Raw genomic sequence first — 57671 nt, forward strand, 5'->3', positions numbered from 1 at the left:
GCCCCGAAGGGGTCGGGTGGGGGTAAGTTTGCGCACCATGTAAATACTGCCCTCATCAGGGGGAGGCTGGGTGGGGTACCCGCTTAGTTTAAGCCTACCGCAACAACGACTGCCCGCCATCCACATATACCGGCACGCCCGTTACATGCCGCGCCGCATCACTGGCCAAAAATGCGATCACATCCGCCACAGCCTCGCTGCTGCCCGGCTCGCCACCAGTGATCGGAATATCCCCCTCCGGCCATTTCACCGGGATCTCCACATCCTTGGTATTCCGCTTGTCTGTGTTGTCGTCGATCTCGGTGTCGATCGCCCCCGGACACACCGCATTGACCCGGATCTTGTGCTTGCCCAGTTCCAGCGCCAATTGTTGTGCCAGCGCCACCTGTGCCGCCTTGGTGGCTGAATAGGCCGTGGCGCCTGCCGAGGTGAACGTCCGGTTGCCGTTGATCGAGCTGACGATGATCACCGAGCCACCCTGCTTCTTCAAATGCGGCACGGCCAGGTGCAGCGTCATGTAGGTGCCACGCAGGTTGACTGTCATGGTCTGGTCCCACTCGTCCGGCGTCAGGTCGTCGATTGGCGCCCACATCCCGTTGATCCCGGCATTGGCCACCACGATATCGAGCCGCTTGTAGGCCTTGATGGTCGCCTCGATTACCTTGCGCATCTCCGCTTCGTCGGAGATATCGGCGTCCACCGCCAGCGCCTTGCCACCCGCCTTGATGATCTCGTCGCGGGTCTTTTCGACCTCTTCCAGCGTCCGGCTGATCACCACGACGCTCGCACCACCTGCCCCCAGCCGCAGTGCCGCTGCCTTGCCGATCCCCGATCCGGCGCCGGTCACCAACGCTACCTTGCCATCAAATTCCATGATCGTCTCCGATGCTTGCTTGAAGTCGCAACGCATCGGAGAGCGATTTGGTTGGCTACCTAGTCCGGACCGACCACTTCACGTCTGGAGTGAACGTAAACTCCTTGTCGAACGGATATTGCGCCACCGACTTGTGCTTGCGCTCTAGCCGCTCGACGAACTGATCCACCACGCCGGGTGACAACGCCATCAGGCTCGGATTGGCAATTGGCCCCAGATCCGGCGACAAATAGCCCGATTTGACCACCACGATTTTCGCCGTCCGCGGATCGAGCCCCAGCTTGGTGAAATCCACGATATTGTGAAACGGCCGCCGCCGCGCCGTCAGCACCAGCTCGATCCCGCCGATCCGCACCACCGCCTCGCGCAGCCGTGCCTCGTCGGTTTCGAGCAAAAACACCACCTCGGCATTGGTCATCACCTTGGCGCTCGATGGATCAAGGTTCGCCCCGATGCTGAGCGGCAGCGTCGCGCCGACGCCGGCTGCATAGGCCGCGTCCGTGGCAACCGCGTCGGCGATGCCGGCAAGCACCACGCCCTTCGCATTCTGCGTTATCAGTTCCGCCAGCACTTCCGCCCGATCGCCGACGCCGCCGCCAGTTGGATTGTCCCCCGATTCCGCCAGCACCACCGGTCCCGTGTCCGCCGTCACCGCCCACTCGACGCACTCCTCTATCGAACCGACCTTGGTGCCAAACACAAAGCCCTCGCGAATGTCCCAATAGTTCTGCGCCAGGTGCCGCGCCGCCTCGGCCATCGCCGCCTTGTCGGTGCCGGTCACCACGGCGCAGGCGGTAGAGCGTGGCTCGTCGGCCCAGACATAGCCAACCTGGAACGACGCATCCCAGATACCGCTCGGGTCCTCCACCGCCTGAAGCTGAGTATAGAAAGTGCGCGCCGGCTCATCCTGCGTCGAGGTCCGTTCGCCCGGCAGCAACACCGGCACCGGCGCCCAGGCCACCATCGGCCGCTCGCCAGTCGTCAGTGCCCGCACCAGCATCGTCACCGCCCGCCGCATGGTGTCCTGCACATCGATATGCGGCGCCGTCCGATAGGTTGAAAACATGTCCAGCGCATCGACGATCTTCTGGCTCACATTGCCATGCAGATCATAGCTGGCCGCGATCAGCACCTCCGGCCCGGCCACCTCGCGCACAGCCGCAATGAAGTCGCCCTCGGCGTCGAACAGTCCCTCGACGAACATCGCGCCATGCATCGCCAGATAAACGCCATCCAGCGGCAGTGCCGCCTTGATGCCATCGAGAATTTCAGCCTTCCAGCGCGCATAAATCCCTGCCTCGACCGGCCCGCCAGCAATGGCCCGGGCATGCAGCACGGTGATGAATTCCGCCGGGAAATGCGTCAAAAAATCGAAATACGCATCCTTCAGCATCGACGGCCCGCGCACCACCCGGAAATCCGCCTCGCGCGCCAGCACCGGATTATAAGTGCTGCATTCGGTATGCAGGCCCGCAACAGCAATACGCATTAAATAACTCCGGGAATGTCGGCTTCAGGACTATTGAGAGCAGGGGTCTTTTTCACGGCCAGTCGCCCGGCCAATAGCAGGCTCACCAGCAGCACCGGCACGAGGCACGCAATGCCCACCCGCATGTCGAAGTGTTCGGCCACAAAGCCAATCATCGGCGGCCCGACGAGGAAGCCAAGCAGGGCAACAAAGCTGAGAATAGCCACATTGGCCGAAGCCGCACGATCACCCAGGCTGGCCGCGGCGGTCACCGCCAGCGGAAACCCCACCGAAACGCCAAGGCCGATAATGCCGAAGCCTACCAGCGCCATGACTTCATTGGGCGACACATACAACAATGCCGCGCCGACGAGCGCCAGCGTGCCGCAAATCCGCGCCGTGTTGACCGCCCCAAACCGCTTCTTCAGCGTGTCGCCACCAAACCGTCCAGCCGCCACCATCGCGGCAAATACAGAATACCCCAGGCCCACCATGCCGCCCTCGGCCCCCAGCGCATCGCGCAGGAAAATCGCCGACCAATCGGCCATGGCGCCCTCGGTCATGGTGATGCCGAATACGAAAAAACAAATCCCCAGCAACGCCCAGCTCGGAAGCGCCCAAACGGAACGCTGACCCTCGGCCTTTGGTGCCTCCACCGCATAAACCGGCAATACATTGGCGACCACCAGCGCTAGCGGCAGCACCACCACCGCGACCAGCGGAATGGCCCAATGCGCGGCCAGCCCAAGCCCTGCCAGCGCCGAACCGATCAGGCTACCCACCATGATACCAACCGACCAGAAGCCATGCGACGTGGTCATGATCATCGACCCCGTGCCCTTCTCGACCGCATCCGCCTGCACGTTAAGGCCCAGCTCAACAAACGAAAGCGACGAGCCCACCAGCATCAGCGCCACAAACAGCATCATCGGGTCGGCAGCAAACGCCGGCAGGCTCACCGCCAGTGAATACAGCACAAACCCCGACAGGATCGCCATCCGCGATCCAATTCGCCCCACCAACGGCCCGGCAAACGGCAGCGTCAGCAGCGTCCCGCATGGCAGTCCAAGCAGTGCCACAGCCAAGCCCGCCGGCCCCAACCCCAGCGCCTGCTGCACCTCAGGAATACGCGGCAACCAAGCCCCAAACGCGATGGGCTGCAAAAAGAAGATCAACATTGTCAGGCGTTGGGGGGAGAGGAAGGACACAGTGTTCGATCTCAATGCTTTCAGTTGCCATCCATCTCCCTTTGCGGGCTGGATTATCCAGTCGACACCCTCCCCCCTGCGGGGAGGGTCAGGAAGGGGGAGGTTTGGCTCCAATATCGTGGCTCTCATCACCCCACCCTCAATCCCTCCTCATTCAGGGGAGGGAGGCGCTGGCTCTTCCGTCCGTGTTCATCGTCTCCCTCCCCATTCAGGGGAGGGATCAAGGGTGGGGGTGGTTTGGCCGCATTATCGCTGCTTTCGCACCTGGCTCACCACCACGGTTTTTCCTCGGGCTTGACCCGAGGATCATTCGTCGTTTGTGCCGTGCCGAGAATGGCCCTCGGGTCAGGCCCGAGGGAGAAGAGGTAAGTGGAAGCTATCCTACCGTTGTGCCTTACCCCATCACCCGCGGCAAATACCCAACGAACCCCGTCAGCTTCCACACCCCGTCCACCTTGCGGCAGAAGTATAACGTTTGCCAGTTCAGCACGTCCTTGCTGCCATCCTTCAGCGCGATCTCGCCGTCGAATTTCTTGCGCGCGATGGCGATGTCGCCGGTGATCTCGATGTCGGTCAGCTTCGTCGCCCGGTGGATGCCTTCCAGCACGTCCTCGGCATATTCCAGTTTCTGGCTTTCCCGCGCCTGGCGGATCCAGTCGTCGCGATAGGCTTCCAGTGTCGGAAAGCTGATGCGCCATTCATCGGGATTACCCGATTTTTTGCCGTTGATGCCGAGGAACCCCTCCTTGACGAAGTCGCCATCCACTTGTGCCCAATCCGCCGCGACGAAGGCGGCGATGTCGCGCTTCACCAGCATGGTCCAGATGGCGCTGCGGTCAGGATCGTTGGGGAATGGATTGGTGCTGGTCATGAGGCTCTCGCAATCGTGCAGGGTCAGGCACTGCGCCTGCAGCATTCGTGTTTCAAATTTTCAGGGATGTCATCTCTATGAAACATCCCGTGGGAGCCCAGATGAATACCAATCTGAACATGCTGCCTGTTTTGCTGAAGGTTGTCCACATCCACGCTGCCTTGGAATGCAACAAAAACGCCCAGAAATTCAGCAAAATGCTGCCTTGTTGAGCAAAGTCCCGGGGTGGCTTAAATTGGTATTGAATACGTGACGGATTCGTGTTGACATCAGTTTCGGAACGACCCTAGTCTTGAAAATAGTTTACAAAATACCTGACCAGTCCGAAGAGGTTGGCAGCCAGCACAGGTTAGGCAAAGCATGCGAATAGGCATTATCGGCCTCGGCTATCGTCTCGGTTATCTGGCGCGGGTTTTCTCCGCCGCCCGTTCCGATTTTTCGATTGCCGGCTATGTCGATCCTGCTCCCGCCGGTCTGCCTTACGCCACCGAACATGGCGTCGACATGGGCAAGTCCTTCGATAGCCTCGAAGCCATGCTCGACAGCGAAAAGCTCGATCTGCTGATGATCGGCTCCCCCAATCACCTGCACCTCGGCCATATTCGCATTGGCCTCGAGCGCGGCATGAAGATATTTACCGAGAAGCCGGTGGTCACCACGGTCGAAGAGACCATGGAGTTAGCCGCGCTGATCGCTGAATACGGTTCGGACAACCTGATGGTCGGCCTCGTGCTGCGCTACGCACCGCTCTATGTCGATCTGCGCAAAGCCCAGGCCGAGGGCCTGCTCGGGGACGTCACCTCGATCGAGGCTTCCGAGCACATTCCGCCCTATCACGGCGCTTTCTTCATGCGCGACTGGCGCCGATACGAGCGCTACTCGGGCAGCTTCATGCTCGAGAAATGCTGCCATGACCTTGATCTCTATAACGGCGTCATGGGCTGCCGGCCGCAATATGTCTCAAGCTTCGGCGGTCGCCGCACCTTCATTCCGGCCAATGCGCCCGCCACTGTCGGCATCAACGACATGGAAGTCTATCATCGCAAGCCCACCGGCTGGGAGGGCACCGACAAGGTGTTCGACAGCGATGGCGACATCATCGATTTCCAGACCGCCATGGTAAGTTATGAAAACGGCGCCGCGCTCAGCTTCCACACCAATCTTAACGTGCCCGACGATTTCCGCCGCTTTGCGGTGATGGGTGCCAAGGGCATGGCCGAGGGCGACTTTATCCGCAATTTCCTGCGCGTCACCGATAGCCGCACGTCCGATCGCCTCATCGATACCACCTATAAGAACAGCGAACTCAGCGCCCATTATGGTGCCGACGAGCAGATGGCCGAGGATATCCTCAAGCACATGGTCGAAGGCGTGCCGCTGCCGGTATCGGTTACCGATGCGCTCGAAGCCGGCTTGCTGGCACTCACCATGGATCAGGCGATGCGCACCCGCTCCGTCATCGACATGACCCCGATCTGGCAGCAATTCGACGCTGCCCTCGGCCGAGCGAACTGAGGGATACGTCATGACCAGCAGCCGTAGCGCCGTAATATTCGCCCTGGCCCTGCTGGCCCCGGCTTTGCTCTACATTCTCGCCATCGTCGCCTATCCGCTGGTCGACACCATCATTCTGTCCTTCACCAATGCGGCGCTGCGTCCGACCTATGATTTCGTTGGCTGGGCCAATTACCAGAAGATTTTCGGCGCTGGTAATTTCATCGATGTGATCATCCGCACCTTCGTATGGACCTTCTTCTCGGTGGCCGCCAAGATGGTCATCGGGACGATGGGCGCGACGCTGCTCAATTCCGCAATTCCCGGCCAGACCGTGTTCCGCATTCTCACCATGCCGCCATGGATTGTTCCCATGGCCATCGGCATCTTCATGTGGGGCTGGATGTATAACGGCCAGTTTGGCATGATTTCCGGCCTGCTGCAGAATTTCGGCCTGATCGACGGGCCATGGCCATTCCTCGCGCAGGGCAATTCAGCTTTCTGGGCCACCATCGTCACCGACGTGTGGATCGGCGTGCCGATGGTCACCATCTACCTGCTGGCCGCCATGCAATCCATTCCCAAGGATCTCTACGAGGCCGCTTGGACCGACGGGGCAGGGCGCCTGTACCGCTTCCGCCGCATCACCCTGCCGCTGATGGTCCCGGCAATGCTGACCATGAGCCTGCTGTCGCTCATCGCCACCTTCAATTCCTTCGATATCATCTGGATCCTGACCCAGGGCGGTCCGTCCAACCAGACCACCACGATGATTATCGATACCTACAAGACCGCCATGGGCAGCCGCAAATATGGCGAGGGCGCCGCTCGCGCCGTGGTGATCTGCATCTTCGTGTCGTTGTTCTGCATCGTCTACTTCCGCGCCGTCCGCAAACTCTCGCAGGGAGAAATCAAATGAGCGATGTCGCCCGCACCACCGAAGTTGCTGCTGCCGATAGCCCAGCTATCGTCAAGCCACGCAAGCGAGCTCGTTCCACCAAGGCAATGATCGATCGCTACAGCTGGTATGAGCTGGTCGGCATCTATGCCGGCATGGCGCTGTTCCTGTTCTTCGTGCTGGCGCCCTTCATCGAAGGCTTTCTCGTTTCGCTGAAGCCGCTCGGCCTGCTGTTCTCGACGCCCTACAGCTTCCTGCCGGTGAATGGCTCGTTTGATGCCTATTTCACCATGTGGCAATCGGTGCCGGCGCTGGGCATGCACATCTTCAATTCCTTCTTCATCTCCAGCGTCGTGACCCTGATTGTCGTCATCATCGTGGTGCCGGCGTCCTACGCCTTTGCCCGCTTTCAGTTCCCCGGCAATGGCCTGATGCTGGCCGGTTTCCTCGCCGTCAACATGTTCTCGGGCGCCGTGCTGCTGATTCCGCTGTTCCGCCTGATGCGCACGCTCGGCCTGCTCAACACCTATTGGGCCATGATCGTGCCCGGCGCCGCCTTCCTGATCCCGTCGTCGATCTTCCTGCTGCGCACCTACATGATGCGCATCCCCAAGGAGCTCGACGAGGCGGCCTGGGTCGATGGCGCCAGCCGGCTCTACACCCTGCGCCGGGTCATCCTGCCGCTGGCCATGCCGGGCATCGTCGTGGTCGCCATCATGACCTTCATCGGCGCCTATGCGCAGCAGTTCATCTTCGCGCTGACCTTCAATTCAAAGACCGAATTCATGCCGCTGCCGGTTGGCCTGTTCGCCTTCTTCGGCAAGCAGGAAGTGGTGTGGAACGAGCTGATGGCCGCCAGCTTCGTTGGCATCCTGCCGGTGATGATCGTGATCATCTTCCTGCAGCGCTACCTGGTCGCGGGCCTCACGGCCGGCGCGGTGAAACAATAAGGTTCTGCGGAGCCAACGAGTTCTAGTCCGGGGCCCTGGAGGGAACCTGACGAGGGAAAGCGCCTTCGGGCGTGCAACAAGGGAGACTACAATGAACAAGACTATCGGACTCCTCGCGGTCTCGCTGGCGGCCTTGGCCGCTGCGACTCCCGCGACGTTCGCCCAGGACGTGAAGGAAATTTCCTTCATCAACTGCGGTGACGAGCTGACCGCCGGCTATGCCGGTTACTTCGCCGAGTGGGAAGCCGCCAATCCGGGCTACAAGATCGCTCCCGAGCTCGTCGGCTGGGGCCAGTGCCAGGACAAGGTGACGACGCTCGCCGCTGCCGGCACCCCGGTTGCCCTGGCTTACGTCGGTTCGCGCACCCTCAAGCAATTCGCCCTCAACGACCTCATCGTACCGATTCCGATGACCGACGAGGAGAAGGCCGGCTACTACAACTACGTTCCAGAAACCGTCACCATCGACGGCACCCAGTGGGGCGTTCCGGTCGCATTCTCGACCAAGGCGCTGTACTGGAACAAGGACGTGTTCACGGCTGCTGGCCTTGATCCCGAAGTTCCCCCGACCACCTGGGCCGAAGAAATCGCCTTCGCCAAGCAGATCGAAGACAACACCGATGTCGACGGCTTCGGCGTCGTCGCCAAGACCTTCGACAACACCGTGCACCAGTTCCTGCATTGGGTTTACACCAATGACGGCCTCGTCATCGATGCCGACAACAACATCGTTCTCGATAGCCCCCAGAACCTGGCTGCTCTGACCGCGCTCAAGGACATCACGGCCTATGCCGAAGAAGGTCCGACCGCCTATGAGCAGAACGAAGTGCGCGCAATCTTCCTCGATGGTGGCCTCGGCATGATCCAGGCAGCCGTCGGCGCCGTCAGCTTGCTCGACGAAGCCGGCATCAACTGGGGCGTTGCCCCGCTGCCGCTTGGTCCCGATGCAAAGGGTCCCGGCACGCTGCTGATCACCGACTCGCTGGCCGTGTTCAAGGGCTCGGGCGTCGAAGACAAGGCTGTCGAATTCGCCAAGTTCCTGACCGCTCCCGAGCGTCAGTTCGAAGCCGAAATGGCGCAGGGCCTGACCCCGCTCCGTCCTGTCGCACAGGTCGCCACGCTCGTCGCTGAAAAGCCCTACTGGGCGCCCTTCCTCGATGGCATCGAATACGGTGGTCCTGAGCCGCTGTTCACCGATTACATCGGCTTCCAGAATGTCATGATCGAAATGGTCCAGTCGGTCGTCACCGGCTCGGCTGAACCCGCCGCTGCCCTCACCAAGGCTGCTGGCGAACTCGAGCAGTACAAGTAAGCCACCAAGCCCGCCGTCGCCCTTAGGGGCGGCGGCACCCTCTCCCCATTGCCGACCGGAACCGCGACCATGTCCCAGCTCAGCCTCAAGCGCCTCGAAAAGTCCTTCAACGAGGCCAAGATCATCAAGGGTATCGACCTGGACGTGACCGAAGGCCAGTTCGTGGTTTTCGTCGGCCCCTCCGGCTGCGGCAAGTCCACGCTCCTGCGCATGATCGCCGGCCTCGAAGACGTCACCGAGGGTGAAATTTCCATCAGCGGCAAGGTGGTCAACGACCTGCCGCCCGTCGAGCGCGGCATTGCCATGGTATTCCAGTCCTATGCGCTCTATCCGCATATGACGGTCTATGAAAACATCGCCTTCCCGCTGCGCGTCGAAAAGCTGCCCAAGGCCGAGCTCGACAAGCGCGTCCAGGCCGCTGCCAAGGTTTTGCAGCTCGAGCCGCGCCTGCAGCATCGCCCCGGCCAGCTCTCCGGCGGCCAGCGCCAGCGCGTCGCCATCGGTCGCGCCATCGTCCGCCAGCCCAAGATTTTCCTGTTCGACGAGCCGCTGTCCAACCTCGACGCCGCACTCCGCTCCGAGATGCGCATCGAGTTGATGGAGCTGCACAAGCGCCTCGGCTCCACCATGATCTACGTCACCCATGATCAGGTCGAAGCCATGACCATGGCCGATAAGATCGTGGTGCTCGATGCCGGCCTGATCTCCCAGGTCGGCTCACCGCTCGAGCTGTATCACCGCCCGGACAACCTGTTCGTCGCCGGTTTCATCGGCTCGCCCCGAATGAACTTCATGAACGGCACGGTGACGTCGTCCAATGGCACCTCGCTGGTCATCGACCTTGGCACTTTGGGCACGCTCGACCTGCCGCGTAGCTCGAAAATCGGCGCCGGCCAGTCCGTTACCGTCGGCATCCGCCCCGAACACCTCAAGCTGGGCGCGGGTGATTTCACCCTCGCCATCACCCCGCGCATCATCGAGCATCTCGGCATCCACACCGTGCTCTATGCCAACCTGCCCGCTGGCGAAAACTTTATTGGCCTGTTCGAGGGCGATCCAAAGGTCGAGGAAGCCGTCGCCGTCGAAATCGGCTTCGCGCTGGATCAGGTTCACCTCTTCGACCAGGCAGGTCTGGCAGTTTATTGAGCGCCGATACATAGGATGTTCCAGTCGACACCCTCCCCCTTGCGGGGAGGGCCAGGGAGGGGGACGTTTGGCCCAAACACTCGGGTTAAACCACACCCCCACCCAGCCTCCCCCGTCAAAGGGGGAGGTGCCGCGCGGTGGATGGGGTTAGCTCAGATCCATCCAAACAACGAGGAGCGCGCCATGCTGGACATCGTCGGCCTGTTGCAGACCGAAAAGAACGAGTTCACCCGCTCCGAGCGGGCGTTGACCGAAATCGTCCTCGCCGATGTCGATAGCGTGCTCAAGATGAGCATCGTCGATCTTGCCGCCCATGCCGAAGTCTCGCCCCCCACCGTCACCCGCTTCTGCCGTCGTCTCGGTTGCGACAGCTACGCCGATTTCAAGGTCCGTCTGGCGCAGTCGCGCTTTGTCGGCCAGCGCTATTTCGCGCCGCAGGCCGGGCCGTCCAGCGTCCACGAAATCGCCCAGGGCGTCGTCAACGGCATCCAGTCGATCATCTACGACACCTTCGACCATCTCGATTTTGCAGCCGTCGAGCGCGCCGCCGAAAGCATCGTCAAATCCAGCTTTGTGCTGGCCTTCGGCTCGGGCGGCGCCTCCTCGATGATGGCCGGCGAGGTCGAGGCGCGCCTGTTCCGCCTTGGCCTCAAGGTCGCGTCCACCGATGATCACCAGCTCCAGATGATGCGCGCCGCTGCTGCCCCTGCCGGTACCGTCATCGTCGCCTTCTCCATGTCGGGCAACAATTCGCAACTGGCACGCACGCTGACCGTGGCTGGCGAATATGGCCACACCCGCATCGTCATCACCCGTTCTGCCTCGATGGTCTCAGCCCAGTCCGACATCCTGCTGCCGGTCAACTGGCACGAAAATACCGATATCCTGCGCCCGACGCCCGGCCGCTACGCCTTCCTCGCCACCGTCGACGTCCTGGCCCAAACCGTTGCCACCCGCCTCGGCCCCTCCGCCGTCGCCTCCATGCGCCGCATCAAACACCAACTCGTCGTCAACCGCGACGGCGACGACACCCAACCGCTGGGGGATTGATGGTGCTCAAATCTCTCCCGATACACGGAACAGCACCTCCCCCTGAAGGGCTCTGACCCGTCCCAAAGGGCAAATCGCTCCGGTGGAACGATTTGAGGCGAAGAGGCTGGGTGGGGGTGTGAGAGCCCCGATCTCACTGGCCAAACCGCCCCCTCCCCAACCCTCCCCGCAAGGGGGAGGTGCCGCATCGATCTCGCGGCAATCTCCACTCTCTTTGCCCACAGGACTTGCCATGACCATCGCCTTCTCCCTCGCTACCACCTGGACCCCCGCCGCCGACGGCGAACCGCTCGGCTACGGCATCGAACTGACCAATGACGGCGACCAAGCGGTCAGCAATTTCCAGCTCGGCTTTTCCGGCCCCGCCCGTATCGATCCCACCGCCACGCTCGAAAACGGGGTGCTCCTCAAACGCCTGTCCAATCACACGCTGATCGCCCCGCCGGACGGTTTCGTGCTGCAGCCCGGCGAAACCTGGACCTCGATCGCCCGCGGCCTGTCCTACGGCCTGCGCCACTGGAGCGACGGCGCCAACACCGGCTATGTCGTGCTCAGCGACCAGACCATCGTGCCACTTGCCACCGCACCAACCAAAGGCAAGGGCCACAATTCCCCACTGCTCAAGGGCGCGGTGAAATTCCCCATCCCCGCCAAGGCACCAGTGCCGGTCTCAATCATTCCTTGGCCCAAGTCGGTCGCCACCACTGGCACCCGCACCGCACCTCCCGGCCTTGATCTGCAGCCCGAAGGCACCGATGCCAGCCGCGCTGCAGCAGCTTTCGCCGCTCTGGTGAACGACCTGTTTCCCGTCGAAGGTATGGTCCGCCCGGCGTCGGAAGCCGGCATGCCGGTCACCATCCGCTACAAGGATGGTCTGAGCGCAGAAGCCTACGAGCTCCATTTTGGCGAAAACCATGCGACCGTCGAAGCTACCACGCGCCAGGGCATGTTCTACGGCCTCGTCACCCTCGGCCACATCCTGCGCGGCTCAAAGCAATACCCCCAAACCTTCGTCTTTCCCACCGGTGGCAGCATCACCGATGAGCCGGGCCTCGTCTATCGCGGCTGTCACCTCGACGTAGCGCGCCAGTTCTATTCCGGCGCCGAAGTCTCCCGCCTGATCAAGCTGCTGGCCTGGAACAAGCTCAACAAGTTCCACTGGCACCTCAGCGAAGATGAGGCATGGCGCGTCGAAATCGACGCCTATCCGGCGCTCACCGAAATCGGTGCCTGGCGCGGTCACGGCAAGGCCTTGCCGCCACTGCTCGGCTCAGGCCCACAGCCGACAGGCGGCTATTATTCCAAAAACGTCATCCGCCAGATCGTGGCGCTGGCCGATAGCCTCGCCATCGCCGTGATTCCCGAAATCGACATGCCCGGTCATTTCTACGCCGCGCTGCAGGCCTTGCCCGAGCTGCGCGATCCCAACGAAACTGGCGAATACCAGTCGGTGCAGGGCTTCCCCAATAACAGCCTCAACCCGGCCTATGAGCCGGTCTACAAATTCGTCGAAACCATCGTCGACGAAGTGCTCGAGTTGTTTCCGGCCGGAATTTTCCATCTGGGCGCCGACGAAGTGCCGCTGGCGGCCTGGTCAGGCTCGCCGCTGGCGCTCGACATGATCGAAAAGCTGAGCGGCCCCGAAATGCGCCGCAAGCAGGAAGCCCAGTACAACGTGCTCGGCAACCACCACGGCGCCGACGAAATCGAAGGCTCACCCACCGCGCTCATCCAGGCCGCCTTCATCCGCCGCGTCCACGACTACATTTCGTCGAAGGGCGCCATCACCGGCGGCTGGGAAGAAGCGGCCCACGGTGACGCGGTCGACAAGGACAAAAGCTTCGTCATTGGCTGGCGCAATGTCGAGGTCAACGCGGCCCTCGCCGAACGTGGCTACGACATCGTCGTTTCGCCCGGCCAGCGCTACTATCTCGACATGGCCAATGGCGTCGCCTGGGCCGAGCCCGGTGCCGGCTGGGCCGGCTGGTCAGGCCCGCAGGAAACCTACGAGTTCGAGAGCCGCGAAGGCATGTCGGAAAATGGCCTGAAACACCTTCTCGGCATCCAGGCCTGCATCTGGAGCGAGTCCATGACCGACCGCGCCATCTTCGACCGCCTGGTATTCCCCCGCCTCTCCGCCATCGCCGAATCCGGCTGGACGCTCCCGGAACGCAAGAGCTACGACCGCTTCAAGGCGCTCGTGGGCACCATGCCCATCATGTACGGAAATTGGTCTGACGAGTAAGAGCAGGCGATGAGGGCTGTGCCCGCATCGCCCAAACGCCCAACGCACTCGATCGTCACCCTCGGGCTTGACCCGAGGGCACTTCACTGCGATGGGCCTGAAAAGTATAGAGCCCCCGAGTCAGGCCCGAGGGTGACGTGCGGTGGTTGGACACGAATATCTCCGCAACTACCGCGCGGTACCTCCCCCTCGACGGGGGAGGCTAGGTGGGGGTGTCGTTTAGCCCGAATATTGGGGCCAACCGCCCCCCACCCTTGATCCCTCCCCGCAAGGGGAAGGGTGTCGACTGTAGCGTCAACCTCACCCCCACGGATCCTCAACCATCGGCCAAATACCCTTTGGCGCCTTGCGGTAGTCCGTCTCGGCCGGCTTGTTCGGATACGGCTTCCCCGCCGCGCAATACACGATCTGCGACGCGATCTTGCTGAAGCTGTCGTAGAAATGGTTGGTCGACTTGATCAGCAGGATCTTCCGCGATGCCGGGTCGATCCCCAGCGCCGAAAACAGCGACGGATCAAAGCTCTGCGCCCGCGTCGAATTGAGGATCACGTCTATCCCGGCAAACGAAATCCACGCCGCATCGCCAAACGGCGCAAAACTCTCGCCAAACCGCATCTGCGCGTCCCGAACCAGCCCCCGCACCGTCACGGTCTGGTCGATCGGATTGCCGGTATGCGGCGCCGACTTGGCCCCAAACCGCAGCGGTATGACCGCACCTTCACCCGCCGCCATGCAAATCTGCACCGCAATCGGATCCCAGATCGTCCCCACAGCCACGTCGGTCACGCCGCGCGCGATCAGCTCGGCCAGCACCACCGTCGCATCGCCCGCCGTGCCGCCGCCCGGATTGTCCCACACATCGGCAATCACCACCGGACCACGCGGCGCTGCAATCGCGGCATCGACCGCAACCTTCTCATCCACCTGCGCCACCATGAACGTGCCGCGCATCGAAAACAGCTCGCGCCCCAGCGTCTCGGCCAACGCCGCACCCATCGCCGCATCGCCATCGGTGACCGCAATCACCTTGGTCCCCATTTCCGGCACATCACCGGCCATGAAACCATGCACCACCGACAGTGACAACAGGCCCGGCTCAGACCTCTCCAGCGCATACAGCCTGTCCACAAACCCGCGCATCGGCTGTTTGCTGGTTGGGAACACATCGATCATCCGGCAGTCGAACACCGACATCACCGGCGTGATTTCGCCCTTCAGCGTCCGCACCGCTATGGCCCACATGTCGCGCGCCCGGTCGACGAAATCGGTGTGGGGAAATTCCTTGAAATAGACGAAGAAGTTCGCCGCCGCCGCCCGCTTGGCGGTGAGGTGACTATGCGGATCGAGCTCGGCGCAGATCAGCACATCCGGCCCGACGATTCCACGCATCCGGCCTAACATATCCCCCTCAGGATCGTCATAACCCTGCGCCACCATCGCGCCATGCAGCCCGAGCACCACGCCATCGACCGGCAAGGCGGCGCGCAACTGTTCCAGAATCTCGTCGCGCAACTCTTCATAGGTCGCCCGCGCCACAAGCCCGGCAGGGTCGGCCCAACTGGCGCTACCCTCGATCAATTCCCATCCCTCGCGGGCACACACCTCCCGGCCCACGGTGATTGGCGCGGTGCACAACGTCGGCGTCGCCGGGTGCTTGCCCGGCTTGGCATAAAGCGATGCCTCGAAGGCGCGCTTGTCGACCGCTATGGGCGAAAAGGTATTGGTTTCGGTCGCTAGGGCGGCTGTGAAAATGCGCACGGAATGCTCACGTAAAGGTAGCGTAAGGCGGTGAAAGCTATTGAAGCGCTAGCATAGTGTGAAACGCCAGATCGCGTAACGAATTTACATTCGTGACCGCATTTTGCAGGCGAATTCCGTGTTTTCAGGCGCTAGAGTGCCGCATAACGAAACTGAATTTCAAAAAGGCGAGAAAATGCCGATCAAGCGCTATGGAGCAGAGAACGCCGGGGCCGGCGGCCAGAACCTTCCCTTCGCCCGCGCCGTCGAAGCCGGCGGCTTCCTGTTCGTCTCCGGCCAGGTCGCCATGAAAGATGGGGAAATTCAAGGGCTTGGCATCGTCGAGCAGACCCATCTTACCATCAAGAACGTCGTCGCCATCCTCGAAGAAGCCGGCTACGGCCTCGAACACGTCGTCCGCTGCGGCGTCTGGCTCGATGACCCTCGCGACTTCTGGAGCTTCAACGCTGTTTATAAAGAGTATTTTGGCGAAAACCCGCCCGCCCGCGCCGCCGTGCAGAGCCATATGATGGTCGACTGCAAGGTCGAAATTGAATGCGTCGCCTACAAGGGCCCGTGAGAAACAGGACGAACCCCCATCTAACCTCCCCCTGAAAAGGGGGAGGAATTTGGCTGGTGGTCATCGAAGATAGTGCCAAAAACTCGATCTGTTCCTCCCCCTGTCAGGGAGAGGCTAGGTGGGGGTATCCCCTTGAAGGAAAATAAGATGACGACGCCATCCCCCTTCCGCCTCGATGGCAAGACGGTGCTGATCTCGGGCGCCGGTGGCGGTATTGGCCAGTCGCTGGTCAAGGCTTTCCGCGATGCAGGGGCGAGCGTGATCGGTGCCGACCGGGAAGCCCACATGCTGGACGGCCTTGATCTAACAGGCCAAGTGCTGTTCGATCAATCCGACCCCAAGGCGACCCGCGCGGCGATTGTCCGGTATCTTCAACAGCATGGCGTTCCCGACGCGGTCGTCTCCAATGCCGGCTTTACCCGCGCCGAACATCTCGGCCAAGTCGATGACGATGTCTGGGCCTCCGAACTCGCCATCAATCTCAATGGCGCCTATGCCATGACCGACCCGATCGTCACGGCCATGGCCAGGCGCGGAACGGGCAGCCTGGTCTTCATTTCCTCGGTCAATGCGCTGGCCCACTACGGCAATCCGGCCTATTCGGCGGCCAAGGCCGGGCTGATCGCCTATGCCAAGGCTATCGCGGTCGAGCGCGGCGGCGAAGGCGTGCGGGCCAATGTGATCTGCCCGGGCTCGGTGCGCACCCCCGCCTGGGATCATCGCCTCGCCGCCGATCCGACCCTGCTAGACACTGTGCTGCCGCATTACCCGCTGGGCCGCATGGTGCTGCCAGTTGAGGTGGCCAATGCGGCGGTGTTTTATAGCTCCAACGCCGCCTCGGGGATTACTGGTACCGCGCTGCCGGTCGATGCCGGGCTGACCGCCGGCAACCTGCGTTTCGTCGATGAAGTCCTGAGGGGCAAATGACCGATATTTTCGACCTCGATACCCCGGCCGTGCTGATCGATCTCGACCGCGTCGAGGCAAACCTCAAGCGCGTGCAGGACTACGCCGACAGACATGGGCTTAAGCTCCGCCCCCATATCAAGACCCACAAGCTGCCACGCTTTGCCAGGCGCGCCATGGAACTGGGCGCAGTCGGCATTACCGTGCAGAAGCTTGGCGAGGCCGAAGTCTTCGCCGACGCCGGAATCAGCGAAATCTTCCTGCCCTACAATATCGTCGGTGCAGCCAAGCTGGCCCGCCTTCTGGCGCTGCATGGCCGGGTCCACATCACCGTCACTGCCGATAGCCCCGAGACGGTCGAGGGACTGTCACGCACCTTCGCCGAGAGTGCCACTTCACTGACGGTGCTGGTCGAATGCGATACCGGCATGGGCCGCTGCGGCGTGCAGACATCAGCCGCTGCCGTCGCGCTGGCCGAAAAGATCGTCAATTCGCCGGGCCTGCGCTTTGGCGGCTTGATGACCTATCCGGCCGCCGGGCAGGTCGAAGCCAATGCCGCCTGGCTGACTGCCGCCAAGCTCGCACTGAGCGACGCAGGCTTGCAGGCTGACGTCGTGTCCAATGGCGGCACGCCCGACCTGTGGCGCGCCCACGAGGTGACCGCTGCCACCGAGCACCGCCCCGGCACCTATGTTTATATGGACCGTTTCCAGGTCGCCAAGGGCGTCGGCAGCTTCGACGATTGCGCGCTGACCGTATTGGCCACCGTGGTCAGCCGCCCCACCGAAGACCGCGCCATCATCGACGCCGGCTCCAAGGCGCTGACCAGCGATACGCTGGGCATGACCGGGTTCGGGTTGATCGAGGCCTATCCGGACGCAGTGATCGTCGGGCTGAGCGAGGAGCACGGCACCATCGATCTCTCCGCCTGCGCCGCCAAGCCCAGCATCGGCGACAAGCTCCGCATCATCCCCAACCATGCCTGCGTTGTCAGCAACCTGTTTGACCGGGTGAACCTGATTTCAGGTGACAGGCTGGTCGAGACGGTCAACGTCGATGCGCGGGGCAGGGTGGACTGATGATCCGGGGCACCCAAACCACGCCCACCCTCTCGCTTTCTCCCTCGGGCTCGACCCGAGAGCCGCCCGCCGCTCGTACCGTATGAAGAGTGACCCTCGGGTCAAGCCCGAGGGGAAAGACGGTGGGTGTGGAGCGCCAGTGCATCTCCCAGCAAACCTCATCCTGAGCTTGTCGAAGGACGAGGTTGTGGCACAATCCAGTCGCGCCCCCCTTGGTTCGACATCTTGAGCCTGTCGAAGGATCACCATGAGGTCTGCTGTGAATTCTTTGCCATCCACCTTCTTCGATCGTCCCGCCGCCGATGTCGCCCGTGAACTCATCGGCATCACCCTGCTGGTCGACGGCGTCGGTGGTCCCTTGGTCGAACTCGAAGCCTATGATCGGGCCGATCCCGCCTCGCACAGCTTCAACGGCCCCACACCACGCAACAGCGCCATGTTCGGGCCGGCCGGCCATGCCTATGTCTATCGCATCTATGGCATTCACTGGTGCCTCAACGTCGTCTGCCAGCCCGGCAGCGCAGTGCTGGTCCGCGCGTTGGAGCCACTGCATGGCCTCGACAAAATGCACGAGCGGCGCGGTGCCATGGTGGAACGGCAACTCTGCTCCGGGCCCGGCAAGCTCTGCCAGGCCCTGAACGTCACCATTGCCCATAACGGGTTGCCACTCGATGCCCTTCCTTTTGCGCTACTTGCAACCAGTGAAACCCACGCCATCGCCTCTGGCCCGCGTATCGGCATCACCAAGGGTGTCGAGACGCCATGGCGCTTCGTCCGGCGCGGCTCGCCGTTTCTGAGCAAGCCAATGCGGTAACGGGCTCTCAAGCGAGAAGTCTGCGCCTGCCTTCCTTGAGCGGAGAAATTGAGAGACGGGTTCGCTAACTCCACCGGTGGACCCCACCCATCGAGTGAGGCGCTCGACCTTCGTGATCGGCAAGTCCGGAACCATCCTCCCTGCCAAGGATTGGCTGGCAGAGACCTGCGCGCGTCAACCGGACATGGCGGCAGAGGGAACGGGGATGGTTTTTCCGGTATCCCGCCCCGGCCAACGAAATGGCAGCCGAGCCCTTATCCCGCCCGCGCCGGTCTCACCCTAATCTTGCAAGCGTGATTCACCCGATCGCCGGTGGATAGCCTCGCCCTGTGATCGAGCTTGCCTTGCGGCTGCCCCCGCCCTGTGATTCAAGGACTGCGTGAGCACGCTTGAATCGGCATGGAATCTTTTCACGAGCGGCGCGGTGGCTATGCCGCGTGACCCGCATGTGGTCCTGCGCGATGTTTTTGGCCACAAGGACTTTCGTGGCCAGCAGGCGGACGTGGTCCAGCACGTCGTCGGTGGCGGGGACGCGGTCGTGCTGTTCCCTACCGGCGCCGGCAAGTCCATGTGCTTCCAGATCCCGGCGATTTGCCGCCCGGGTGTTGGCATCATCATCTCGCCGCTGATCGCCCTGATGCGCGATCAGGTCGAGGCGTTGAAGCAGGCTGGTGTCGAAGCGGCGGCGCTCAACTCGTCACTGTCCGCTGAAGAGTCAGCCGAAGTTCGCCGCAAGCTGCGCAACGGTCAGCTTGACCTGCTGTATGTGGCCCCCGAACGCGTCGCGACCCCCGGCTTTGCCAACATGCTGTCGGGCATCGACATTGCGCTGTTCGCCATCGACGAAGCCCATTGCGTGAGCCAGTGGGGCCATGATTTCAGGCCGGAATATCGAGAGCTGATCAACCTCGTCGAACTGTTCCCCGGCGTGCCGCGCATTGCGCTGACAGCTACGGCCGACCCGACCACGCGCGAAGACATCATCGAGCGGCTGGGGCTGGAACAGGCCAGGGTGTTCACCACCAGCTTCGATCGCCCCAACATTTCCTATTCCATCGTCGAGCGCGACAAGGCCCGCGACCAGTTGCTGGCATTCCTCGCCGCGCACAAGGGCAGCTCGGGCATCGTCTATTGCCTGTCTCGAGCCAAGGTCGAAGACACGGCCAAATGGTTGTCTTCCAAGGGCATTCCAGCGCTGCCCTATCACGCGGGTCTGCCGTCCGGGACGCGCAACGCCAATCAGGATGCTTTCCTCAAGGAGGAAAACATCTGCATGGTGGCGACGGTCGCCTTCGGCATGGGCATCGACAAGCCCGACGTGCGCTATGTCGCTCATATGGACCTGCCCGCCTCGATCGAGGCCTATTACCAGGAAACCGGCCGCGCCGGTCGCGATGGCCAGCCCGCCGATGCGTGGATGAGCTATGGCATGGCCGATGTGGTGCAGCGCCGCCGCATGATCGACGAAGGCAATGCGCCCGACGACATCAAGCGCGTCGAACACGGTAAGCTCAATGCCCTGCTGGGTGTCTGCGAGACTGCCGAATGCCGCCGCAAGGCGATCCTGCGCCACTTTGGCGAAGACTATCCCGGCAGTTGCGGCAATTGCGATACCTGCCGTTCACCGGTCGAGAGCTGGGATGGTACTGAGGCCGCCATCAAGGCTTTGGCCGCCATCTATCGCACCGGCATGCGCTTTGGCGCCGCCCATGTCATCGACGTGTTGATGGGCAAGGCCACCGAAAAGGTCGAACGCTTCGGCCACCAGAACCAGGCAGTGTTCGGGCAGGGTGCCGATCTCGACGCCAAGGTGTGGCAATCGGTGATCCGCCAATTGACCGCCTCGGGCCTGATCGTCGTCGATCACGCCAATCATGGCGCGTTGACGCTGGGCGAAGGCTCGCGCGCCGTATTCAAGCACGAGCGGACGGTAATCCTGCGCAAGGACCGCCCGAAAAAGTCGATCGAGGTCCGCCGCGCGCTGGATCGTGCAGCCACGGTCCCGCCCCATGCCCTGCCACTGTTTGAAGCCCTGCGCGAAGAACGCACCCGCCTCGCCAAAGCCCAGGGCGTACCGCCCTATGTCATCTTCCATGACGCCACTTTGCGCGCCATGGCCCTCGCCGTTCCAAAACACCCACACGACATGCTCAACCTCCCCGGCGTCGGCCAAGCCAAGCTCGACCGCTACGGCGAGGCATTTTTGGCGGTGGTCAGGCAGGTTGCGAATTGACCGAAACAACCGCACCGCGCCAGCGGTTCGCTATCGTCGACATTGCCCGCGGCGTCGCCATCATCGCCATGATGGCTTACCACCTGTGTTGGGATCTCAGCTATTTCCGCTTCATCGCGGCCGACGTTGGCTATGACCCGCAATGGGTGATGATCGCCCGCACGATCCTCGCCGTCTTCATGTTCCTGGTCGGCATTGGCCTCGTGCTGGGCCATGGCAATGGCATCCGCTGGCGCAGCTTCTGGCGTCGCTGGGTTTTCGTCGTTCTCGGCGCGCTGGCCATCACTGTCGCCACCTACATCGCCTTCCCGCAAACCTTCGTCTATTTTGGCGTGCTGCATGCCATCGCGCTGTTCAGCCTGCTCGGCCTCGCCTTTGTGCGCACACCGCTCTGGCTCCCTATCGTGGTGGCCGTCGCCGTCATCGCGCTGCCGTTCTTCTACTCCGACCCGCTATTCAACGAAAAAGCCCTGTCCTGGATTGGTCTTTGGCAAGAGCCGCCGCCGACCAATGACCTGGTCATGGTGTTCCCATGGTTCGGCGTCGTGCTGCTCGGCATCATCGCGACGCGGCGGGTACGGGCCTCCGGGTGGTCGGCGCGTCTGGCAACAATCGCGCCGAAAGGCCGGCTGCCGCGCCTCTTGGCCTTTCTCGGCCGCTGGAGCCTGCTGATCTATTTGGTTCATCAGCCGCTGCTTCTCGGCCTGATTTATCCCGCCGCATCGGTCATGCAACCGCAGGTCGCCCTGCGTGATAATGATTTCCTCCGCACCTGCCAAAGTACCTGCGAGGCAGGCGGCACCTCGCCCGCCATGTGCGTAACCTATTGCCAGTGCGGTCTTCAGGGCGTCGATACCAACAATCTCTGGAATGCCATAACCACCGGCATGGTGACGGCGGAGGAACAGGCCCTGCTCGATGCGCAAAACCGGCAATGCTCGGCCGTGATTTATCCCGAACTGAACGCGCCGCAATAAGACCAAAGCACGACGTTGGGCCCTCGTTGTTTGCGATTTTTGCGCAGATTTCGTCTTGAATGGAAGACCAAACGGGCGTTGATTAGTCACGCGAGTTCGATCTTCCGAGTCACGGCGACCATCGGCGTTTTGCCGGCTCGGGCCCACACATTTGTATTGAAGTCTGGATACTTCCTTGACCACCGACAAGGCTGGCCGCGTCCATTCACGCGGCGATGCGCAGGCCCATGTTGCCGCCGCCCATGCGGGCAAAACCCATAGCCCGCTAAAGCGCATCACCCTCTATTCCCTGCGTCATCCCTGGCAGGCGGGCCTCGCCATCGGCGCCACCGTGGTGGCCTCGGTGCTGCAACTGCTGATCCCGCGGCTGCTCGGCCACGCTGTCGATCAGGCGCAGGGCATCTTGTCGACAGGTTCGGAGGGGGCGCAGCAAGCGCTGTTCTGGAGCGCCATGACACTGCTCGGCGTTTCCGTGGCGCGCGGGTTTTTCACGCTGGTGCAGAACTATTACTCCGAATCGGTCGGCCACCACGTCGGCTACGAACTGCGCCTGGCCTTCTATGACAAGGTGCAGCGCCTCTCCTATTCCTATCACGACAAGGTCCACACCGGCGACCTGATCACCATCGGCCTGCTCGACCTCGATGGCTTGCGCATGTTCTTTTCGACCGGCTTCGTGCGCACCATCCTGCTGTCCGTGCTGATCGGCGTCGGCGCCTTCATGCTGCTGACGACCGATGTGCTGCTGGGCTGCCTGGCGCTGAGCTTTGTGCCTTTCGTCGCCTGGCGCTCCTCGGTCGCTCAACTCAAGTTGCGCGGTACCTGGCTGGTGCTGCAGAAAAAGCTCTCGGCGCTGACCCGGGTGATGGAAGAAAACCTCGGCGGCATCCGCGTGGTGCGCGCCTTCTCGGGTCAGGATTTCGAACTCGCCAAGTTCGATGCAGCTTCGAAGGAAGCGCTCGATCTGTCGCATGACCGGGTGCATATCCGCGTCCGCAACACCTCCATGATGACATTCTCTTTCTTTACCGCCATGGGGCTCGTGCTGTGGTTCGGCGGCAATAAGGTAATTGCCGGCGAGATGAGCGTCGGCACGTTGGCGAGCTTCCTCACCTTCATGACCATCCTGCAGATGCCGGTGCGCCAGCTTGGCCTGATGGTCAATTCCTTTGCCCGCGCCGCCACCTGCGGCGAGCGCTTCTATGCGTTCCTCGATCAGCCGCTCGCCATCGCTGACGCTCCCGGCGTAGCCGAGCTCAAGGTCACCGACGGGACGTTGCGTTTGGAGGATGTGCATTTCACCTATCCCGGCGCCAATCATCCAACGCTCGACGGCGTCACCTTCGAGGCCCGCGCCGGCCAGACCATCGGCATCGTCGGCGCGCCCGGCAGCGGCAAGTCGACCCTCGCCCACCTCATCCCGCGTTTCTACGATGTCAGCTCCGGCCGCATTACCATCGATGGACAAGACGTCAGCGCCGTCTCGCTGCAATCGCTGCGCCGCTCGGTCGCCGTGGTGCAGCAGGACAGCTTCCTGTTCACCACCACCATCGAGAACAACATCGCCTATGGCGATCCTTGGTCCAAGGAGACCAAGATCGAAAAGGCCGCCGAAAGTGCGCAATTGCACAATTACATCATGGGCCTGCCCGCCGGCTACGACACCGTGGTGGGCGAGCGCGGAGTGTCTCTGTCAGGGGGCCAGCGCCAGCGCCTGTCGATCGCGCGCAGCCTGGTGCTCAAGCCCGCCGTCATGGTGTTCGATGATTCCACTGCGGCCATCGATGCCGGCACCGAGCACCGCATCCGCAGCGCCATGCGCCGTTATGCCAGCGATCGGGTAACGCTGATCATCTCGCATCGTCTCAGCTCGCTCATGCATGCCGACGTCATCCTGTTTCTCGATGGCGGCAAAATCGTCGAGCGCGGCACCCATGAACAACTGCTGGCCAACGGCGGCCGCTACCGGGCGTTGTACGACCTGCAGACCCGCCCCAGTGACGACATCGAAATCGGGAGCGCCGCCCAATGAGCGCCGTCGAAGAAGAAGACCGCGAGACTGCCAGCTTTCCGGGCCAGCGCCCGCCGCGTGCCAGCGTTGGTTCGCACCGCATCGAAGAGGAGATTTTCGGCAAGGCCTACGACCCGCGCACCGTGCGTCGCATCTGGGCTTTCGTGCAGCCGTACCGACTCAAGATTTATCTGTCGGTCGCGGCGGTGCTGGTCTTTACCATAACGCAGCTTGCCATTCCGCTGATCATTGGCCGTGCCATCGATATCGGCATGACGGAGGGCGGCACTGCCACCAACCTGCTCTGGGCCGTCGTCAGCTTTGCGGTCGTGGTGGTGGTCAACTTCGCCGCGTCCTGGGTGCAGGAAAGCGAAGTGGGTCAGGTGGCCGAAAATGTGCTGTTCGACATGCGCCGCGCCATGTTCGCGCAACTGCAGCGCGTCTCGCTCAGCTTCATGGACAAGACCGAAGTCGGCCGCCTGATGAGCCGCCTGCAGGGCGACGTCAATTCCATGCAGGAGTTTCTCGAAACCTCGGTGATTTCGGTCGGCGACATGGTGCTGCTGTTCGGCATCGTCGTCGTGCTGCTGACGCTCGATTTCCGACTCGGCCTGTTGACCCTCAGCACCATGCCGATCCTCTTTATCGTCCGCATCTTCTGGCTGCCCCCGGCCAAGCGCGCCTTTTGGGCGGCGCATGAGACCAATTCGATCACCGCCGGCGCCATGGCCGAGGGCATCAATGGCGTCCGCACGGTACAAAATCTTGACCGCCAGAAGGTCAATTTCGAGCTCTACGACGACAAGGCCTTCAACAACCTGCAGACCCAGCTGACCGGCTCGCGCTTTGCCCAGGTCATGGTCCCCATCGTCGACAGCCTCACCGGCATCGCCATGGCCATCGTGGTCGTGGTCGGCGGCTCGCTGGTGCTCAATGGCAGCCTTGAGATCGGCGTCATCGTTGCCTTCATCTTCTATATCCAGCGCTTCTTTGACCCGATCCGCTCCCTGACCATGCAATATTCGATTATGCAGCGCGCCATGACCTCGGGCCGCCGCATCACCGAAGTGCTCGACGTGCCATCCTCGATCAACGACAAGCCGGACGCCGTCACGCTCACCCGCGACATGGATGGTTCAGTCGAATTCCGCGACGTGGTGTTCGGCTATAGCCCCGGCCGCCCGGTGCTGAAAAACGTCAGCTTCACCGTCAAGCCCGGCGAAACCGTCGCGCTGGTCGGCCCCACGGGCTCAGGCAAAACCTCGGCCATGTCGCTGGTGCATCGCTTCTACGAAGTGGACTCCGGCGCCGTACTGGTCGGCGGCCACGATGTGCGCGACGTCACGCAGCAATCGCTTGGCGAACAGGTCGCCATGGTGCTGCAAGAACCCTTCCTGTTCACCGGCAGCATCTTCGACAACATTCGGTACAACAAGGCCTCCGCCACCCGCGAGCAGGTCATTAACGCCGCCGTAGCGGTGGGCGCACACGACTTCATCATGCGCATTCCCGGCGGCTATGACAGCATTCTCGAACAGCGCGGCTCCAACCTGTCGCTGGGCCAGCGCCAATTACTGAGCTTCGCCCGCGCGCTGGTCGCCGATGCCAAGATCCTCGTGCTCGACGAAGCCACCGCCAATATCGACAGCTACACCGAACGCCAGATCCAGAAGGCTTTGCTGACCCTTTTGGAAGGCCGCACAGGCATGGTGATCGCCCATCGCCTCGCCACCATCCGCGGCGCCGACCGCATCATCGTGCTGCAGAACGGCGAGATGATCGAGACTGGCAACCACGACGAGCTCATGGAAAAAAACGGCCTCTACGCCAAACTCTACAACATGAACTACTCCAGCTTCGACGACATCCCTGATGACCTGGTCGCCCAAGCCAATCCGCGGACCGCGAGCACTTGAACTGCCAAGAAGAGTTCTTGTTTGGGTACCCCCACCTAACCTCCCCCTGATGAGGGGGAGGAACTTCATCGAGCTTGGGGCACCATGTCATCCAACACACCGGCAGTATTCCTCCCCCTTTTCAGGGGGAGGCTAGGTGGGGGCATTCTTCTTATGAAAGGCCAGCACGCCACTCTTGGCACTTGCCAAACATGCTCTTCCTTGCTGGTCTACCGAAACGCCCCGGAGTCCCCTCATGCGCCTCATCGCCATAGCCGCCGTTCTGCTCGCCACCACGCCAGCCTTCGCCGATGACGCCGTCACCTATCGCGGCACCCTTGGCACCCATGACATCGTCGTCGAACTGACCGACCCAGACGTCGGCACCATGGTCGGGCGCTACAGCTACATGGCCAAGGGCGGCGACATTCCCCTCGACACACTGGAAGACGCCGATGGCACCATCCGCCTTTCCGAGGAAGCGCCCTGCACCGAAACCACCTGTGTCAGCGACGACAGTGGCAATATATCCGACAAGCCGGCCGGCGCGCTGTGGACGCTGTCGCCGCCGGTCGATGGCAAGCTGACCGGCACCTGGAAAGCCAAAGGCAAAGCCGGCAAGGCACTTGATATCACGCTCACCGAAATCGGCCGCCGCGTGCTCCCCGAGGGCACCGAGGTCTCGCCTTATGGCCTCTATACCAGCGCCGCCGAGCTAGTGTTTGCCACCCCCGATGGCTTTACCAGCGGCACCGCCCCCTACGAAATCGCCAAGATGGACGCGGCGATGGATGAAGGCCCGGTCGAGACGATCGACGGGTCCGAATACCGCTACGTCACCGACCCGCGCAGCAAGTTTGCCTTCCCGCGCGTGGTTTCGCTGGTCGATGGCAGCAGCCCCGACGCAGCCAATGCCGCGCTCGCCGCCCGCCATGCCGCAATCAACTACGCGGCATTCGATTGTTTGGCGCAGGTCTATGGCGGCTTTGGCGGTCGTGGCGACATGCTCGGCATGGGCGCCGGCACGCTGGCCGATTTCGATAGCGAAAGCATCATGCTGACCTACCTGTCGCCCGCCGTGACCGGCTGGACCGAGGGTGGCAGCACCTTCTGCCAGGGCGCCTATCCCAACAATCATTTCGATAGCTACACGCTCGACACCCAGACCGGCTCGCCGCTGCCGCTAGGCAAAGTGTTCAAGGACTGGATCGCCACTGCCAACTATGTCGATGACGCACCGATCGACCAGGACGTGGCGCTGCAATCGCCGGACGACTATGGCTGGCAGGCCGGGCAGCCGTTGATCGACTACGTCATCGCCAATCGCATCGTCAGCGACGATGTCAGCTACGAGAGCGAATGCGGCATCAATGATCTTATCGCCAGCTATCTGGGCGTGCGCTTCGTCGAAGGCGACAAGGCGATCTTTTCGCTGGTTGGCCTGCCGCATGTGAGCTTCGCCTGCGGCGATGACCTCGTCACAGTCGACCTCGCCGACATCCCAGAACTGCTGGCCCCAACCGCCAAGGACTATTTCCCCAGCCTGGCGCAGTGAGCGCCTCGCGGTTTTAGTAGGGGCCCATCCACATCGGGACCAAACCACTCCCACCCTTAATCCCTCCCCACAAGGGGGAGGGAGACGATGAACACTGACCTCAGAGCTTGCGCCTCCCTCCCCTGAATGGGGAGGGAATGAGGGTGGGGTGATGGCAGCCACCGAACTCGCGTATGGGCGGTTCGGCACCCCCTCTTGCCGCATCCGTCATGGCGCCCGTTTCACTGCGGGCGCATGAAACCCCAGTGATTTGGGGACTGTCCTATGAGCCTGCCGGTTATCATCGCTTTGCTGTTGTCCGTATTCCTGACCTCGACCCTGTCGGGCGTCTTCGGCATGGCGGGCGGTCTGGTGCTGCTCGGCATCCTGCTGATGATCCTGCCGGTGGGCACGGCTATTGCCGTGCAGGGCGCCATCCAGATCATCGCCAATGGCTCACGCGCCTTCCTGTCGCGCGCCTTCATCGACTGGAAAATCCTCGGCTTCATCTGCCTCGGCCTCATCGCAGCCGGCATAATCCTCTATATCATCCGCTACACGCCCGATCTGGCCACGGTGTGCATCACTATCGGCCTGATGCCGATCCTGGTGTGGATTCCAAAGGACTGGCTGGCGCTCGATGCCAGCAAGCCGCATCACGCTTTTCTCTGTGGCCTGCTGGGCGGTGGGCTGAACCTGGCGGTGGGCGTATCCGGCCCGACGGTCGATATTTTCTTTATCCGTACCATGATGGACCGCCGCGCCATCGTCGCCACAAAGGCGGCAACGCAGGTCGTCTCCCACGCCTCCAAGGTTATCTTCTACTGGAATGCCGCGGCCATATTGACGCCCTTTGAATGGGGCGCCATCGCCTTCGCCGCGCCCTTTGCCATCGCAGGCACCAGCGCCGGTCACTGGATTCTGCAGCGGCTGACCGACGCCAATTTCCGCAAATGGACCCGTTGGGTGGTGACGGTGATCGGGATTTTCTACCTCGCCCGCGGCATTTCCTTGCTGATCTGATGCCGATGGGTATGGTGCCGGTTGGAGACCACATGGCACCTTTCGACAGCGTCACGGCGCGCCTCATACTGCTATTGGCCGAGACCGGCTCCATTGGCCGCGCCGCCGAGCGCGAGGGCATCGCCTCGTCCGCCGTCAGCCGCCGCGTCTCCGATCTTGAAAGCCGGCTCGGCGTCGTGCTGTTTGATCGCTCGGCCCATGGCGTCAAATTGACCAGTGCCGGCGAGGCCTATGCGCAAGGCTGCCGGCTGGTGCTCCGGGCCATCGCCGATCTCGATGTGGTGATGGCCGATTTCGGTGACGGGTTGCGCGGCAGCCTGCGGCTGGCCTGCACCGGCTCGGCGCTCACCGGCCGCCTGCCCGAACTGCTGGCGCTCTATGCCGCCAAGCATGTCGGCATCGCGCTCAATATCCAGGAAATGATGGCGGCCAAGGCGCTGCTGGCACTGGACGAGGGCAGGGCGGATGTCGCCATCGTCTCGGACAATTACGATTTCACCCGCTTCGAGATCAAACCCTTCGAGGATGACCGCGTCTGGGTGTTGGCGCCGCCCGACCATCCGCTCGCCGCCAGCATCCAGCCGCGCAAGGACATCGCCTTTGCCCAGGTTATCGACCACCCTATCGTCGGCATCCACCAGGTCGGCTCGCTGAACCGCCTGTTGGGCGAGGCCGCCGAGAAAGCCGGCAAGCCGCTCGTCGAAAGCGTACGCGTCGAGAGTTTTCCGGCGCTGGTACGCATGGTCGAAGCCGGCTTCGGCATCGGCTTCCTGCGCTCGACAAGCCTGCACCTGCTGGCCGGCACCGACCTGGTCTGCGCCCCGCTGGCCGAGCCGTGGGCCCTCCGCCAATTGCTGGTCGCCCGCCGCAAGACCTCGCCTTTGTCCTCCGCCATGAAGAGCTTCATTGCCCTCTGCAGCGAAACCTACGTCCCAAGCGTCTAGGCGCGACACTTCGGCTCTTCCACCTGTCGAGCCAACCTCCTATGACTGTTCCCATGCACACCAAGCGCACCATCGGCAGGGAGATAGGAACGGCACTCGCCGTGCTGGCCATCTATCTGCTGACGCTGCTGGCGCCGATGCATCAGGCTCGCGCCAGCCAGTTGGTGTTCGAGGAGCTTGGCTACACCACGATCACCACCGGCTGGGTTCTGTGTACGCCTGATGGCGCCACCGGCCAGGATCGCGACATATCCGTCACCAAATGTCCCGCGGCGGGTATCGGCAAGTATGAGCTCGTACTGCCCAGTCTCAACGTGCTCCCGGCCGGCCTCGACGTGGTGGCCTTTGCCAACGCCTTGCCGGCGGTCGTCTCAGCCTTTTTGCCGACTCCAACGGCCCCGCCCAGCGGCCCACGCGCCCCTCCGGCCTTGGTCTGATCTACCTGCGCTCGCGCCATCCAGACCCATTCAAAACCGGAACTACCATCATGAATCGCGTCCTTCGCACCGCTCTCGCGGCCGCTATCCTTATCGTCACACCTGCCTTCGCCCATAACGGCGTCGTCCACCTCGGCCCGCTCAACATTTCGGTGCCGTTCACTCGCGCCACGCTGCCCAACGCGCCGGTCGGCGGCGGCTTCTTCACCGTTGAAAACACCGGCACAGAGGCTGATCGCCTGGTTTCGGCGAGTTCCAGCGTTGCCAAGGACATCCAGATTCACTCCATGGCCATGGAAGGCGATGTGATGAAGATGCGCGAACTCCCCGATGGCCTCGAAATCCCGGCCGGCGAGACTGTAGTGCTGTCGCCCGGCGGTTTCCACCTGATGTTCATGGGTCTCAACCAGGCCTTCGTCGAAGGCGAAACCGTCACCGTGACGCTGACCTTTGAAAAGGCGGGCACCGTGGATGTGGTCCTGCCCGTCATGACGTCGGCTGCCGATGCCCCTGCCGCCTCGGAACATGCCCACTGATGGCCGCCCTTGCACGCATACGGACTGGTCTGTGGGCATTGGTGGCTGTCGTGGCCGTGGCTGCAGCCGGCTTTTACGCCTATACGTCCATGACAAGCTCCGCCGAGGCGGCGGGGCTGGGCCATGGCGATTACCAGTTGCATACTGTCGGGGGCGAAGCCTTCACCCGTGACAGCTTCAATGGCCATCCGTCGGTCCTGTTCTTCGGCTTCACCCATTGCCCCGAAGTCTGCCCGACCTCGCTGGCTGAAATCGCCTCATGGTACGAGACGCTGGGCGATGAGGCGAAGAACCTCAACGCCTATTTCGTCACCGTCGACCCGGAACGCGATACGGCGGCGGTACTCAGCGACTATGTCGCCTGGACCGGCAAGGTGACCGGCGTCACTGGCGACCCAGCCGAGATCGAAAAGGCCACCAAGGCTTGGGCGGTCTATGCGGCCAAAGTCCCGCTCGATGGCGGCGACTACACCATGGACCACACCGCCTCGGTTTTCCTGCTCGACAACAAGGGCGAGTTCTCGGGCACCATCGCCTATCGCGAAGACAATGCCACCGCTCTCGGCAAGCTGCGCAATCTCTTGGCAAAGTCCTGACCAAAGCCCGATCCGATTAAGTTCGGATCGGGCATTTCAACGAAGACCCCGATCTACCCCGTGACCAAGCCCAACGCGATTGCTAAGGTGCGCCGACCATCAGGAACCTCCGCCATGAAGCCATCGATTTCCATCATCACCATCGGCGTCGATGATCTCGAGCGGGCTTTTGCCTTTTATCGCGCGCTGTTCGAGATCGAGGATGACAAGATCGGGGCAGGGGAGGACCATGTGGCCTTCTTTTTCCCCAATGACTTTTCCTTCGTGCTGTTTCCCCGCGAACAGATCGCCCAGACCGCCGGCAAGGACGTCGCCATCGCCGGCACGCCCGGCTTCGTCTTGAGCCATCAAGCCGGCAGCCCCGCCGAAGTCGACGAAATCCTGCGCAAAGTGCTGATCGCCGGCGGCGCCATCGTCACCAATGGCACCCAGTCAGAATGGGGCTACTCCGCCTATTTCGAAGACAGCGAAGGCAATGTCTGGGAACTGATGGCCCAGCCTGCCGCCAACTAGATGTCGCCATTCCGCTCGGCAAACGCTTTCCGGCTTGCCTCGATGCTGGCATGATGCGCCTCGGCCCACAGCCAGACGCCGCAGAACGCGGCGCCGAGGCTCCCGCCCATTTCTGTCAGGCTATAGTCGACGCGCGGCGGTATCACCGGATGCACCACGCGTTGCACCAGCCCATCCTCCTCCATCTGGCGCAACGTCTTGGTCAGCATCTTCTGGCTGATATTGCCGACCTTGCGGCCAACCTCGCTGAAGCGCAGCGTGCCATGATCGTTCAGCGCTTCGAGGATCAGCATGGTCCACTTGTCGGCCACCTTTCCGATAATGTCCCTAACCAAGCCATCCAGCGCCGGATCGATCGGCTGTGCGCCCTTCCGGTCATCCCAGTCATAAATTCTTGGTGCCGAATCGCCTTGTTTCACTGACACTCTCCGGTAGGTGTGTATCGCTCTTTCGGGAGCCTACTTTCCGTTGGAGAGTATGAGGTCTATGTCTCCCTCACGCAAGAGTAAGGAGACTTTCGATGCACACCACGGGCAATACCATTCTCATTACCGGCGGCGGATCGGGCATTGGCCGCGGCTTGGCCGAGGCATTCCACGCCCAGGGCAATCAGGTCATCATTGCCGGCCGGCGCCAGTCGGCGCTGGATGAAGTCGTCGCTGCGTATCCGGGCATGGCCGCCTTCACCGTCGACATGGCGGACGCAGACTCCATCATCGCCTTCGCCCATCAGGTGATCGAGGCCCATCCAGCGCTCAACGCCGTCATCAACAATGCCGGTATCATGGTCAATGAAGACCTCGTCGGCGGGAACTATCTCTCGATTGCCGAAGCCACCACTGCCACCAACCTGCTCGGTCCGATCCGCCTGACCGCAGCCCTGCTGCCGCATCTGCTGGCACAGCCGAAAGCGTCCATCCTGACCGTTTCGTCCGGCCTCGCCTTCGTGCCGATGGCCGCCACGCCGACCTACAGCGCCACCAAGGCCGCGATCCATTCCTACTCGCAGGCGCTCCGCCATCAACTGCGCGACACGTCGGTCGAAGTCATCGAAATCGCGCCGCCCTATGTGCAGACCTACCTCCAGGGCGAGCATCAGGCCAACGACCCCCACGCCATGTCGCTCTCTGACTTCATCACCGAAACCATGAGCCTTCTGGCCGGCACCCCGGAAAATGGCGAAGTCCTCGTCCAGCGCGTCCACCCCCTGCGCTTCGCCGAGCAGACCGGCAGAGCCGCAACGATGTTCGGCTTCATTAACCCAGCATAGCCCAAAAATGGCCGGCGGCTAAAACCCGCCGCCGGTCTTGAAGCCACCGCTCTTGCGCGTGCCGGTCGAGCCGGTGCGTGGGCGGGAAAAGCCACCGCCGCTGCCGGAGCCACCGGTCCAGCCGCCACCAAAGCCACCGGAACTGCCGCGCGGCCTCGACTTATTGCCCGAGCCGCCAAAACTGGAATCGGGCCAGTTCATGGTGCTGCCGCCACCCTCGGGCCAAGGTGAATTCGTCCGGCGTCCGTTATTGGGCAAGCCGACGCCGCCTCCCCAGTCGGAGGTGCCCGCACTCCAGTTCTGGCTGCCCCGCCACTTCTCCCAATAGCTGGCCGCTGAAATTCCACCGCGCAGGAAGTCGTTGAGCACGTCGCCCACCAGCTTGTCATCGCGGAAGGTCGAGCGCGGATCGTCGAAGCGCTGCTTCTTGAATTCCCACTGGATGTCTTCCAGTTCCCGCCGCCGCGCCGCCAGCGTCTTGAGCCGCTCGTTGAGTTCGCGCGTCTCGCCCTCTTCTTCCTTGGCGCGGACGCGGGTCTCGTCGATCTGCGCAACGATGGTGTCGTCCTGCCCGGTCCGCGTCAGCCGGGCCTCGGCCAACAGGGTCTGGATATCCTCACGGCCCAGTGCCGCCGCCAATTCGCCCAAGGCGCCTTCAAAAGCCGGATTACCGCCCTGCGATAGCTGTCCCACCAGCTTTGCTGCCTCGTCGCGCCGGTCTTCGGCGGTGACGATCTGGGCATCCACCGCGTCGATACGCGCCTGCGTTTCGGCCATGGCGTCGCGCATTGGCTTGCCCCCGGCATTGTCGATTGCCGCGGTTTCCAGCGCATCGACTTCCTGTTCGGCGAGGGCGGCATTTTCTATCCCCCGCTCGGCATGCTCACGCAACCGCAGCGGAATTTCGTTCAGCATGGCAAAGTTCGGCCGCGCCTTGGCGAAACCAACCAGATCCGCGACTTTGCTGTCGAAAAAGCGGATCAGGTTGTTGGCGCGATAGCTGGCCGTGCCATAGCCAGCTTCCCACAAATACATGAACAGCGCATCGTCGCGATACGGCTTGCCCTTCTGCTCCCGATCGGCCTCGGCCTGCTCGGTTTTGCGCATCGACTGTCCGGCGATATCGGCCATTTCCGTCGCGGCCTGGCGCCTGCCGGCAAATGCAGGGTCGCGTGCAATAGTCGGGCCAAGCTTTGTGGCCAGCGCCTTGAGTTCGCCCTGATGGGTCTCGAAGATCTTGAGCGCATCATTGCGTTCGGCTGTCAGCCGGGCCAGCGTTGCGTCCTCGTCGGCGACTGCCTTCTCGGCCGTGCTCAGGTCCTTGGCATGGGCCTTGAGCATGTCGCGGGCCTTGCCCTCGGCGCTCGAAATACGACCGTCGAGTTCGGCCTGTACCGCCGGATCGATCCGCAACCGCGCCAGTTGGCGGAACATTTCGGCCTCGTTTTCACGGATTTTGCCCAGCTTTTCGGCCGAGCGCGCGAGCCGCTTGGAAATGTCTTCTTCCTCGCGGCGGATGTCGCGCATTGCCTCATCAAGGCTGGCCAGGGCTTCGGGTCCGCGGATGCTCATCGCCCTACCACTGCGTTACCGCGCCACCGAGAACCGGCACGCTATATTCGACGTCCAGGAAGCCATTCGATTTGCGACCGATTTCATTGTTCTGGATAATGCCATCGTCACGCCTGTCGGCGGCGACGCTGTCATAGACGCTTTCCGGCACGCGTACGCCCCAAGTCGCGACCACTTCGGTCTGCCCGTTTTCCTCGTTCAAAATAGGCAGCTCAAGCTCGTTGCCATCGACGTCCAGCGCCTCGACGACGATATAGTAGTTGGTGGCAGCCGTATTGACCTCGGGAATGGTCCAGAAGCCAGACCGCACATCGGCGCGGTTGATTACGCGCAACGTATACTCCTGGCGCAACTGGTCGCGCAGCGCGATCAAGTCAGCCATTGCCCTTTCGGCAGCGACCGAATTGCCCTCGGCTGCAAAGGTCTTGCCGCGCGTGCGCAAGGCTTCGGCTTGCAGCACGGCCTTCTGCACCTTGGTTTCGTCGAACACCGTCCCGTACAGCGCATCGAGCCGCGCCGGCACGCCTTCGCTGAGTTCGATCCGTGCATTCTCGGCCTGGCCGCGCTGATAAGGCTGCCACAGACCGAGATAGCCCACCGACAGCACCAGCACAGCTACAAGTGCCGCGCCCACGGGCTTTCCCCAGCGCTCGCGGCCGACATAGAGCCGCGCCATGCTGGTGCCAAATCCGGGCTTGGGCGGATCATAAACGAAGCGGCTTTCATGTAGGGCCGCAACGCCTTCCTTGAGGATATGGTCGGGAACCTCGATGCCCTGCTGGTGATAGATGTCGCGCAGCTTGTCGATCAACTGCTGCTCCCGGCTCACCCCGGCGAGTTCACGCGTAGCCAAATCCTGCCGATGACGGAGCGTGTCGACCACGTCCATCGCCAGCATGACTTCATCGAGGGGCGCAGCGGGCTTCGCTGTTACGTCACTCATAGTTGGCGTTCACCCGTTCTACCGACTCTCTCAGTTTTTCGTTTCAAGCAGCAGCGCATTGCCATCTGCTGCCAGCGTGGCGAGACGACGCTTGCCGTCTTCCACGGCGTCGCGGATTTCAGCCGAATTCTTGGTCGAGGCGATCCGCATCTCGTTGATGATGGTGCGGCTCTTCTCCTGGAAGTTGACCACGGAGTCGACCAGCTTCTTGACCGCATCGGCGCGCACCGTCGGGCCATAGCCGGCACGCACGGCTTCTTCCTGCACCTTGTCGCCGATTTCGGAGAGGGTCTCGAGGCTCTTGCTCATCCCCTCCTTCATCGCATTCAGCGTCGCCGTGGACTCATGCAGCCCGAACATGCCGGTGAACGAAGCGGAAAGCGCTGTGAGAACCGTCTCGTTGGTCGAAAAGAACGAAATCGACTGCTGATAGACGCGCTCTTTGGCGTTGGTCGTCTGCATCAGCCGCGCCATTACCACTTCGGAGGTATTGTAGGAAATCGTCAGGTTATCCGAGAGGTCCTTGGCGATCTGGTAGCGCTTTTCCTCGTTCTGCATGTCGCGCAGCTTTTCGTCGCGATCCATTTCGAGCCGCGCACGATCGGCCGGCACGGTGCCGGCATAACCCGACACGGCGGTCGATGAGGCGTTCAGGATGTTCTTCTTGTCTTCGAGGCGACCTTCGGCGGTCTGCAGCACTTCGAGCGCCATCACTTCGGCCTGCTTCAGCGCGCCGCGGAAATCGCGATAGGCTTCGAGGATGATCTGCTCGCGATCGATCTGGTCCTTGGTGTCCTTGGTGACGTCGAGATAGACGTCGCGAATCTTGTTGAAACGCGTCGCGATATCGCCGCGGCTTACCTTCATCCAAACATTGGACGTACGCTCCAACAGGTCCAGCTTGTTGTCGGAAAGCTGGTCGACCATGCCCTTGGCGTCGTCGCGGATGGAATCAAAACCCTTGGTGATTTCTTCGTAGCGCTCGCCGATCTTCATGGCTGCGATCTGGTCGCGCACTACTTCGTTGAACGAGCTGGCCTGGCTCAACGTGCGGCCGATCAGGATGACGCGAGTTTCGTCCAGTTCGGTAATCTGGCTCAACAGACCGGTAATCGGCTGTTCGCCCTGCTGCTCCGGCCATACGCCGAGGTTGCGGATGGCGTTGACGGCCTTGTCCAGATACTGCAGCGGCTTCTCCGTCATCGCGACGGGCGCCAGCGTGGTCTCCGGTGCAGTGGTCACTTCATTGGCCATTTTTCGCTCCCGTAAATCTGACGCCGACATGGCGGATTGCGCGACTTGCGCTATAGATCGCTGCTCGCGCCAGCGCTTACAATTGCAACCCGGCGCCAGGGCAACTATTTAGACCATATTGGTGCGAAAAAGCCGCACGTAAAGAGCGGAAGGCACGACATGGCTGCGCATTCTTTCAAGATGCAACAAGGCCTTATTGGGGCGATCCACTAATGGACTTCGGTGGCCGCTATATCGTCGCCGCGCCACGGGAAACCGTCTGGGCCGCGCTCAATGACACCGCCATGCTGAAGGCGGCGATTCCCGGCTGCCACACGATTGAATGGGCCAGCGAAACTGCGCTCGACCTCGAGATCAAGGTCAACCTCGGTATTGTCCACCCAACCTTCCGCGGCGAGCTGTCGCTGTCCAACATCGTGCCCGCCGAGCGTTATACGCTGTCCGGTCGCGGCAAGGGCGGGCTGCTTGGCATGGCTGAAGGATCGGCCAATATCGTGCTGGGCGATTCCGGCAAGGACACAATGCTGGTGTTTGCCGCCAACGGTGGCGCATCCGGCCAGGTGATGAAGCTGGGCAAGGCGGTGATCGGCAATTCGGCACAAAAGATCATTGACGGATTCTTCGAGCGCTTCGGCGCGGCCATGGGCGCCGGAGTGACTCCACTACCGCCGGAACGAGCGCCTTAACCCTTCGCTAACCACGCCCCGATCTGCCCTCAAAGCATCACAATCGGGACGCCCGTCATGGGCTATTGAACTGTCAACGCCACTCGCTCAATTTGAAACAAATCCCAATGACCACCAAGACCCGCGACACCATTGCCCTCTTCGCCATCGCCTCGCTGGCGATTCTTGCGGTGCTCTATGCCGACGCCGATCTGGGTCAGTTATTCGCCTTCATTCTCGCCCGCTCGTAGGCATCCGCCCAAGCTCCGGGTAATCCTTAGTGCGGCGCGCAAGCAGCCTGTCTAAATTTTGACCAACCGGGCAAATTTGCTCGATTTCCTCTTGCAGGCGTCCCGTTTGCACGATTGTATCCCCAGCTAGCGCACAGGGATTGTCCGTTGGCAGCACACGCCATCGCTCATGTGCGAGACAGGGAGACTACACAATGAAACTCACGACCCTTACCAAGGCCATTGCTGGCGGCGTCGCGCTCTCCGCGGTCCTCACCGGTACTGCCCTTGCTGATCCCGCGATCATTTATGATGGCGGCGGCAAGTTCGATGCGTCGTTCAACGAAGCTGCCTACAACGGCGCTGAAAAGTACAAGGCCGAAACCGGCGGCGCTTATGGCGAACTCGAAATTTCGAGCGACGCACAGCGCGAACAGTTCCTGCGCCAGTTCGCAGAGCGCGGCTATTCGCCGATCGTTACCCCGGGCTTCAATTTCGTGACTGCGCTGCAGACTGTTGCTCCCGAATTCCCCGACACCCACTTCGTCATCCTCGACGCCGTCGTCGACCTGCCGAACGTGCGCTCGGTGACGTTCAAGGAACAGGAAGGCTCCTACCTCGTCGGCATTCTCGCTGCGATGAAGTCCGAGAGCGGCACCATCGGCGTTATTCCTGCCTTTAATCTCGACCTTCTCGAAGCCTTCGCTTGCGGCTTCAAGCAGGGCGCTGTGTCCGTGAACCCCGACATCAAGGTTCTCGAGACCTATATCGGCGCCGGCTTTGAAGCCTTCAACGACAAGCCCAAGGCTGTCGAAGTCGCCAAGAGCCAGCTCGATCAGGGTGCCGACGTGGTGTACCAGGTTGCCGGCGGCGCCGGTGCTGGCGTGCTGCAGGCCGCTGCCGATGCGGGCAAGTTCTCCATCGGCGTCGATAGCAACCAGAACCACCTCTATCCCGGTTCGGTCCTGACCTCGATGGTCAAGCGCGTCGACGTTGCCACCTACAATGCCTTCATGGATGAAAAGAACGGTACTTTCACTCCGGGCCTGATCACTCTCGGCCTTGCCGAAGATGGCGTTGCCGCTGCCTTCGACGACAACAATGCTTCGCTGATCACCCCGGAAATGACAGCTGCCGTCGACAAGGCTTCGGCTGACATCAAGTCGGGCGCGCTCGTCGTGCACGATTTCCGCACCGACAAGGCCTGCCCGGTCTAATGTCGGGAAGCTTTGCTTGATGACGACCGTCAACACACCTTCGCAGGGGCTGGAAACAGCCTCTGCGTCTACGCCCGCAATCGAGTTGCGCGGCATCAACAAGCATTTCGGTCCCGTCCACGCCAACCGCGACATTGACCTGGTCATTCGGCGCGGCACCGTCCACGGCATCGTGGGCGAAAATGGCGCTGGCAAATCGACCCTGATGTCGATTCTCTACGGCTTCTACACCGCCGACAGCGGCGACATCTTCGTCAACGGCACCAAGCAGAACATCACCGATAGCCGCCATGCCCTGGCGCTCGGTATCGGCATGGTGCACCAGCATTTCATGCTGGTCGAAAATTTCACCGTGCTGGAAAACATCGTGCTCGGCGCCGAGGATAGCGCTTTCCTGCGCCCGACGCTGGCCAAGGCTCGCGCCCAGCTCAAGCAGCTCGCCACCGATTATGGCCTCGAAGTCAGTCCCGATGCGATCATCGAGGATCTTTCGGTCGGCCAGCAGCAGCGCGTTGAAATTTTGAAAGCGCTGTATCGCGGCGCCGATATCCTCATTCTCGACGAGCCGACCGGCGTTCTGACGCCTGCTGAAGCCGATCACCTGTTCCGCATCCTTCGCACCCTGCGTGACGAGGGCAAGACTGTCATCCTGATCACCCACAAGCTGCGCGAGATCATGGCCATCACCGATGAAGTTTCGGTCATGCGCCAGGGCGCCATGGTCAAGACACTCGAAACGTCGAAAACCTCGCCGACCGAACTGGCCGAAGCCATGGTCGGACGCCGCGTGCTGCTGCGCGTCGAAAAAGGCCCCGCCAGTCCGGGCAAGGTTATGCTTGAGGTCAAGAACCTCGTCGTCGCCGATGATTTCGGCATTCCGCGCGTCAAGGATGTGAGCTTCTCGGTTCGCGCCGGCGAAATCGTCGGCATTGCCGGCGTCTCTGGCAACGGCCAGTCGGAACTGCTCGAGTCCATCACCGGCATGCGCGACCAGACCGCCGGCACCGTCTTCCTCAATGGTCAGCCGCTGTCGCTCGATGGCGACGATGGCGCAGCGCGTGCTCGTGCCGCCGGCCTCGCCCACGTCCCCGAAGACCGTATCCGCATGGGCCTGATCACCGCCTTCGAAGAATGGGAAAATACCATTCTCGGCTATCAGGACAGCTACGGCTCCGGCCCCGGCCTTTCCATCGCCAAAGCCAAGGCCACGGCCAAGGAATACATCGCCAAATTCGACATCCGCCCGTCCAATCCCGAACTCAAGACCGCCAATTTTTCCGGCGGTAACCAGCAAAAGATCGTGCTGGCGCGCGAGATGGAACGCGACCCCGACGTGCTGGTCATCGGCCAGCCCACCCGCGGCGTCGATATCGGCGCTATCGAATTCATCCACAACGAAATCATCAAGATGCGCGACGAGGGCAAGGCAATTCTCTTGGTCTCAGTCGAGCTCGACGAAATTCGTTCGCTCTCGGATCGCATCATCGTCATCTTCGATGGCCAGATCGTCGGTGAAGCCGATCCTGCCACGGCTGACGAAGGCGCTCTGGGCCTGCTGATGGCAGGCGTCACCGAGCAGGGGCACAGCCCCGGTCCGGGAACTCTGCCCGATCATGTGACCCCCATCGAGCGCAATCTCACCGAGATGAGCCCCAAGGATAATTCAGCCAGGGACGTTTCGCCATGAGCGTGCGCACTCCGTTGCCCCGCTGGGTCGATGTCGCCCTGTTGCCGGCGCTAAACGTCATCCTGGCTTTCCTGATCGGCGGGCTGATCGTGCTCGCGGTCGGCCAGAACCCGCTCCAGGCGGTCGGTATCATGATCGGCGGCGCCTTCGGCTACGGCCTGGGCTTCGGCTATACCCTCTATTACACCACCGATTTCATCTTTGCCGGTCTGGCCGTTTCGCTGGCCTATCATGCCGGCATGTTCAACATCGGGCCCGAGGGCCAAGCCTATGTCGGCGGCCTAGGCGTCATTCTTGTGGCTCTGGCGCTCAATGGCCTCCATTGGAGCCTGATGTTCCCGCTGATGATCGTCGCCGGTGCGCTGTTCGGGGCCTTCTGGGCCTTCATTCCCGGCGTGCTGCAGGCCAAGCGCGGCAGCCATATCGTCATCACCACCATCCTGTTCAACTTCATCGCCGTGTCGCTGATGAGCTACATCATCACGCGCATTCTCAAGCCCGAAGGCGTGCAGTCCGACGAAAGCGCGCCCATCGACGCCATCTCACGCATTCCGCGCCTCGGCGAATTCATCGGCCTGTTCGGTCGCTCACCCGTCAATCTGACGTTCATCCTCGCCATTCTGGCGCTCGGTTTCGTCTACTGGCTGGTCTGGCATTCCAAGTTTGGCTACGCCATGCGCGCCCTTGGCCACAACCCCACGGCGACCCGCTATGCCGGTATTTCCAGCTCGCGCATGATCATGATCACCATGGCGCTGGCCGGCGCATTGGCCGCCATGGTCGCCGTCAACAATGTCGGCAGCGTCCAGGGCCGCCTGATCCTCAATTTCGTCAATGGCGCGGGCTTTGTCGGCGTCGCCGTCGCCTTCATGGGCAAGGCCCATCCCATTGGGGTCGCGCTTTCGGCGCTGCTGTTCGGCGCGCTCTATCAGGGCGGGCAGGAACTGGCGTTTTCCATGCCCGGCATCACCAAGGAAATGATCGTGACCATCCAGGCTTTGGTGATCCTGTTCACCGGCGCCATGGGCGACATGCTGCGCATTCCTCTTGAACGGCTGTTTGCCCGCGGTGCGACGGAGAGCGGCACGTGAACTATTTCAACGACCTTATCCTCATCCTCGATTCCACCGTCCGGCTCGCTGTTCCATTGATCCTGGCCTGCCTTGCAGGCCTCTATTCGGAACGTGCCGGCATCGTCGATATCGGTCTTGAAGGCAAGCTGCTGGGTTCCGCCTTTGGCGCTGCCGCGGTCGCCGCGGTCACCGGCTCGCCCTGGCTCGGCCTGTTCGCTGGCATCGGCGTGGCGCTGGCCATGTCGGGCATTCATGGCCTCGCCTCGATCAATCTCAAGGGCAACCAGACCATTTCCGGCGTAGCGCTGAATTTCCTCGCCGCCGGCCTCACCACCTTCCTCGGCCAGAGCTGGTTTCATCGCGGCGGCATGACCCCGCAGTTGAACAACGATCAGCGTTTCAATCCAATAGTCCTGCCATTCGCCCCCGAACTGGCCGGTGTGCCAATCCTCGGGCCGATCTATTCCGAGCTGATCTCGGGCCACAATATTTTGGCCTACGCGGCCTTCGTCGCCGTGCCGATCACGGCCTTCGTGCTGTTCCAGACCCGCTTCGGCCTGCGCCTGCGCGCTGTGGGCGAAAATCCGAAGGCGCTCGATACGGCAGGCATTTCGGTAACGCTGCTGCGTTATCAGGCGCTCATCATCACCGCTGTTCTCGTTGGTATAGGCGGCACCTATCTTTCGATCGCCCAGTCTGCAGGCTTCAACAACAACATGTCTGCCGGCCGCGGCTATATCGCGCTCGCTGCGTTGATCTTTGCCAAGTGGAAGCCATGGCCGGCCTTGCTGGTCTGCCTGCTGTTCGGCTTCCTCGATGCGCTCCAGTTCCGCCTGCAGGGGATCCGCTTCCCCGTCATTGGCGAAGTGCCCGTGCAGGCCATCCAGGTTCTGCCCTACGTGCTGACCATCATCCTGCTCGCCGGCTTCATCGGACGCGCCGTTGCGCCCAAGGCGTCCGGGATTCCCTACACCAAGGAGCGGTAGCCCCGGTTCGGCCGCCGCAGAGGACCTGACATGTCGAATACCCCGATCGACGAGGCCTTGTTCAAGGCCGCCGAAGCCATTCGGGCCAAGGCATACGCACCCTATTCGCGGTTCCACGTCGGCGCCGCCATCCTCGCCGATGACGGCAAGATTTACTCGGGCTGCAATATCGAAAACGCCGCCTATCCGGTCGGCAATTGCGCCGAAGCCTCGGCCATCGCCGCCATGATCGCCGGTGGCGGCAAGCGCATCACCCGCATCTATGTCACCGGCCCCGGCTCTGCCCCGGTTACCCCCTGCGGTGGCTGCCGCCAGCGTATCCGCGAATTCGCCGATCTCGACGTAGTCGTAATTTCGCACGGCGTCGAAGGCACACCGCTGGTCATGACGCTTGATCAACTGCTGCCGCACAGCTTCGGCCCGGAGTATCTGCCCAAATGACCAAGGCCTCAAAAACCATCATCAAGATCGCCGGCAAGGAACCCATCACAGCCGCCATCGTGCTCGGCTCGGGCCTCTCGGCCGTGGGTGACCTGCTCTCCGACAAGGTCACCATTCCCTATTCCGAGCTTAAGGGCTTTCCCGGCGGCGGCGTCTCCGGCCATGGCCGCGACCTGCTGATCGGCACCATGGGCGGCAAGCGCGTCGCCGTGCTGACCGGCCGCCAGCACTATTACGAACACGGCAATGCTGCCGCCATGCGCCCGGCACTCGAAGCCATGTCCGAGATCGGCGCCGAGACGCTGCTGCTGACCAATTCCGCCGGTTCGGTCGACGAGCGTTTCCACCCCGGCGACCTGGTGATGCTGGCTGACCACATCAACTACGCTGGCATGAACCCCTTGATCGGCGAACCCACCGACCGCCGCTTTGTGAACATGGTCAACTGCTATGCCCCCGACCTGCGTGCCAAGGCGCAGGGCCTGGCCGAGCGCATGGACATCCGCCTCGGTGAAGGCATCTACCTGTGGTATTCCGGCCCGAGCTTTGAAACGGTCGCCGAAATCCAGATGGCCATTCGCCTCGGCGCCAATGCCGTCGGCATGTCGACGGCACCAGAAGTCATTCTCGGGCGTTTCCTCGGGATGAAAATCTGGGCCTGCTCGTCCATCACCAATATGGGCGCGGGCCTGTCGAGTGAAAACATCAGCCATGAGCACACCAAGATCATGGCCGTGCAAGGCGCGGAAAAGCTTAAAAAGCTGGTACCTGCGCTAGTGGAGGAACTATGAGCCTACGCGTTGTAGATAACTCGCACACAGAAACACCCCATAAGCGCAATCCCGGCTTTCCGCTCGACCTCGATTGGGTCGAACGCGTTCGCATGAACCGCTCGGCGCTGGAGCGCCGCGCCGGCAGCATCGGCGCGCGCCGCACGGTTAAGAAGGAATATCAGCTCGCTTGGCTGCTCAAGGCCATCACGCTGATCGACCTGACCACGCTCAATGCCGACGACACCGATGGCCGCGTCGAGCGCCTCTGTGCCAAGGCCCGTCACCCGCTGCGCAGCGACATCCTCGAAAAGCTCGACATCGGCGATCTTTCTATCCTCCCCGGCGCGGTCTGCGTTTATCATCGCTTCGTCAAGACGGCAGTGAACGCCCTCGAAGGCACCGGCATTCCCGTTGCAGCCGTGTCGACCGCCTTCCCGCATGGCCTCGCCCCACTCGAGACCAAGCTCAAGGAAATCGAAATGTCCGTGGCCGACGGGGCCAGGGAAATCGACATCGTCATCGAACGCGGCATGGTTTTGCGCGGTGACTGGCAGGCGCTTTACGATCAGGTGCGCGCCTTCCGCAAGGCTTGCGGCGACGCCCACATGAAGACCATCCTGGGCACCGGCGAACTCGCCACCCAGACCAATATTGCCAAGGCCAGCCTCGTTTGCATGATGGCCGGCGCCGATTTCATCAAGACCTCGACCGGCAAGGAAAAGGTCAACGCCGACCTCGTCACCTCGCTGACCATGATCCGCATGATCCGCTGGTTCCACGAGGAAACCGCGATACAAATAGGTTACAAACCTGCTGGCGGCATTGCTACTGCGGGCGACGCCCTCAAGTACATGGCATTGCTCAAGGAAGAGCTCGGAACGCACTGGCTTCAACCGCACTTGTTCCGCTTCGGTGCTAGCAGTCTGCTAACAGATATCGAGCGTCAGCTAGAGCACGGCCTCACCGGCCACTACGCCGCCGATTACCGCCAGCCAATGGTTTGACATGAACAAGATCGCACAAATCTTCCAGACCCTCGACTATGGCCCGGCCCCCGAAGGCCCCGAACAGGCCATTGCCTGGCTCGATAGCCACGACCGAAAATTCGGCCATTTCATCCATGGCGAATGGACCAAACCGGGCAAAACGTTCTCGTCCGACAACCCCGCCAATGGCCAAAGCCTGGCACAAATCAGCGACGGCACACCCTCCGATGTCGACGCCGCAGTCAAAGCTGCCCGCGCTGCGTTCCCGCTGTGGAGCGCGCTAAGTGGTTACGAGCGCGGCAAATATCTCTACGCCATCGCCCGCGCCGTGCAGAAACACGCCCGCCTGTTCGCCGTGCTCGAAACCCTCGACAACGGCAAGCCGATCCGCGAAAGCCGCGACATCGACATCCCCTTGGTCGCCCGCCACTTCTACCACCACGCCGGCTGGGCCCAGCACCTCAGCCGCGAATTTCCCGACGCCGTGCCCTATGGCGTCTGCGGCCAGATCATCCCGTGGAATTTCCCGCTGCTGATGCTGGCCTGGAAGATCGCCCCAGCCCTCGCCGCCGGCAACACCGTGGTCCTCAAGCCCGCCGAATTCACCTCGCTCACCGCGCTGTTGTTCGCCGAAATCTGCGACCGCATCGGCCTGCCTAAGGGTGTGGTCAATATCGTCACCGGCGAAGGCGACACCGGCCAAGCCATTGTCAATCATCAAGATATCGACAAAATCGCCTTTACCGGCAGCACCGAAGTCGGCAAGCTCATCCGCGCCGCCACCGCCGGAACCGGCAAGGGCCTCAGCCTCGAACTTGGCGGCAAATCCCCCTACATCGTATTCGAAGACGCCGATATCGACAGCGCCATCGAGGGTCTCGTCGATGCCATCTGGTTCAACCAGGGCCAGGTCTGCTGCGCCGGTTCGCGCCTCCTCGTGCAGGAGAGCATCGAAGAGCGCTTCATCAAAAAGCTCAAGCTGCGCATGAACACGCTGCGCCTCGGCGACCCGATGGACAAGAGCATCGACATCGGCGCCATGGTCGCGCCGGTCCAGGTGGCGCGGATCAACGACCTGATGCAGCGCGGCGTCGCCGAAGGCGCCTTGATCTATGAGCCCGACGGCATGGCCTTGCCCGGTACGGGTTGCTTTCTTAGGCCCGCGCTGGTCACTAATGTCTCGCCCGCCAATACGCTGGTGGCCGAGGAAATCTTCGGGCCCGTGTTGGTCGCCATGAGCTTCCGCACCCCGGAGGAAGCCGTCGCGCTGGCCAACAACACCAAATACGGCCTCGCCGCGACGATCTGGAGCGAGAACATCAATCTCGCGCTCGATATCGCCCCCAAGATCAAGGCCGGCGTGGTCTGGATCAACGGCACCAATAATTTCGACGCAGCCGTCGGCTTCGGTGGCTACAAGGAATCCGGTTTCGGCCGCGAAGGTGGCCGCGAAGGCATGGGCGCCTACCTTAAGCCTGCCTGGGAAAAGGCACTGAAAGCGGCGCCGGTTGGCAAACCTGTTCCGGCCAGGGCAGCGAATCCCCTCGACGCCAGCCATGTCGACCAGACCGCCAAGATGTATATTGGCGGCAAGCAGACCCGCCCCGACAGCGCCTACACCCGTCCGGTGCTGGACCCATCCGGCAAACTGATCGGCGAAGTCGGCGAAGGAAACCGCAAGGACATCCGCAACGCCGTCGAAGCCGCCCGCGCTTCCTTGGGCTGGTCCACGACTGCCGCCCACACCCGCGCTCAAATCCTCTATTTCCTCGCCGAAAATCTTGATTACCGCCGCGATGAGTTCGCCGCCCGCATCAAGGCGCAGACCGGCGAGGATGGCGCCGAGGAAGTCGCACTCTCGGTCGAACGCCTGTTCGCCTTCGCCGGCTGGGCCGACAAATACGACGGCGCCGTCCACAATCCGCCTTTGCGCGCTGTGGCCGCAGCCATGATCGAGCCGCTTGGCGTCATGGGTATCGTCGCCCCCACCAGCCTGCCGTTGCTCGGCTCCATCGCATTGATCGCTCCAGCGCTGGCGATGGGCAATACGGTGGTGCTGGTGCCTTCTAGCCAGTCGCCACTATCGCTCACCGACCTCTACCAGGTCATCGAGACCTCGGACGTTCCCTCGGGCGTCATCAACATCGTCACCGGCGACAGCGTCACCCTGGCCAAGACCCTGACTGAACACGACGGCGTCGATGGCCTGTGGTTTGCAGGGAGTGCCGAAGCCTCGACCATGGTCGAAAAAGCGTCGATCTCCAACCTCAAGCAAACCTGGACCACCCGCGGCCTTTCATACGATCTCACCGACCGCCGCTTCGAAGGGGACTACTTCCTCGGCAAGTCGACGCAAGTGAAAAACGTCTGGATCCCATACGGGGCGTAGCAACCATTCCCCACCTGACCTCCCCCAAAAAGGGGGAGGAATCTGGCCGGTGGGTAAGCCGCGAGAGTGCCAAAAACGCGATGAAGTCCCTCCCCCTGTCAGGGGGAGGCCAGGTGGGGTACCCCCTAACAAAAGAGCCAGTCCCATGGTCTTCCTCCCCCAAGAAGTCATCATAGCCAAGCGCAATGGCGACGCTCTCCCTCCCGAGGATATCGCGGCTTTCGTCGCCGGCTTCGCGGGCGGCACCGTCTCCCATGCCCAGGCCGCAGCCTTCGCCATGGCGGTCTATTTCCAGGACATGACCATGCCCGAGCGCGTGGCGTTGACCCTTGCCATGCGCGACAGCGGCACGGTGCTCGATTGGTCCGATCTCGATGGCCCGGTGGCCGACAAGCATTCCACCGGCGGCGTCGGCGACAATGTCAGTCTGATGCTGGCGCCGATCCTCGCCGCCATCGGCATCTATGTGCCGATGATTTCGGGCCGCGGCCTCGGCCATACCGGCGGCACGCTCGACAAGTTCGATGCCATTCCCGGCTATACCACCAGCCCCGGCAATGCTCTGTTCCGCAAGGTCGTGCGCGAAGCCGGCTGCGCCATCATCGGCCAGACCGCCGATCTCGCCCCCGCCGACAAGACGCTTTACGCCATCCGCGACGTCACCGGCACCGTTGAATCCATCTCCCTGATAACAGCCTCGATCCTGAGCAAGAAACTCGCCGCAGGGCTCGGCGCGCTGATCCTCGACGTCAAGACCGGATCGGGCGCCTTCATGCCGACGCTGGAAAAGTCGCGCGCTCTGGCGCAAAGCCTCGTCGAAGTCGCCAATGGCGCCGGCCTCAAGACCGCGGCGTTGATCACCGATATGAACGAGCCACTGGCCTCTGCCGCCGGCAATGGGCTCGAAGTCCGCAACGCCGTCGATTTCCTCACCGGCAAGCACCAGGATGCCCGCCTTAAGGAAGTCACCCTGTCGCTTTGTGCCGAAGTCGTCGCCATGACCGGCATTGCAGCCAGCGTCGCCGAAGCCCGGAGGTTGGTCGAGAATGCGCTCGACAGCGGCCGCGCCACCGAACGCTTTGCCATCATGGTCACCGCCCTCGGTGGCCCATCTGACTTCGTCGAGGCATTGGACACCCACCTGACGCCCGCACCGATCATTCGCGATGTCTTTGCCACGGGGCAGGGCACCATCAGCGAGATCGACACCCGCGGCGTCGGCATGGCGGTTGTGGCGCTTGGCGGTGGCCGCACCATGCCCAACGACAGCATCGATCACACCGTCGGCTTTGACCGCCTGCTTGGCCTGGGCGCCAGCGTGGACACCAGGACCCCCATCGCCCGCATCCACGCCCGCGATCTCGCATCTGCCGCCGATGCAGAAGCCCGCCTCAAATTTGCCTATCGGCTGGGCGACAGCGCACCGTCATTCCCGTTGATAGCCGACCACGTCGCCCCCACAACCTGAGGATCACAGCATGCCCCGCGCCATTCTCTGCATTCTCGACAGCGTCGGCATTGGTGGCGCCCCCGATGCCAATCTCTATGGCGATGTTGGCTCCAACACTTTCGGCCACATCGCCGAATGGGCGGCAGCTGGCAAGGCGGACCGCGCTGGCCTGCGCGCTGGCCCGCTCGACGTGCCCAACCTCGACGCCCTCGGCATCGGCGCCGCCATCCAGCTCTCGACCGGCACGCTGCCTCCCGGCCTTTCGGCAACAGCAAAAGGGGGTCGCTTCGGCGTCGGCCGCGAAGTCTCGCGGGGCAAGGACACGCCTTCCGGTCATTGGGAAATCGCCGGGGTGCCGGTGCCGTTCGACTGGGGCTATTTTCCCCAGACCGAGCCGACCTTTCCGGCGGACCTGATCGCCGAATTCGTCAAACGCGCCAAGCTACCCGGCATTCTCGGCGACAAGCACGCCTCGGGTACCGATATCATCGCCGCGCTCGGCGAGGAGTCGGTCCGCACCGGCAAGCCGATTTGCTACACCTCCATCGACAGCGTGTTCCAGATCGCCGCGCATGAGAGCCATTTCGGCCTCGAACGCCTCTACGAGATTTGCGAGATCGCCTTCGAGCTCACCGCGCCACGGATGATCGGCCGCGTCATCGCCCGGCCCTTCATCGGCGACGATGCCACCAGCTTCAAGCGCACCGGCAACCGCCGCGATTTCGCGATCTCTCCGCCAGAACCCACGCTGCTTGATCGTAACCAAGCAGCCGGCAACCAAGTCTATGCCATCGGCAAGATTTCCGACATTTACGCCGGCCACGGCGTGACCCACAAACTCAAGGGCACCGGCCTGCCGCAACTGATGGACAACACGCTCGACGCCATGGAAATGGCGGCCGACGCTGCTTTCATCATGACCAATTTTGTAGACTTCGACAGCGAATACGGCCATCGCCGCGATGTGCCGGGTTACGCGGCGGCGCTGGAATATTTCGATTCCCGCCTGCCCGAACTGATCTCAAAGCTGCGCCACGATGACCTGCTGGTCCTCACTGCCGATCATGGCAATGATCCGACCTGGCCCGGCACCGATCACACGCGCGAGCAGGTGCCGATCCTGATCTTTTCCCCAAGCCTCGGCGCGGGAGAGATTGGCATTCGCCCCACCTTGGCTGATATAGGTGAAAGCATAGCCTACTGGCTCGGCCTTGCGCCCGGTCGCCACGGCAAGAGCTTCCTTTGACCCAGAGCGTTTTCAGCAAAAGTGGCCGCCGGTTTTGCGGTTCGGAAACGCGACAAAATTGAACAGGTGATCTCATGAGCAACGTTACCGTCATCGATCACCCGCTGATCCAGCATAAGCTCACCATCATGCGCAACAAGGAGACCTCCATTGCGGGGTTCCGCCGCCTGCTGCGTGAGATCGCGCATCTGATGTGCTATGAAGTAACGCGCGATCTCGAGCTGGAGATGATCCCCATCGAGACCCCGATGGCGCTGATGGATAGTCCCTCGATCAAGGGCAAGAAGCTGGTGTTCGCCTCGATCCTGCGCGCCGGTAACGGCCTGCTCGATGGTATGCTTGACCTGGTGCCGGCAGCCCGTGTCGCCCATATCGGCATCTACCGCGACCACGAGACGCTGGAGCCAGTTGAATATTACTTCAAGGCGCCGTCCAATCTCGAAGACCGCCTGATTATCGTCGTCGATCCCATGCTGGCCACCGGCAATTCGGCGACTGCGGCGATTGAAAAGCTCAAGGAGCGCGGCGCCAACAACATCCGTTTCCTGTGCCTGCTGGCAGCGCCCGAAGGCATCAAGAACTTCACCGCCGCCCACCCCGACGTGCCGGTGTTTACGGCCTCGATCGACAGCCATCTCAACGAGAAGGGCTATATTATCCCCGGTCTCGGCGACGCCGGCGACCGCATGTACGGGACTAAATAAACCTCACGCGCTGGTCGCGCTCCGGCGGGGCGCGCCACGCGCGAGGTTCTCGCTGCGCTCGTTCTTCCCAGACTGTGAGATTGCAAGATGGCTAAACTCGTTCATTCGATGATCCGCGTGACTGACGAAGCCCGTTCGGTGGATTTCTACCGCCGCGCCTTTGCGCTCGAGGTCATTGATCGACTGCCGTTTGAAAGCTTCACGCTGGTCTATTTGGCGAATGATGAAAGCAGCTTCGAGCTCGAGTTGACCGTCAATCACGGCACGGAAGGCTATGATCTCGGTAATGGCTACGGCCATCTCGCCGTGGTGGTCGATGATGTAGATGCCGAACACGCCCGCTTAACCGCCGAAGGCCTGACGGTTGGCAAGCTGGTGGATTTCAAGAATGACGGCGTGCCGGTTGCGCGCTTCTTTTTCGCCACCGACCCCGACGGCTACAAGATCGAAGTCATCCAGAAGGGTGGCCGGTTCAAGTAAGGATACCGCCACCTAACCTCGCCCTGAAAAGGGGGAATCTGGCAGGGGTATTTGACACCATGGTTCCGAAAACTCGATCCGTCCCTCCCCCTATCAGGGGGAGGCCAGTTTGGGGTAGCCGCTAAACTACAGAGCCTTCAGCTAAGCTAAAGCGCCTTCAGCGGCAGGCCCAGCTCGATCAGTTCCTTGCGCAGCGAAGCTGGGTCCTTGAAGTGGATACCCTTCATGCCAAACTTGCGGGCCGAGGCGATATTGGGCTCGCTGTCGTCGATGAAAACGCAGTTCTCCGCCGCAATGCCGTAACGTTCGCAGAACACGCGATACAGCCGCGGGTCGGGCTTCACCAGGCCTTCGAGGCCCGAGACGATGACGCCGTCGAACTTCTCGAGGAATGGCCATTCACCGAGGCAACTGACCCACTTCTCCCAAGAGAAGTTCGTGATCGCAAAGGTCGGGATTTCCTGCTCGATCAGCTCGTTATGGATGTCGATAGTGCCCTGGATGAAGCCGCCGAACGTTTCCTTCCAGCGCAGGTCGAACGCCTGGATTTCGCGCCAGTATTTCGGAAAGCGTGTGATGAGCCTGGCGACGCCTTCCGAATAGATCTCGCCTGCATCGAATTCGAGATTCCAGTCCAGCGTGCAGATATTCTGGTGAAACCACAGCGCATCATCTTCGCTCTCGAACAGCTTGCGAAACAGATACATCGGGTTCCAGTCGACGAACACGCCGCCAAGGTCGAACACGGGGACAAGCGTATCGTCGTTCATGGTTCTGCCGCCAGATAATCAAGGGATGCCGGCTTGTGCCATGCGCCCGTGACCCGCGCAAGACAGCTGGCGCTAGTTGACGGTGATGGTACCACCGAAGCGCGGTATGAAGAAATTCTCGCGAGCCAGTTGCAGCGGCTTGTCGATGACAATCCCGTACAGCGGCAGGTAGGAATAGGTTGCCTTGGCCACGATGACGCTCTGGCCTTTGGAGATGTTGACCATTGCGTCTGGCAGCTTGTAGCTGCTGTTCGGGAGATAATCAGTCCCGTTGGCATACACGCCGTTGACGTATTGCTTGGACCAAGCAACCGTACCTGTGCCGTCTGCTTTGACATCCACCTGCGTCACTATCTGGCGAATATCGCCGGCCGGAAAAGGGGTCATGATACCGCTGGCCGCCCGGAAATAATCGGTTAGTAGTGTCGCTGTAATCGTTTCATTGGATTGGGCAACCAAGTCACCCACGGTGCCAGCGACCGATTGCAAGCGGCGATCCATCGAAATCAGCGTGCTGGCTTCCATCGTGCCGACATACAGCAACAGCATGGGTGTAAGGATGAGGGCGAACTCGACTGCGGCCACGCCGTCGTCGACGCGAAGGAACTGCCGAAGCCGTACAATCAGTTTGCGCCATACATTAATCATCAGAAGGGCTCATTCTTGAAGACGCTTGCCGCGCCGAGCACGCGCTCACCGGTGGCCAAATTGGCCAGCGATAAGCCGCCAAAATTGAGAACGACCGGCCAGCGATAATAGACCTGTGCTACCATGATGTTAGATGTCTTGCCGGGGGTTACGATCTCGTTCCGGTTCCACTCGCATTCGGTCTGGGTTTTGCAGTTGAAATCTACTGGCGGCTTGATGGTGGCGGCATTGAAGGTGGTCAGAACCTGCACATCGACAAACAGTTTGGTGCAATCAAACAGACCATAAAGCCTGTCGCAAACATTGGCCCTAAAGGTCTGGATCGTGGCCGACTGCATTTGGCCGGTACGGACCAGCCTGCCGGTGTCCTGTACGGCGCTGTCGAGTATCTGCCCCGAGAGAAACACCAGCGAGGTCTCTAGGATGGCGCCGATGATCGAGAAAAACGGGAGGGCCAGGAGACCGAATTCGATGGCCGTTACGCCACTTTCGTCGCGTGCAAAGGCCCGCCACCTTTTAGGCAGCAAGGCTCTTTTGAATAGTGAGGCGAGATTGGTCGCCATGCGTCCACCCGGTTGTAATAGGGTGAAACTAGGCGCGCGTAGCTAACCAATGGTTAGGAAATTCTGGCTCAGGCGTCTTGCCTGCAACCAGGGTTAAGCAAATATGAACGTCAGTCCGCCATCTGCTTGACCAACTGCGACGAGGCAAGCACTTCGGCGGAAAATTTGCTGTCGTCGCCCATCATCAGGACCGACTGGCAGGTTGGCGCACAGGCCATGCTGGTGCGCGACTGTCCCTGGTAGACAGTGACCACCCCGGCCTGCATCTGAACCACTTCTACCATCGTATCAGCGATCGGATTGCCGGCACTATCCAGCACGATCAGGTTGGTCTGGCCAAAGCTCTTGCCCGTCAGGATCAGCGTTTGCGGATCCTGGATGGTGACATCGGCAATACCGGGGTTGCCGACGATGACCGTAGCGGCGGCCGCATTGATGCGCAGGATGCGCGCCATGTTAACGTTGACGTTGATCGGCGCGCCATCAGCCGCGATCGAAAGCGTTCCGGTAAGGCCGGATGCCAGCGACAGACTGATTGCGAAGGCGGCGGCGAGAATGGGACGCATGGCGGTTCCGGCGGTACTATACGCGATAAGGCATTTTCAGCTGGAATGGTTTATAATTGGCAAACGAGTTTGCGCCAAATTTTCCAGTTACCGAAGTTATGATCTAGGACTTGTTGAGGGTTTTTGACACGACAATTGTCTAGAGAAGTATTGATTGGCGTATGACACGGTAATTAGTTCGAATTTCAGCAAGTTAAACATTGAATAAAACCCGTAATATCGTGTTAACCAATTGATTATGATGGGAAATTAGCGCGCGATACTTGCAGTTTTGCTGCTTCCGATTAACGCAATATCAAGAGGTCATCGCTAGGTTCCACAGCTGTCCGATGTATTACGTGTCGGGCGATGAACGCCACTAGATGGCGTAATTATGGAGCCTGATAATGAACACTTTCGCACGTTTTGCGCAGGACGAGTCTGGCGCAACTGCAATTGAATACGGCCTGATCGCCGCTCTAATCTCTGTCGGTATCATCCTTGCCGCTACCGCTCTCGGTGGCAGCCTGGGTAACCTCTTCAACGGCATCTCGACCAAGCTGAGCGGCATTACCGTTCCCAAATAAGTCGCAGCGAACTGCGCGAATATATATGAGGGGGCGTTCGCGCCCCCTTTGCTTTTTTTTGCCGATTGTTAATCGTGTCTGAGCGATGCTGATGTGGCTCCGGTCCCTGGAGCCTTAGCGAGAGCCAGAATGTCCACCTTCGCAATGCTGCTGTTTCCCATCGCCATGGCATTGGCCGCCTCGTCGGATTTGCTGACCATGCGCATTTCCAACAAGCTGGTGCTCTTCCTCGTAGCCAGCTTCTTCGCGGTGGCCCTGGCGATCAATCTGCCGCTGCAGCAGTTCGGCATGCACATCGCCGCCGCGCTGGTCGTGCTGGCTGTCGGGTTCACGTGTTTTGCCCTGCGCTGGATCGGCGGCGGCGACGCCAAGCTGGCCGCTGCAACGACGCTTTGGCTGGGTTTTGGGCTGACACTTCCGTATCTGGTTTATGCTGCCCTGTTGGGTGGCGTGCTCACGCTGACCATTCTCACCCTGCGCCACATGCCATTGACCCCGTTCCTGGCGCGCTATCGCTGGCTCGAGCGCTTGCATGATCGCAAGCAGGGGGTGCCGTACGGCATCGCTTTGGCCATCGCCGGAATGCTCGTCTATACGAACTCGACCATTTTTGAGCGCTTGATTGCTTGAACTGCCAATCTGGAAATACAAATTTTGTTCTGTCCAATAATGACAGCGGACAGCGGCGGTTCTGTTGCTTTGATCCAAAAATCGTAAAATTTACATATTGTTAACTGCGTGGGCAAAGCTCCAGTTAACCAAACTTTGACCCTTTGCCGTCACAGTTCAACTCGGTGGAATTGGGCGCCTCGTGCCCGCGTACAACCGGGAGTGAGTCATGAAGCCGGCGCGTATCATGTTGCTGATTGTGGCGCTCGTCGCTGGGGGCCTTGCGGCCTTCTTGGTGACGCGTGGCGGCTCTGCGCCTGAACAGGTTGCCTCGACCGAAGTGGTCGAGCAAGCCAAGGCCCAGATTCTGGTGGCCCGAAACCCGATTGGCGTCGGAGAGCGCTTGAGCCCCGAGTCCGTGCAATGGCAGGATTGGCCCGAGGGCGCCTTGCGTCCTGAATACGTTACCATTTCGGCCATGCCCGATGCGCCGGTTAGCCTCACGGGGGCCGTCGTCCGCTTCGAATTCTTCCCCGGTGAACCCATTCGCGAGGCCAAGCTGGTCCGCGCCGACCAGGGCTATCTCTCTGCTGTGCTTGCCGAAGGAATGCGCGGCGTCTCCGTCGGGGTCACCGCTGTGTCCAGCGCTGGCGGTTTCGTCGTTCCCAACGACCATGTCGACGTGCTGCTTACACCCGAGGGTCAGCCTTCGAAAGTTATCTTGTCCAATGTGCGCGTGCTGGCCATAGGACAGCGCCTGGGCGAGCTGGGCACCACCGGCGGCCAGGAAGATCCCAATACGCCGGCAACCACACCAGTGACTTTTACCGATGCGACCATCGCCACACTGGAACTGACCCCTGCCCAGGCCGAAACCCTGGTCAATGCGTCTACCGTGGGCGATTTGAGCCTGACACTTCGCTCAGTTGTCGACTTCAAAAAATCCACCGCTGACGCCCTATCGTCGAACCAGACCGTCCGCTTGATCCGCTTCGGCAAGGAACAGTCGATCCAGTCCGGAAACGCCGCCACCGTTGCCGACCAGCAGGTTCCCGCCGCCACTACCCCCACCTATTCCGCGCCCGTCATGCCGTCGGTGGCTCCGCCGATCGACCCTGCCTCGGTGCCCTTGTAAGGCGGAGATGATCATGACCCTCTCGTCCAAATTGCTTCGCCGCCACGCCGCGCATATCCTTGCCACCCCAATTCTCGTCGCGGGCCTTTTGTCCGGCACAGGCCTTTCTGTTGCCGTTGCGCAGGAGACGCACGTTTCCATCACCGCCGCAGCCTATGGCGCCACGCGGCAGCTTCAGGTCGAACTCAACAAGACGGTGCTGATTGACCTGCCGGCAGGCGCCGCCGAGGTGATAGTTTCTCAGCCGTCTGTCGCTGCGGCAATCATGCGTTCCCGTACCCGGGCATTGGTTCAAGGCGTTACCGGTGGCGACACCAATATTTTCTTCATTGATGACAATGGCCAGACCATTCAGGTGCTCGATGTCAAGGTTACGGAACAGCCGTCTCAGGTTGGTAATGCCCTGCAACTGGCGCTCGCACGCATCATTCCCGGCTCCAATATCCGCGTTGAATCGGTAACCCTGGGCGGTGATACCAATCGCGTCGTGTTGACCGGCAATGTGTTGTCAGCTGAAGACCGAGATCGGGCGGGCGAGGTCGCTACGCAGTTCGCAGGATCTGTGACAAATGTCGCCAACATTCTCGACATTTCCGGCTCCCAGCAAGTCATGCTCCAGGTCACCGTGTCCGAGGTCAAACGCTCTATTGCCAAGCAGTTTGGCATCAACCTGGCTGCGGCGTTCAATGTCGGCACCACCAACCTGCTAAGCTTGGTCAACCTGATGAAGGATGGCGAGATCCCGCATGGCGCCAATTTCAGCTCGACGTCGAATGGTACATCGGTCTCCGCCGCAATCCGCGCGCTTGAGGCGAATGGTGCATTGCGCGTTCTGGCGCAGCCAACGCTGACGGCCATTTCCGGCCAGGAGGCGACTTTCCTGGCAGGTGGCGAACTGCCCTATTCCACCTTCGATGAGGATGACGCCGGTAAGCTGGTCAGGAAAATCGAGTTCAAGCCTTACGGTGTGGAGCTGGCCTTTACCCCGGTAGTCAAGTCCAACGGCAGCATCGGCCTGACCGTCAAGACCTCGGTCTCCGAACCGCAGGCCGACATGTCGATCACCAAGCGCGAGGCCGGCACTTCGGTCGAATTGCCGAGCGGCACCACGCTGTCGATTGGCGGCCTGCTCGAAGAGCGCACCAGCACCCAGATCGAACAGTTCCCATGGCTGGGTGATATCCCTATCCTGGGCGCCCTGTTCCGCTCCCGCGATTTCCGGACCGATCAAACCGAACTGGTCATCTTGGTCACGCCCTATCTGGTCGCACCGAGCCCCGCCAACACCATACCCGTACCAACGGACACCTCCACCGCTGCCACCGATGCCGAAGGTATTTTCCTGGGTCGCCTGGAAAATATGTACGGCGTCGGCCAGACCGGCGAAATGCGTGGCAGCTTCAGTGGTTCTGTCGGCTTCGTCCTCGACTGAGGTCAGGCGTCAAGGAGAGTTCGTCTAATGAGTTTCCTGTCTTCAGACCCCCGGAAGGCCGAAGAGCCCGCAGCCGACATCGCCTCGGGTGCGCGCCTCATTCCGCGCATTACCATTCAGGCTTTCTGCGAGCATTCCCAGACTGCCCAGCTGGTCGAAAGCGCCATCCATGATCGGCGCATGTCCAAGGTTGCCCTGACCACCCACAATGGTGGCATCGACGGCGCCGTCGAGACCTACAAGTCCAACCCGACGCCGAACCTCATTATCGTCGAGACCAACCTGACCCCGGAAGAAATTCCGGGCGCACTCGTGCGCCTCGCCGAAGTTTGCGATGCCTCGACGCGGGTTGTCGTGCTGGGCCATGTCAACGATGTGCTGCTCTATCGCGAGCTCATCCGCTCGGGCATTTCCGAATACATCGTTCTGCCGGCGACGGCCCAGCAGATTGTCGGCGCCATCACCGACCTTTTCGCTTCCGAGAATTCTGCCCCGATCGGGCGCACTGTGGGCTTCGTCTCCGCCAAGGGTGGCGCCGGTGGCTCGACCGTTTCGCACAACGTCGCCTGGGCCATCGCGACTGCGCTCCGCCAGGACAGCCTGATCGTCGATATGGACCTGGCCTTTGGCACTGCCGGCCTCAACTTTAACCAAGATCCTCCGCACGGCCTGGCCGATGCGCTGC

The 57671-nt window shown here is 61.6% G+C and carries 54 protein-coding genes and 1 pseudogene (1 of these 55 running past the window's edge); 42 read left to right on the forward strand and 13 right to left on the reverse strand.

Features of this window, described 5'->3' with window-relative positions; translation table 11 throughout:
* Nucleotides 1-94 precede the first annotated feature (94 nt).
* The 4 genes from WH91_RS10345 to WH91_RS10360 all read right to left on the reverse strand — a co-directional run bounded on the left by WH91_RS10345 (nt 95) and on the right by WH91_RS10360 (nt 4421).
* A complete protein-coding gene (locus WH91_RS10345; RefSeq protein WP_046170940.1) occupies nt 95-874 on the reverse strand; it encodes an SDR family oxidoreductase in 780 nt (259 codons plus the stop codon).
* 55 nt (nt 875-929) lie between these two features.
* Complete coding sequence (locus WH91_RS10350) at nt 930-2363, reverse strand: M81 family metallopeptidase (RefSeq protein ID WP_046170941.1); 1434 nt, start codon at nt 2361-2363, stop codon at nt 930-932.
* Nucleotides 2363-3520: an MFS transporter gene (locus WH91_RS10355; protein WP_046170942.1), complete on the reverse strand. Its 1158-nt coding sequence runs from the start codon at nt 3518-3520 to the stop codon at nt 2363-2365. The genes WH91_RS10350 and WH91_RS10355 overlap by 1 nt, the downstream gene beginning before the upstream one ends.
* 424 nt (nt 3521-3944) lie before the next feature.
* Complete coding sequence (locus WH91_RS10360) at nt 3945-4421, reverse strand: hypothetical protein (RefSeq protein ID WP_046170994.1); 477 nt, start codon at nt 4419-4421, stop codon at nt 3945-3947.
* Between the two features lie 360 nt (nt 4422-4781).
* Between WH91_RS10360 and WH91_RS10365 the strand changes: the two genes are divergently transcribed.
* The 7 genes from WH91_RS10365 (at nt 4782) to WH91_RS10395 (ending at nt 13516) form a co-directional block, all read left to right on the forward strand.
* Entirely contained in the window at nt 4782-5936 is a 1155-nt protein-coding gene (locus WH91_RS10365) for a Gfo/Idh/MocA family protein (protein WP_046170943.1), read from the forward strand.
* Nucleotides 5937-5946: 10 nt separating this feature from the next.
* Entirely contained in the window at nt 5947-6834 is an 888-nt protein-coding gene (locus WH91_RS10370) for a carbohydrate ABC transporter permease (protein WP_046170944.1), read from the forward strand.
* Between the two features lie 86 nt (nt 6835-6920).
* Entirely contained in the window at nt 6921-7763 is an 843-nt protein-coding gene (locus WH91_RS10375; protein WP_046170995.1) for a carbohydrate ABC transporter permease, read from the forward strand.
* A 91-nt stretch (nt 7764-7854) separates the two neighbouring features.
* Nucleotides 7855-9075 carry an extracellular solute-binding protein gene (locus WH91_RS10380; protein ID WP_046170945.1) on the forward strand — a complete coding sequence of 407 codons (1221 nt, stop codon included), beginning with the start codon at nt 7855-7857 and terminating at the stop codon, nt 9073-9075.
* A gap of 69 nt (nt 9076-9144) precedes the next feature.
* Nucleotides 9145-10221 carry an ABC transporter ATP-binding protein gene (locus WH91_RS10385; RefSeq protein WP_046170946.1) on the forward strand — a complete coding sequence of 359 codons (1077 nt, stop codon included), beginning with the start codon at nt 9145-9147 and terminating at the stop codon, nt 10219-10221.
* Between the two features lie 183 nt (nt 10222-10404).
* A complete protein-coding gene (locus tag WH91_RS10390; protein WP_052952737.1) occupies nt 10405-11271 on the forward strand; it encodes a MurR/RpiR family transcriptional regulator in 867 nt (288 codons plus the stop codon).
* Nucleotides 11272-11503: 232 nt separating this feature from the next.
* A complete protein-coding gene (locus tag WH91_RS10395) occupies nt 11504-13516 on the forward strand; it encodes a beta-N-acetylhexosaminidase (protein ID WP_046170947.1) in 2013 nt (670 codons plus the stop codon).
* Between the two features lie 300 nt (nt 13517-13816).
* Here WH91_RS10395 and WH91_RS10400 read toward each other — a convergent pair whose 3' ends face one another.
* Nucleotides 13817-15274, reverse strand: a complete 1458-nt coding sequence (locus WH91_RS10400; protein ID WP_046170948.1) for a M81 family metallopeptidase — start codon at nt 15272-15274, stop codon at nt 13817-13819.
* Between the two features lie 175 nt (nt 15275-15449).
* On the opposite strand from WH91_RS10400, the gene WH91_RS10405 reads away from it, so the two are divergent.
* From WH91_RS10405 to WH91_RS10475, 15 genes are all read left to right on the forward strand, one after another.
* On the forward strand, nt 15450-15833 hold the full coding sequence (locus WH91_RS10405; protein ID WP_046170949.1) for a RidA family protein: 384 nt from the start codon (nt 15450-15452) through the stop codon (nt 15831-15833).
* Between the two features lie 147 nt (nt 15834-15980).
* A complete protein-coding gene (locus tag WH91_RS10410) occupies nt 15981-16760 on the forward strand; it encodes an SDR family oxidoreductase (protein WP_046170950.1) in 780 nt (259 codons plus the stop codon).
* On the forward strand, nt 16757-17818 hold the full coding sequence (locus WH91_RS10415; protein ID WP_046170951.1) for a D-TA family PLP-dependent enzyme: 1062 nt from the start codon (nt 16757-16759) through the stop codon (nt 17816-17818). The genes WH91_RS10410 and WH91_RS10415 overlap by 4 nt, the downstream gene beginning before the upstream one ends.
* 259 nt (nt 17819-18077) lie before the next feature.
* On the forward strand, nt 18078-18632 hold the full coding sequence (locus tag WH91_RS10420) for a DNA-3-methyladenine glycosylase (RefSeq protein ID WP_244542385.1): 555 nt from the start codon (nt 18078-18080) through the stop codon (nt 18630-18632).
* 430 nt (nt 18633-19062) lie between these two features.
* Nucleotides 19063-20865: a DNA helicase RecQ gene (recQ, locus tag WH91_RS10425; protein WP_082102105.1), complete on the forward strand. Its 1803-nt coding sequence runs from the start codon at nt 19063-19065 to the stop codon at nt 20863-20865.
* Entirely contained in the window at nt 20862-21842 is a 981-nt protein-coding gene (locus WH91_RS10430) for a heparan-alpha-glucosaminide N-acetyltransferase (protein ID WP_046170954.1), read from the forward strand. The genes recQ and WH91_RS10430 overlap by 4 nt, the downstream gene beginning before the upstream one ends.
* A gap of 175 nt (nt 21843-22017) precedes the next feature.
* Nucleotides 22018-23874, forward strand: a complete 1857-nt coding sequence (locus WH91_RS10435; protein ID WP_046170955.1) for an ABC transporter ATP-binding protein — start codon at nt 22018-22020, stop codon at nt 23872-23874.
* Nucleotides 23871-25769, forward strand: coding sequence for an ABC transporter ATP-binding protein (locus WH91_RS10440; protein WP_046170956.1), 1899 nt, complete (start codon nt 23871-23873; stop codon nt 25767-25769). Before WH91_RS10435 ends, WH91_RS10440 begins: the two co-directional genes overlap by 4 nt.
* 235 nt (nt 25770-26004) lie before the next feature.
* Nucleotides 26005-27303: a hypothetical protein gene (locus WH91_RS10445; RefSeq protein WP_046170957.1), complete on the forward strand. Its 1299-nt coding sequence runs from the start codon at nt 26005-26007 to the stop codon at nt 27301-27303.
* 264 nt (nt 27304-27567) lie between these two features.
* Nucleotides 27568-28305: a TSUP family transporter gene (locus WH91_RS10450; RefSeq protein WP_046170958.1), complete on the forward strand. Its 738-nt coding sequence runs from the start codon at nt 27568-27570 to the stop codon at nt 28303-28305.
* Between the two features lie 32 nt (nt 28306-28337).
* Nucleotides 28338-29249, forward strand: a complete 912-nt coding sequence (locus WH91_RS22600) for a LysR family transcriptional regulator (RefSeq protein ID WP_052952738.1) — start codon at nt 28338-28340, stop codon at nt 29247-29249.
* Between the two features lie 53 nt (nt 29250-29302).
* Nucleotides 29303-29686: a hypothetical protein gene (locus WH91_RS10460; RefSeq protein WP_143078143.1), complete on the forward strand. Its 384-nt coding sequence runs from the start codon at nt 29303-29305 to the stop codon at nt 29684-29686.
* Nucleotides 29687-29736: 50 nt separating this feature from the next.
* Nucleotides 29737-30222, forward strand: a complete 486-nt coding sequence (locus WH91_RS10465; protein WP_046170961.1) for a copper chaperone PCu(A)C — start codon at nt 29737-29739, stop codon at nt 30220-30222.
* Nucleotides 30222-30818 (forward strand): SCO family protein, encoded by a 597-nt coding sequence (locus WH91_RS10470; RefSeq protein WP_046170962.1) that lies wholly within the window; start codon nt 30222-30224, stop codon nt 30816-30818. Before WH91_RS10465 ends, WH91_RS10470 begins: the two co-directional genes overlap by 1 nt.
* Before the next feature lie 114 nt (nt 30819-30932).
* A complete protein-coding gene (locus tag WH91_RS10475; RefSeq protein ID WP_046170963.1) occupies nt 30933-31331 on the forward strand; it encodes a VOC family protein in 399 nt (132 codons plus the stop codon).
* Here the strand turns inward: WH91_RS10475 and WH91_RS10480 are convergent.
* A complete protein-coding gene (locus WH91_RS10480) occupies nt 31328-31723 on the reverse strand; it encodes a winged helix-turn-helix transcriptional regulator (protein WP_244542386.1) in 396 nt (131 codons plus the stop codon). The two genes, WH91_RS10475 and WH91_RS10480, sit on opposite strands and share 4 nt — an antisense overlap.
* A 128-nt stretch (nt 31724-31851) precedes the next feature.
* Between WH91_RS10480 and WH91_RS10485 the strand changes: the two genes are divergently transcribed.
* A complete protein-coding gene (locus WH91_RS10485) occupies nt 31852-32601 on the forward strand; it encodes an SDR family oxidoreductase (RefSeq protein WP_046170965.1) in 750 nt (249 codons plus the stop codon).
* Between the two features lie 18 nt (nt 32602-32619).
* Here the strand turns inward: WH91_RS10485 and WH91_RS10490 are convergent, their stop codons facing one another.
* From WH91_RS10490 to WH91_RS10500, 3 genes are read right to left on the reverse strand one after another with little or no spacing between them, the layout of a single operon-like run.
* Nucleotides 32620-34173, reverse strand: a complete 1554-nt coding sequence (locus WH91_RS10490) for a coiled-coil domain-containing protein (RefSeq protein ID WP_046170966.1) — start codon at nt 34171-34173, stop codon at nt 32620-32622.
* A gap of 4 nt (nt 34174-34177) precedes the next feature.
* On the reverse strand, nt 34178-35116 hold the full coding sequence (locus tag WH91_RS10495; RefSeq protein WP_046170967.1) for a DUF6384 family protein: 939 nt from the start codon (nt 35114-35116) through the stop codon (nt 34178-34180).
* A 30-nt stretch (nt 35117-35146) separates the two neighbouring features.
* Nucleotides 35147-36370 (reverse strand): cell surface protein, encoded by a 1224-nt coding sequence (locus WH91_RS10500; protein ID WP_211198846.1) that lies wholly within the window; start codon nt 36368-36370, stop codon nt 35147-35149.
* A 212-nt stretch (nt 36371-36582) separates the two neighbouring features.
* On the opposite strand from WH91_RS10500, the gene WH91_RS10505 reads away from it, so the two are divergent.
* The 14 genes and pseudogenes from WH91_RS10505 to WH91_RS10565 all read left to right on the forward strand — a co-directional run bounded on the left by WH91_RS10505 (nt 36583) and on the right by WH91_RS10565 (nt 50697).
* A complete protein-coding gene (locus WH91_RS10505) occupies nt 36583-37056 on the forward strand; it encodes an SRPBCC family protein (protein WP_046170968.1) in 474 nt (157 codons plus the stop codon).
* A gap of 107 nt (nt 37057-37163) precedes the next feature.
* On the forward strand, nt 37164-37286 hold the full coding sequence (locus tag WH91_RS25785; RefSeq protein ID WP_280140236.1) for a hypothetical protein: 123 nt from the start codon (nt 37164-37166) through the stop codon (nt 37284-37286).
* Between the two features lie 194 nt (nt 37287-37480).
* Entirely contained in the window at nt 37481-38482 is a 1002-nt protein-coding gene (locus WH91_RS10510) for a BMP family lipoprotein (protein ID WP_046170969.1), read from the forward strand.
* 19 nt (nt 38483-38501) lie between these two features.
* A pseudogene (locus WH91_RS10515) lies at nt 38502-40052 on the forward strand (ABC transporter ATP-binding protein); the annotation flags it as partial.
* 119 nt (nt 40053-40171) lie between these two features.
* The gene (locus tag WH91_RS10520) at nt 40172-41260 is read left to right on the forward strand and encodes an ABC transporter permease (protein WP_425285344.1); all 1089 of its coding nucleotides are present in this window, start codon (nt 40172-40174) and stop codon (nt 41258-41260) included.
* On the forward strand, nt 41257-42228 hold the full coding sequence (locus tag WH91_RS10525) for an ABC transporter permease (protein ID WP_046170971.1): 972 nt from the start codon (nt 41257-41259) through the stop codon (nt 42226-42228). Before WH91_RS10520 ends, WH91_RS10525 begins: the two co-directional genes overlap by 4 nt.
* A 30-nt stretch (nt 42229-42258) precedes the next feature.
* The gene (locus tag WH91_RS10530; RefSeq protein ID WP_046170972.1) at nt 42259-42669 is read left to right on the forward strand and encodes a cytidine deaminase; all 411 of its coding nucleotides are present in this window, start codon (nt 42259-42261) and stop codon (nt 42667-42669) included.
* Nucleotides 42666-43460 carry a purine-nucleoside phosphorylase gene (locus WH91_RS10535; RefSeq protein ID WP_046170973.1) on the forward strand — a complete coding sequence of 265 codons (795 nt, stop codon included), beginning with the start codon at nt 42666-42668 and terminating at the stop codon, nt 43458-43460. The genes WH91_RS10530 and WH91_RS10535 overlap by 4 nt, the downstream gene beginning before the upstream one ends.
* A complete protein-coding gene (deoC, locus tag WH91_RS10540; protein ID WP_046170974.1) occupies nt 43457-44446 on the forward strand; it encodes a deoxyribose-phosphate aldolase in 990 nt (329 codons plus the stop codon). The genes WH91_RS10535 and deoC overlap by 4 nt, the downstream gene beginning before the upstream one ends.
* Nucleotide 44447: 1 nt before the next feature.
* On the forward strand, nt 44448-46817 hold the full coding sequence (locus WH91_RS10545) for an aldehyde dehydrogenase family protein (RefSeq protein WP_046170975.1): 2370 nt from the start codon (nt 44448-44450) through the stop codon (nt 46815-46817).
* Nucleotides 46818-46962: 145 nt separating this feature from the next.
* On the forward strand, nt 46963-48285 hold the full coding sequence (deoA, locus tag WH91_RS10550; RefSeq protein ID WP_046170976.1) for a thymidine phosphorylase: 1323 nt from the start codon (nt 46963-46965) through the stop codon (nt 48283-48285).
* A 10-nt stretch (nt 48286-48295) separates the two neighbouring features.
* Complete coding sequence (locus tag WH91_RS10555; RefSeq protein WP_046170977.1) at nt 48296-49513, forward strand: phosphopentomutase; 1218 nt, start codon at nt 48296-48298, stop codon at nt 49511-49513.
* Between the two features lie 74 nt (nt 49514-49587).
* Nucleotides 49588-50217 carry a uracil phosphoribosyltransferase gene (upp, locus tag WH91_RS10560; RefSeq protein ID WP_046170978.1) on the forward strand — a complete coding sequence of 210 codons (630 nt, stop codon included), beginning with the start codon at nt 49588-49590 and terminating at the stop codon, nt 50215-50217.
* An 87-nt stretch (nt 50218-50304) separates the two neighbouring features.
* Nucleotides 50305-50697, forward strand: a complete 393-nt coding sequence (locus WH91_RS10565) for a VOC family protein (RefSeq protein ID WP_046170979.1) — start codon at nt 50305-50307, stop codon at nt 50695-50697.
* Nucleotides 50698-50843: 146 nt separating this feature from the next.
* Here WH91_RS10565 and WH91_RS10570 read toward each other — a convergent pair whose 3' ends face one another.
* The 4 genes from WH91_RS10570 to WH91_RS10585 all read right to left on the reverse strand — a co-directional run bounded on the left by WH91_RS10570 (nt 50844) and on the right by WH91_RS10585 (nt 53244).
* Nucleotides 50844-51467 carry an HAD family hydrolase gene (locus tag WH91_RS10570; protein ID WP_046170980.1) on the reverse strand — a complete coding sequence of 208 codons (624 nt, stop codon included), beginning with the start codon at nt 51465-51467 and terminating at the stop codon, nt 50844-50846.
* A gap of 72 nt (nt 51468-51539) precedes the next feature.
* Nucleotides 51540-52115 (reverse strand): TadE/TadG family type IV pilus assembly protein, encoded by a 576-nt coding sequence (locus tag WH91_RS22605; protein WP_052952739.1) that lies wholly within the window; start codon nt 52113-52115, stop codon nt 51540-51542.
* Nucleotides 52115-52678: a TadE/TadG family type IV pilus assembly protein gene (locus WH91_RS10580; protein WP_046170981.1), complete on the reverse strand. Its 564-nt coding sequence runs from the start codon at nt 52676-52678 to the stop codon at nt 52115-52117. Before WH91_RS10580 ends, WH91_RS22605 begins: the two co-directional genes overlap by 1 nt.
* Before the next feature lie 110 nt (nt 52679-52788).
* The gene (locus tag WH91_RS10585; RefSeq protein WP_046170982.1) at nt 52789-53244 is read right to left on the reverse strand and encodes a pilus assembly protein N-terminal domain-containing protein; all 456 of its coding nucleotides are present in this window, start codon (nt 53242-53244) and stop codon (nt 52789-52791) included.
* A gap of 386 nt (nt 53245-53630) precedes the next feature.
* Between WH91_RS10585 and WH91_RS10590 the strand changes: the two genes are divergently transcribed.
* The 5 genes from WH91_RS10590 to WH91_RS10610 form a co-directional block, all read left to right on the forward strand.
* Nucleotides 53631-53810 (forward strand): Flp family type IVb pilin, encoded by a 180-nt coding sequence (locus WH91_RS10590; protein ID WP_046170983.1) that lies wholly within the window; start codon nt 53631-53633, stop codon nt 53808-53810.
* A gap of 129 nt (nt 53811-53939) precedes the next feature.
* Nucleotides 53940-54440: an A24 family peptidase gene (locus WH91_RS10595; protein WP_046170984.1), complete on the forward strand. Its 501-nt coding sequence runs from the start codon at nt 53940-53942 to the stop codon at nt 54438-54440.
* Nucleotides 54441-54648: 208 nt separating this feature from the next.
* Nucleotides 54649-55554, forward strand: coding sequence for a Flp pilus assembly protein CpaB (gene cpaB / locus WH91_RS10600; RefSeq protein WP_052952741.1), 906 nt, complete (start codon nt 54649-54651; stop codon nt 55552-55554).
* A 13-nt stretch (nt 55555-55567) separates the two neighbouring features.
* Nucleotides 55568-56986: a type II and III secretion system protein family protein gene (locus WH91_RS10605; RefSeq protein WP_052952743.1), complete on the forward strand. Its 1419-nt coding sequence runs from the start codon at nt 55568-55570 to the stop codon at nt 56984-56986.
* Nucleotides 56987-57013: 27 nt separating this feature from the next.
* Nucleotides 57014-57671 carry the 5' portion of a CpaE/TadZ family protein gene (locus WH91_RS10610; protein WP_052952745.1) on the forward strand. 614 nt of this gene lie beyond the right edge of the window, so the window shows 658 of its 1272 coding nt (coding positions 1-658); the start codon lies at nt 57014-57016; the stop codon falls past the right edge of the window.

Origin of the sequence: Devosia psychrophila (genome assembly GCF_000971275.1) — a bacterium.
Classification (GTDB): domain Bacteria; phylum Pseudomonadota; class Alphaproteobacteria; order Rhizobiales; family Devosiaceae; genus Devosia; species Devosia psychrophila.

What these genes read in the sequence shown, in the direction of transcription:
- WH91_RS10345 (WP_046170940.1), bottom strand. Translation starts at nt 874, where the DNA reads ATGGAATTTGATGGCAAGGTAGCGTTGGTGACCGGCGCCGGATCGGGG.
- WH91_RS10350 (WP_046170941.1), bottom strand. Translation starts at nt 2,363, where the DNA reads ATGCGTATTGCTGTTGCGGGCCTGCATACCGAATGCAGCACTTATAAT.
- WH91_RS10355 (WP_046170942.1), bottom strand. Translation starts at nt 3,520, where the DNA reads ATGTTGATCTTCTTTTTGCAGCCCATCGCGTTTGGGGCTTGGTTGCCG.
- WH91_RS10360 (WP_046170994.1), bottom strand. Translation starts at nt 4,421, where the DNA reads ATGACCAGCACCAATCCATTCCCCAACGATCCTGACCGCAGCGCCATC.
- WH91_RS10365 (WP_046170943.1), top strand. Translation starts at nt 4,782, where the DNA reads ATGCGAATAGGCATTATCGGCCTCGGCTATCGTCTCGGTTATCTGGCG.
- WH91_RS10370 (WP_046170944.1), top strand. Translation starts at nt 5,947, where the DNA reads ATGACCAGCAGCCGTAGCGCCGTAATATTCGCCCTGGCCCTGCTGGCC.
- WH91_RS10375 (WP_046170995.1), top strand. Translation starts at nt 6,921, where the DNA reads ATGATCGATCGCTACAGCTGGTATGAGCTGGTCGGCATCTATGCCGGC.
- WH91_RS10380 (WP_046170945.1), top strand. Translation starts at nt 7,855, where the DNA reads ATGAACAAGACTATCGGACTCCTCGCGGTCTCGCTGGCGGCCTTGGCC.
- WH91_RS10385 (WP_046170946.1), top strand. Translation starts at nt 9,145, where the DNA reads ATGTCCCAGCTCAGCCTCAAGCGCCTCGAAAAGTCCTTCAACGAGGCC.
- WH91_RS10390 (WP_052952737.1), top strand. Translation starts at nt 10,405, where the DNA reads ATGCTGGACATCGTCGGCCTGTTGCAGACCGAAAAGAACGAGTTCACC.
- WH91_RS10395 (WP_046170947.1), top strand. Translation starts at nt 11,504, where the DNA reads ATGACCATCGCCTTCTCCCTCGCTACCACCTGGACCCCCGCCGCCGAC.
- WH91_RS10405 (WP_046170949.1), top strand. Translation starts at nt 15,450, where the DNA reads ATGCCGATCAAGCGCTATGGAGCAGAGAACGCCGGGGCCGGCGGCCAG.
- WH91_RS10410 (WP_046170950.1), top strand. Translation starts at nt 15,981, where the DNA reads ATGACGACGCCATCCCCCTTCCGCCTCGATGGCAAGACGGTGCTGATC.
- WH91_RS10415 (WP_046170951.1), top strand. Translation starts at nt 16,757, where the DNA reads ATGACCGATATTTTCGACCTCGATACCCCGGCCGTGCTGATCGATCTC.
- recQ (WP_082102105.1), top strand. Translation starts at nt 19,063, where the DNA reads ATGCCGCGTGACCCGCATGTGGTCCTGCGCGATGTTTTTGGCCACAAG.
- WH91_RS10440 (WP_046170956.1), top strand. Translation starts at nt 23,871, where the DNA reads ATGAGCGCCGTCGAAGAAGAAGACCGCGAGACTGCCAGCTTTCCGGGC.
- WH91_RS10445 (WP_046170957.1), top strand. Translation starts at nt 26,005, where the DNA reads ATGCGCCTCATCGCCATAGCCGCCGTTCTGCTCGCCACCACGCCAGCC.
- WH91_RS10450 (WP_046170958.1), top strand. Translation starts at nt 27,568, where the DNA reads ATGAGCCTGCCGGTTATCATCGCTTTGCTGTTGTCCGTATTCCTGACC.
- WH91_RS22600 (WP_052952738.1), top strand. Translation starts at nt 28,338, where the DNA reads ATGGCACCTTTCGACAGCGTCACGGCGCGCCTCATACTGCTATTGGCC.
- WH91_RS10460 (WP_143078143.1), top strand. Translation starts at nt 29,303, where the DNA reads ATGCACACCAAGCGCACCATCGGCAGGGAGATAGGAACGGCACTCGCC.
- WH91_RS10465 (WP_046170961.1), top strand. Translation starts at nt 29,737, where the DNA reads ATGAATCGCGTCCTTCGCACCGCTCTCGCGGCCGCTATCCTTATCGTC.
- WH91_RS10470 (WP_046170962.1), top strand. Translation starts at nt 30,222, where the DNA reads ATGGCCGCCCTTGCACGCATACGGACTGGTCTGTGGGCATTGGTGGCT.
- WH91_RS10475 (WP_046170963.1), top strand. Translation starts at nt 30,933, where the DNA reads ATGAAGCCATCGATTTCCATCATCACCATCGGCGTCGATGATCTCGAG.
- WH91_RS10485 (WP_046170965.1), top strand. Translation starts at nt 31,852, where the DNA reads ATGCACACCACGGGCAATACCATTCTCATTACCGGCGGCGGATCGGGC.
- WH91_RS10490 (WP_046170966.1), bottom strand. Translation starts at nt 34,173, where the DNA reads ATGAGCATCCGCGGACCCGAAGCCCTGGCCAGCCTTGATGAGGCAATG.
- WH91_RS10495 (WP_046170967.1), bottom strand. Translation starts at nt 35,116, where the DNA reads ATGAGTGACGTAACAGCGAAGCCCGCTGCGCCCCTCGATGAAGTCATG.
- WH91_RS10500 (WP_211198846.1), bottom strand. Translation starts at nt 36,370, where the DNA reads ATGGCCAATGAAGTGACCACTGCACCGGAGACCACGCTGGCGCCCGTC.
- WH91_RS10505 (WP_046170968.1), top strand. Translation starts at nt 36,583, where the DNA reads ATGGACTTCGGTGGCCGCTATATCGTCGCCGCGCCACGGGAAACCGTC.
- WH91_RS25785 (WP_280140236.1), top strand. Translation starts at nt 37,164, where the DNA reads ATGACCACCAAGACCCGCGACACCATTGCCCTCTTCGCCATCGCCTCG.
- WH91_RS10510 (WP_046170969.1), top strand. Translation starts at nt 37,481, where the DNA reads ATGAAACTCACGACCCTTACCAAGGCCATTGCTGGCGGCGTCGCGCTC.
- WH91_RS10530 (WP_046170972.1), top strand. Translation starts at nt 42,259, where the DNA reads ATGTCGAATACCCCGATCGACGAGGCCTTGTTCAAGGCCGCCGAAGCC.
- WH91_RS10535 (WP_046170973.1), top strand. Translation starts at nt 42,666, where the DNA reads ATGACCAAGGCCTCAAAAACCATCATCAAGATCGCCGGCAAGGAACCC.
- deoC (WP_046170974.1), top strand. Translation starts at nt 43,457, where the DNA reads ATGAGCCTACGCGTTGTAGATAACTCGCACACAGAAACACCCCATAAG.
- WH91_RS10545 (WP_046170975.1), top strand. Translation starts at nt 44,448, where the DNA reads ATGAACAAGATCGCACAAATCTTCCAGACCCTCGACTATGGCCCGGCC.
- deoA (WP_046170976.1), top strand. Translation starts at nt 46,963, where the DNA reads ATGGTCTTCCTCCCCCAAGAAGTCATCATAGCCAAGCGCAATGGCGAC.
- WH91_RS10555 (WP_046170977.1), top strand. Translation starts at nt 48,296, where the DNA reads ATGCCCCGCGCCATTCTCTGCATTCTCGACAGCGTCGGCATTGGTGGC.
- upp (WP_046170978.1), top strand. Translation starts at nt 49,588, where the DNA reads ATGAGCAACGTTACCGTCATCGATCACCCGCTGATCCAGCATAAGCTC.
- WH91_RS10565 (WP_046170979.1), top strand. Translation starts at nt 50,305, where the DNA reads ATGGCTAAACTCGTTCATTCGATGATCCGCGTGACTGACGAAGCCCGT.
- WH91_RS10570 (WP_046170980.1), bottom strand. Translation starts at nt 51,467, where the DNA reads ATGAACGACGATACGCTTGTCCCCGTGTTCGACCTTGGCGGCGTGTTC.
- WH91_RS22605 (WP_052952739.1), bottom strand. Translation starts at nt 52,115, where the DNA reads ATGATTAATGTATGGCGCAAACTGATTGTACGGCTTCGGCAGTTCCTT.
- WH91_RS10580 (WP_046170981.1), bottom strand. Translation starts at nt 52,678, where the DNA reads ATGGCGACCAATCTCGCCTCACTATTCAAAAGAGCCTTGCTGCCTAAA.
- WH91_RS10585 (WP_046170982.1), bottom strand. Translation starts at nt 53,244, where the DNA reads ATGCGTCCCATTCTCGCCGCCGCCTTCGCAATCAGTCTGTCGCTGGCA.
- WH91_RS10590 (WP_046170983.1), top strand. Translation starts at nt 53,631, where the DNA reads ATGAACACTTTCGCACGTTTTGCGCAGGACGAGTCTGGCGCAACTGCA.
- WH91_RS10595 (WP_046170984.1), top strand. Translation starts at nt 53,940, where the DNA reads ATGTCCACCTTCGCAATGCTGCTGTTTCCCATCGCCATGGCATTGGCC.
- cpaB (WP_052952741.1), top strand. Translation starts at nt 54,649, where the DNA reads ATGAAGCCGGCGCGTATCATGTTGCTGATTGTGGCGCTCGTCGCTGGG.
- WH91_RS10605 (WP_052952743.1), top strand. Translation starts at nt 55,568, where the DNA reads ATGACCCTCTCGTCCAAATTGCTTCGCCGCCACGCCGCGCATATCCTT.